At 71.8% G+C, this 55818-nt stretch carries 55 protein-coding genes, 4 tRNA genes and 1 pseudogene (2 of these 60 cut by a window edge); 35 read left to right on the forward strand and 25 right to left on the reverse strand.

Annotated features, from left to right (window positions below):
* From HP445_RS15905 to HP445_RS15925, 5 genes are all read left to right on the forward strand, one after another.
* Window positions 1-708, forward strand: the 3' portion of a protein-coding gene (locus HP445_RS15905) for a C40 family peptidase (protein ID WP_128779845.1). 30 nt of this gene lie to the left of the window's left edge; the window shows 708 of its 738 coding nt (coding positions 31-738); the start codon falls outside the window, past its left edge; it ends in the stop codon at window positions 706-708.
* Window positions 705-2102 carry a flagellar hook-length control protein FliK gene (locus HP445_RS15910; RefSeq protein WP_128779846.1) on the forward strand — a complete coding sequence of 466 codons (1398 nt, stop codon included), beginning with the start codon at window positions 705-707 and terminating at the stop codon, window positions 2100-2102. The genes HP445_RS15905 and HP445_RS15910 overlap by 4 nt, the downstream gene beginning before the upstream one ends.
* 25 nt (window positions 2103-2127) lie before the next feature.
* Window positions 2128-2571, forward strand: a complete 444-nt coding sequence (locus tag HP445_RS15915) for a flagellar hook assembly protein FlgD (RefSeq protein ID WP_071403921.1) — start codon at window positions 2128-2130, stop codon at window positions 2569-2571.
* An 80-nt stretch (window positions 2572-2651) separates the two neighbouring features.
* Window positions 2652-3827 carry a flagellar hook protein FlgE gene (locus HP445_RS15920; RefSeq protein ID WP_110863826.1) on the forward strand — a complete coding sequence of 392 codons (1176 nt, stop codon included), beginning with the start codon at window positions 2652-2654 and terminating at the stop codon, window positions 3825-3827.
* A gap of 178 nt (window positions 3828-4005) precedes the next feature.
* Window positions 4006-4179 (forward strand): hypothetical protein, encoded by a 174-nt coding sequence (locus HP445_RS15925; protein ID WP_164941101.1) that lies wholly within the window; start codon window positions 4006-4008, stop codon window positions 4177-4179.
* A 47-nt stretch (window positions 4180-4226) separates the two neighbouring features.
* On the opposite strand, the gene HP445_RS15930 is transcribed toward HP445_RS15925, so the two are convergent.
* Window positions 4227-4898, reverse strand: a complete 672-nt coding sequence (locus HP445_RS15930) for a GAP family protein (protein ID WP_128779847.1) — start codon at window positions 4896-4898, stop codon at window positions 4227-4229.
* Between the two features lie 13 nt (window positions 4899-4911).
* On the reverse strand, window positions 4912-6288 hold the full coding sequence (locus HP445_RS15935) for a DUF1254 domain-containing protein (RefSeq protein ID WP_128779848.1): 1377 nt from the start codon (window positions 6286-6288) through the stop codon (window positions 4912-4914).
* Between the two features lie 146 nt (window positions 6289-6434).
* On the opposite strand from HP445_RS15935, the gene HP445_RS15940 reads away from it, so the two are divergent.
* The 10 genes and pseudogenes from HP445_RS15940 (at window position 6435) to HP445_RS18760 (ending at window position 13880) form a co-directional block, all read left to right on the forward strand.
* Window positions 6435-6854, forward strand: a complete 420-nt coding sequence (locus HP445_RS15940; RefSeq protein ID WP_128779849.1) for an SHOCT domain-containing protein — start codon at window positions 6435-6437, stop codon at window positions 6852-6854.
* A gap of 3 nt (window positions 6855-6857) precedes the next feature.
* Entirely contained in the window at window positions 6858-7286 is a 429-nt protein-coding gene (locus tag HP445_RS15945; RefSeq protein ID WP_111039535.1) for a DUF6325 family protein, read from the forward strand.
* A gap of 11 nt (window positions 7287-7297) precedes the next feature.
* Entirely contained in the window at window positions 7298-7606 is a 309-nt protein-coding gene (locus HP445_RS15950; protein WP_111039536.1) for an SHOCT domain-containing protein, read from the forward strand.
* Window positions 7607-7647: 41 nt separating this feature from the next.
* On the forward strand, window positions 7648-8142 hold the full coding sequence (locus tag HP445_RS15955; protein WP_111039537.1) for a DUF1269 domain-containing protein: 495 nt from the start codon (window positions 7648-7650) through the stop codon (window positions 8140-8142).
* Window positions 8143-8222: 80 nt separating this feature from the next.
* Window positions 8223-8942 carry a GAP family protein gene (locus tag HP445_RS15960; protein ID WP_128779850.1) on the forward strand — a complete coding sequence of 240 codons (720 nt, stop codon included), beginning with the start codon at window positions 8223-8225 and terminating at the stop codon, window positions 8940-8942.
* 85 nt (window positions 8943-9027) lie between these two features.
* Window positions 9028-10320, forward strand: a complete 1293-nt coding sequence (locus tag HP445_RS15965; RefSeq protein WP_128779851.1) for a hypothetical protein — start codon at window positions 9028-9030, stop codon at window positions 10318-10320.
* Between the two features lie 176 nt (window positions 10321-10496).
* Window positions 10497-11570 (forward strand): AI-2E family transporter, encoded by a 1074-nt coding sequence (locus tag HP445_RS15970; protein ID WP_164941102.1) that lies wholly within the window; start codon window positions 10497-10499, stop codon window positions 11568-11570.
* On the forward strand, window positions 11567-12244 hold the full coding sequence (locus HP445_RS15975) for a GAP family protein (protein ID WP_241660355.1): 678 nt from the start codon (window positions 11567-11569) through the stop codon (window positions 12242-12244). The genes HP445_RS15970 and HP445_RS15975 overlap by 4 nt, the downstream gene beginning before the upstream one ends.
* Window positions 12244-12759 (forward strand): annotated as a pseudogene (locus HP445_RS18755) (SulP family inorganic anion transporter); the annotation flags it as partial. The gene HP445_RS15975 and the pseudogene HP445_RS18755, both read left to right, overlap by 1 nt.
* A 68-nt stretch (window positions 12760-12827) precedes the next feature.
* Window positions 12828-13880, forward strand: a complete 1053-nt coding sequence (locus HP445_RS18760) for a SulP family inorganic anion transporter (protein ID WP_258727688.1) — start codon at window positions 12828-12830, stop codon at window positions 13878-13880.
* Window positions 13881-13896: 16 nt separating this feature from the next.
* On the opposite strand, the gene HP445_RS15985 is transcribed toward HP445_RS18760, so the two are convergent.
* From HP445_RS15985 to HP445_RS16005, 5 genes are all read right to left on the reverse strand, one after another.
* Window positions 13897-14097, reverse strand: coding sequence for a hypothetical protein (locus HP445_RS15985; RefSeq protein ID WP_128779853.1), 201 nt, complete (start codon window positions 14095-14097; stop codon window positions 13897-13899).
* Window positions 14098-14184: 87 nt separating this feature from the next.
* Window positions 14185-16641, reverse strand: coding sequence for a winged helix-turn-helix domain-containing protein (locus HP445_RS19235; protein WP_128779854.1), 2457 nt, complete (start codon window positions 16639-16641; stop codon window positions 14185-14187).
* Window positions 16642-16859: 218 nt separating this feature from the next.
* Entirely contained in the window at window positions 16860-17921 is a 1062-nt protein-coding gene (locus tag HP445_RS15995) for an alpha/beta hydrolase (protein ID WP_128779855.1), read from the reverse strand.
* Window positions 17908-18732, reverse strand: a complete 825-nt coding sequence (locus tag HP445_RS16000) for a mechanosensitive ion channel family protein (protein ID WP_128779856.1) — start codon at window positions 18730-18732, stop codon at window positions 17908-17910. The genes HP445_RS15995 and HP445_RS16000 overlap by 14 nt, the downstream gene beginning before the upstream one ends.
* Before the next feature lie 26 nt (window positions 18733-18758).
* Entirely contained in the window at window positions 18759-20027 is a 1269-nt protein-coding gene (locus tag HP445_RS16005) for a DUF1214 domain-containing protein (RefSeq protein WP_206647585.1), read from the reverse strand.
* Window positions 20028-20374: 347 nt separating this feature from the next.
* Here HP445_RS16005 and cmtR point away from each other — a divergent pair, with 347 nt between their 5' ends.
* Together cmtR and HP445_RS16015 are read left to right on the forward strand one after the other, a co-directional pair.
* Complete coding sequence (gene cmtR, locus HP445_RS16010) at window positions 20375-20701, forward strand: Cd(II)/Pb(II)-sensing metalloregulatory transcriptional regulator CmtR (protein WP_128779858.1); 327 nt, start codon at window positions 20375-20377, stop codon at window positions 20699-20701.
* The gene (locus HP445_RS16015; RefSeq protein ID WP_128779859.1) at window positions 20683-21372 is read left to right on the forward strand and encodes a cation diffusion facilitator family transporter; all 690 of its coding nucleotides are present in this window, start codon (window positions 20683-20685) and stop codon (window positions 21370-21372) included. Before cmtR ends, HP445_RS16015 begins: the two co-directional genes overlap by 19 nt.
* Window positions 21373-21397: 25 nt before the next feature.
* Here the strand turns inward: HP445_RS16015 and HP445_RS16020 are convergent, their stop codons facing one another.
* The 3 genes from HP445_RS16020 to HP445_RS16030 form a co-directional block, all read right to left on the reverse strand.
* Window positions 21398-21688 (reverse strand): ArsR/SmtB family transcription factor, encoded by a 291-nt coding sequence (locus HP445_RS16020; RefSeq protein ID WP_111030022.1) that lies wholly within the window; start codon window positions 21686-21688, stop codon window positions 21398-21400.
* Window positions 21689-21808: 120 nt separating this feature from the next.
* Window positions 21809-21964 carry a hypothetical protein gene (locus tag HP445_RS16025; protein WP_017887460.1) on the reverse strand — a complete coding sequence of 52 codons (156 nt, stop codon included), beginning with the start codon at window positions 21962-21964 and terminating at the stop codon, window positions 21809-21811.
* Window positions 21965-22053: 89 nt separating this feature from the next.
* The gene (locus HP445_RS16030) at window positions 22054-22689 is read right to left on the reverse strand and encodes an isochorismatase family protein (protein WP_128779860.1); all 636 of its coding nucleotides are present in this window, start codon (window positions 22687-22689) and stop codon (window positions 22054-22056) included.
* A 115-nt stretch (window positions 22690-22804) separates the two neighbouring features.
* On the opposite strand from HP445_RS16030, the gene HP445_RS16035 reads away from it, so the two are divergent.
* A complete protein-coding gene (locus tag HP445_RS16035) occupies window positions 22805-23752 on the forward strand; it encodes a GlxA family transcriptional regulator (RefSeq protein ID WP_128779861.1) in 948 nt (315 codons plus the stop codon).
* Between the two features lie 17 nt (window positions 23753-23769).
* Here the strand turns inward: HP445_RS16035 and HP445_RS16040 are convergent, their stop codons facing one another.
* The 9 genes from HP445_RS16040 to HP445_RS16080 form a co-directional block, all read right to left on the reverse strand.
* Window positions 23770-24636 carry a pentapeptide repeat-containing protein gene (locus tag HP445_RS16040; protein ID WP_128779862.1) on the reverse strand — a complete coding sequence of 289 codons (867 nt, stop codon included), beginning with the start codon at window positions 24634-24636 and terminating at the stop codon, window positions 23770-23772.
* A gap of 265 nt (window positions 24637-24901) precedes the next feature.
* Window positions 24902-26503 (reverse strand): Na+/H+ antiporter, encoded by a 1602-nt coding sequence (locus HP445_RS16045; RefSeq protein WP_111046166.1) that lies wholly within the window; start codon window positions 26501-26503, stop codon window positions 24902-24904.
* A gap of 136 nt (window positions 26504-26639) precedes the next feature.
* Window positions 26640-27773 (reverse strand): DUF475 domain-containing protein, encoded by a 1134-nt coding sequence (locus HP445_RS16050; protein ID WP_111110398.1) that lies wholly within the window; start codon window positions 27771-27773, stop codon window positions 26640-26642.
* Between the two features lie 146 nt (window positions 27774-27919).
* Window positions 27920-29488, reverse strand: coding sequence for a helix-turn-helix domain-containing protein (locus HP445_RS16055; protein WP_171907747.1), 1569 nt, complete (start codon window positions 29486-29488; stop codon window positions 27920-27922).
* Between the two features lie 110 nt (window positions 29489-29598).
* Window positions 29599-30405 (reverse strand): anti-sigma factor, encoded by an 807-nt coding sequence (locus tag HP445_RS16060; RefSeq protein WP_128779863.1) that lies wholly within the window; start codon window positions 30403-30405, stop codon window positions 29599-29601.
* Window positions 30402-30947 (reverse strand): RNA polymerase sigma factor, encoded by a 546-nt coding sequence (locus HP445_RS16065; RefSeq protein WP_128779864.1) that lies wholly within the window; start codon window positions 30945-30947, stop codon window positions 30402-30404. Before HP445_RS16065 ends, HP445_RS16060 begins: the two co-directional genes overlap by 4 nt.
* 68 nt (window positions 30948-31015) lie before the next feature.
* Window positions 31016-31648: a class F sortase gene (locus HP445_RS16070; RefSeq protein WP_164941103.1), complete on the reverse strand. Its 633-nt coding sequence runs from the start codon at window positions 31646-31648 to the stop codon at window positions 31016-31018.
* Window positions 31649-31662: 14 nt separating this feature from the next.
* Window positions 31663-32502, reverse strand: a complete 840-nt coding sequence (locus HP445_RS16075) for a DUF4397 domain-containing protein (protein WP_128779866.1) — start codon at window positions 32500-32502, stop codon at window positions 31663-31665.
* A 109-nt stretch (window positions 32503-32611) separates the two neighbouring features.
* Window positions 32612-33691: a hypothetical protein gene (locus HP445_RS16080; protein ID WP_128779867.1), complete on the reverse strand. Its 1080-nt coding sequence runs from the start codon at window positions 33689-33691 to the stop codon at window positions 32612-32614.
* Between the two features lie 128 nt (window positions 33692-33819).
* Here HP445_RS16080 and HP445_RS16085 point away from each other — a divergent pair, with 128 nt between their 5' ends.
* The 13 genes from HP445_RS16085 (at window position 33820) to csrA (ending at window position 44510) form a co-directional block, all read left to right on the forward strand.
* A complete protein-coding gene (locus HP445_RS16085) occupies window positions 33820-34122 on the forward strand; it encodes a flagellar FlbD family protein (protein ID WP_110863815.1) in 303 nt (100 codons plus the stop codon).
* A 1-nt stretch (window position 34123) separates the two neighbouring features.
* Window positions 34124-34948, forward strand: a complete 825-nt coding sequence (locus tag HP445_RS16090; RefSeq protein WP_111039553.1) for a motility protein A — start codon at window positions 34124-34126, stop codon at window positions 34946-34948.
* 2 nt (window positions 34949-34950) lie between these two features.
* Window positions 34951-35880 (forward strand): OmpA/MotB family protein, encoded by a 930-nt coding sequence (locus tag HP445_RS16095; protein WP_111046112.1) that lies wholly within the window; start codon window positions 34951-34953, stop codon window positions 35878-35880.
* A gap of 143 nt (window positions 35881-36023) precedes the next feature.
* Window positions 36024-36902, forward strand: a complete 879-nt coding sequence (locus tag HP445_RS16100; RefSeq protein WP_084740413.1) for a flagellar motor switch protein FliM — start codon at window positions 36024-36026, stop codon at window positions 36900-36902.
* Window positions 36902-37606 carry a flagellar motor switch protein FliN gene (fliN, locus tag HP445_RS16105; protein WP_128779868.1) on the forward strand — a complete coding sequence of 235 codons (705 nt, stop codon included), beginning with the start codon at window positions 36902-36904 and terminating at the stop codon, window positions 37604-37606. Before HP445_RS16100 ends, fliN begins: the two co-directional genes overlap by 1 nt.
* 7 nt (window positions 37607-37613) lie before the next feature.
* Entirely contained in the window at window positions 37614-38174 is a 561-nt protein-coding gene (locus HP445_RS16110; protein WP_175330828.1) for a FliO/MopB family protein, read from the forward strand.
* Entirely contained in the window at window positions 38171-39007 is an 837-nt protein-coding gene (gene fliP / locus HP445_RS16115; RefSeq protein ID WP_027465540.1) for a flagellar type III secretion system pore protein FliP, read from the forward strand. The genes HP445_RS16110 and fliP overlap by 4 nt, the downstream gene beginning before the upstream one ends.
* A 9-nt stretch (window positions 39008-39016) precedes the next feature.
* Window positions 39017-39292 (forward strand): flagellar biosynthesis protein FliQ, encoded by a 276-nt coding sequence (gene fliQ / locus HP445_RS16120; protein WP_111022850.1) that lies wholly within the window; start codon window positions 39017-39019, stop codon window positions 39290-39292.
* The gene (locus tag HP445_RS16125) at window positions 39292-40050 is read left to right on the forward strand and encodes a flagellar biosynthetic protein FliR (protein ID WP_110894673.1); all 759 of its coding nucleotides are present in this window, start codon (window positions 39292-39294) and stop codon (window positions 40048-40050) included. The genes fliQ and HP445_RS16125 overlap by 1 nt, the downstream gene beginning before the upstream one ends.
* Before the next feature lie 4 nt (window positions 40051-40054).
* Window positions 40055-41248 carry an EscU/YscU/HrcU family type III secretion system export apparatus switch protein gene (locus tag HP445_RS16130; RefSeq protein WP_128779870.1) on the forward strand — a complete coding sequence of 398 codons (1194 nt, stop codon included), beginning with the start codon at window positions 40055-40057 and terminating at the stop codon, window positions 41246-41248.
* Window positions 41245-43299, forward strand: a complete 2055-nt coding sequence (locus HP445_RS16135) for a flagellar biosynthesis protein FlhA (protein WP_128779871.1) — start codon at window positions 41245-41247, stop codon at window positions 43297-43299. Before HP445_RS16130 ends, HP445_RS16135 begins: the two co-directional genes overlap by 4 nt.
* Entirely contained in the window at window positions 43274-44227 is a 954-nt protein-coding gene (locus HP445_RS16140) for a hypothetical protein (RefSeq protein WP_128779872.1), read from the forward strand. The genes HP445_RS16135 and HP445_RS16140 overlap by 26 nt, the downstream gene beginning before the upstream one ends.
* Window positions 44228-44231: 4 nt before the next feature.
* Window positions 44232-44510 (forward strand): carbon storage regulator CsrA, encoded by a 279-nt coding sequence (gene csrA, locus HP445_RS16145; RefSeq protein WP_111030047.1) that lies wholly within the window; start codon window positions 44232-44234, stop codon window positions 44508-44510.
* Between the two features lie 68 nt (window positions 44511-44578).
* Here csrA and HP445_RS16150 read toward each other — a convergent pair whose 3' ends face one another.
* Window positions 44579-46729 (reverse strand): acyl-CoA dehydrogenase family protein, encoded by a 2151-nt coding sequence (locus HP445_RS16150; RefSeq protein WP_111039558.1) that lies wholly within the window; start codon window positions 46727-46729, stop codon window positions 44579-44581.
* A gap of 198 nt (window positions 46730-46927) precedes the next feature.
* Between HP445_RS16150 and HP445_RS16155 the strand changes: the two genes are divergently transcribed.
* Window positions 46928-48394 (forward strand): peptide MFS transporter, encoded by a 1467-nt coding sequence (locus HP445_RS16155; RefSeq protein WP_175330829.1) that lies wholly within the window; start codon window positions 46928-46930, stop codon window positions 48392-48394.
* Between the two features lie 166 nt (window positions 48395-48560).
* Here the strand turns inward: HP445_RS16155 and HP445_RS16160 are convergent, their stop codons facing one another.
* The 5 genes from HP445_RS16160 to HP445_RS16180 all read right to left on the reverse strand — a co-directional run bounded on the left by HP445_RS16160 (window position 48561) and on the right by HP445_RS16180 (window position 55298).
* A complete protein-coding gene (locus tag HP445_RS16160) occupies window positions 48561-48875 on the reverse strand; it encodes a hypothetical protein (protein ID WP_111039559.1) in 315 nt (104 codons plus the stop codon).
* Between the two features lie 539 nt (window positions 48876-49414).
* Window positions 49415-52783, reverse strand: a complete 3369-nt coding sequence (locus tag HP445_RS16165) for an ATP-binding protein (RefSeq protein WP_128779873.1) — start codon at window positions 52781-52783, stop codon at window positions 49415-49417.
* Window positions 52780-53550 carry a DUF4194 domain-containing protein gene (locus HP445_RS16170; protein WP_128779874.1) on the reverse strand — a complete coding sequence of 257 codons (771 nt, stop codon included), beginning with the start codon at window positions 53548-53550 and terminating at the stop codon, window positions 52780-52782. Before HP445_RS16170 ends, HP445_RS16165 begins: the two co-directional genes overlap by 4 nt.
* The gene (locus tag HP445_RS16175) at window positions 53547-55112 is read right to left on the reverse strand and encodes a DUF3375 family protein (protein WP_128779875.1); all 1566 of its coding nucleotides are present in this window, start codon (window positions 55110-55112) and stop codon (window positions 53547-53549) included. Before HP445_RS16175 ends, HP445_RS16170 begins: the two co-directional genes overlap by 4 nt.
* Window positions 55113-55225: 113 nt before the next feature.
* Window positions 55226-55298, reverse strand: a tRNA-Val gene (locus tag HP445_RS16180).
* A 215-nt stretch (window positions 55299-55513) separates the two neighbouring features.
* Here HP445_RS16180 and HP445_RS16185 point away from each other — a divergent pair.
* The 3 genes from HP445_RS16185 to HP445_RS16195 all read left to right on the forward strand — a co-directional run.
* Window positions 55514-55585: transfer RNA gene (locus HP445_RS16185), tRNA-Gly, on the forward strand.
* An 82-nt stretch (window positions 55586-55667) separates the two neighbouring features.
* Window positions 55668-55741 (forward strand) — tRNA-Cys (locus HP445_RS16190).
* Between the two features lie 47 nt (window positions 55742-55788).
* Window positions 55789-55818: transfer RNA gene (locus HP445_RS16195), tRNA-Val, on the forward strand (it continues 45 nt past the right edge of the window).

Here is a 55818-nt window from a genome sequence, read left to right on the forward strand (position 1 = left end):
TCGGAGATCCGGTCCCAGATCGACACGCTGCGCGGCGGGACGGCCACGGCTGCCCCGAGCGCGTCCGCCACCAGCGGTACCGCGGGGTCCTCGGCCTTCGCCGATGCCCTCGCCACCGCCGACGGCACGACCGGCGCGGCGAGCGCTGCCGGTGCCACCGCCGCAGCGACCCCGACGGGCACCCGTGCCCCGGCGACCTCGGTCGACGCCGGCGCCGGCACCCTCGCCACCGGCAGCGGTGCGACCGGCGCCGACGTGGTGGCCGACGCGAAGAAGTACCTCGGCGTCCCGTACGTGTTCGGCGGGGAGACGACCGCTGGCATGGACTGCTCGGGCCTGGTGCAGACGGTCTTCAAGGACCTCGGGGTCACGATGCCCCGGGTCGTGCCGGACCAGGCGAAGATGGGCGTCGAGGTCGGCTCCCTGAAGGACGCGCAGCCCGGCGACCTGATCATCCCGAAGGGCGAGGGCCACGTCGTCATCTACGTCGGCGACGGCAAGGTGCTGCACGCGCCGCGCCCCGGCAAGGACGTCCGGATCGTCGACAACTGGTACTCCGACGGCGACATCGCGACCATCCGCCGGATCGTCCCCGCACAGGCGGCCCCGTCGGCCGTCACCGCGCCGACCGCCTCGGCAGCGCGTTCCGCGACCGACCTGCAGACCGCCGCGCTGCTGTCCATGATGCAGTCCGGGAGTGCCGCATGAGCCTGACCATCGCCACCCAGCCGTCCGTGCCCACCGCACCGGGCTCCACCCGGGGTGGATCGTCCGACCCCGCGGCTGCCGGGTCCTTCGGTGCGGCACTGACCGCCGCCGTCGCGACCGAGCGGCGCCCCGGCGACGGAGCTGCCGGGCGGGACGACACCGAGGGCCGGACGGCGGACGGGTCGGCTGCGACGCCGGGCACCGGTGCCACGCCGTCCGCGTCCGCGTCTGCGTCGGACCAGTCGGTGCCCGCGACCGAGGCAGCGCCCGTCGACGCGCAGGCGCTGCTCACCGCCGGACTCGTGGCCGTGGCCGCACCGATCGCTCCGGCCAGCCGCACCGCCGAGACGCCCGCCCGCGACCCACACGCCGTCGTGGCCGCAGGGGTGACCGCCGGAACGACCAACACCACGACCACGACACCGCCGTCGGTGGAGGGGGCCACCTCGACGCCGGTCCCGTCGACCCCGGCGCCGACGACCGCTCCCACAATGGCGACCCCGCAGCAGGCACCGGCGTCGGGCGCGGCACGGGGAACCGCTGCCGCAGCGACGACGGGCACGGCGACCACCGCCGCGACGACCCCCGCCGTGACACCCGCCGGCACCGCGTCTCCGGTCGCTGCCGCGACGACCGTCGCCGGCGCAACCCCCGCGACGACCGCTGCGTCGACGACCACGGCCGCGACCGACCCGGCGACCACTGCCCCGACGGCCGCTGCCGCGATCGCGGCCCCCGCCGCCTCCCGCACCGCCGACGGCGACACCGCCACCGTGACCCCTGCTCAGGCGCCGGTCGTGGCGGCCGCCGCCCCGGCAGCCGGCACCGGCTCCCGAGCCGGCCACGGGACGGAGCAGCAGGCGTCGACGCCGGGTGATCCGGGCCTCCCGGCCGTCGCCCCCAGCCGTGGTGGCGAGACGCCGTTCGTCATGTCGACGACGCCGACCGCCGCGCCCGCCGCGGCGACCGCGCCGGCCCCGGCACCGCTCGCCCAGCAGCTGGCGCGACCGGTGTTCTCGCTCGCGCAGGCCGGCCCCGGCGAGCACGTCGTCACGGTGCAGGTCGTGCCGGACAGCCTCGGCCCGGTCACGGTCCGCGCGCACGTCACCGCGCACGGCATGCACGTCGAGCTGTTCGCCGCGTCGGACGCCGGCCGCGAGGCCGTCCGCCAGGTCCTGCCGGACCTGCGGCGCGACGCGGCCGGCACCGGTGTGAGCACCACGCTCGACCTGTCGTCGCAGAACCAGCCGCAGGACGCGCCGGGTCGCGACGAGCGCCCGGCCGTACGTTCGCTGCCTGGCGACCCCGGCCTGGAGGCGCGGGTCACCCCGCGCACGCAGCCCACCGCCCACACGCCCTCCATCCGCACCGCGGGACTCGACGTCCTCGCCTGATCCGGCTCACGAACAGGAACGCACCATGCCCATCGACGGCATCACCGGCAGCGTCGACCCGACCGCGCAGGCCGCGGCCCTCGCCGCGAACTCCACCGCCCAGAAGTCCCAGACGATGGACTCCGAGGTCTTCATGAAGCTGCTCGTCACACAGCTGCGCAACCAGGACCCGTCGTCGCCGATGGACACCAACCAGATGATCGGCCAGCAGACGCAGCTCGCGATGATGGAGCAGATCACCAACCAGACCACGACGGGGAACGAGAACTTCTCGCTCCAGATGCGCATCGCCGCAGCGAACCTCGTCGGCAAGCAGGTCAGCTACACCGACGCCGACTCGGGCAAGTCCGTCACCGGGACCGCCTCGGCGGTGTCGTACGCGAACAGCGTCCCCACGGTCACCGTGAACGGGAAGGAGGTCGCTCTCGACGTGATCTCCGGCATCACCACCACCGCTCCGGCGTCCTGACGCCCGCTCGTTCCTTCCTCGTTCCTCCTCGCTCTTCCTCGTTCTTCCTCGCTCTTCCTGCCTCTCCGAAAGGACGCTCCATGCTCCGCTCGCTCTACTCCGGGATCTCCGGCCTCCGCTCCCACCAGCAGATGCTCGACGTCACCGGCAACAACATCGCCAACGTCAACACCGTCGGCTTCAAGTCGTCGACCACCGTGTTCCAGGACACCCTGTCGCAGATGACCCAGGGCGCCGGCGGACCGCAGACCGGCATCGGCGGCACGAACCCGGCCCAGATCGGCCTCGGCGTGCAGGTCGCCGGCGTCTCCACGAACTTCTCGCAGGGCTCGGCGCAGGCCACCGGCAAGGCGACCGACCTGATGATCTCGGGCGACGGCTTCTTCGTCACCCGCCTGGGCAACGACACCGTCTACACCCGCGCCGGTGCGTTCGACTTCGACGCCAACGGCCGCCTGGTCACCGCCGACGGCAAGATCGTGCAGGGCTACCCGGCCACGAACGGCGTCGTCAACGAGAACGGCCAGCTGTCCGACATCACGCTGCCGCTCGAAGCAGCGGCCCCGGCGGTCCGCACCACCGCCGCCACCGTCGCCGGCAACCTGCCGTCCGAGACCGCCGTCGGCCAGACCATCACCCGCGAGGCCACCGTGTACGACGCCTCGGGTGCCAAGCACACGATGTCCCTCGCCTACACGCGCACCGCCGACGGCTGGGACGTCACCGGGCGCAACGGCCAGGGCACCACGGCGACGACCTCGCTGACCTTCGGCACCGACGGCAAGCTGACCGCCGGCGGCACCCTCGCCGTCGGGGGCATCCGGGTCGACATGGGCGACCTGACCGGGTTCGCCTCGCTCAACACCGCGGCGATCGGCTCGCAGAACGGCCGCGAGGCCGGCGCGCTGCAGGGCTACTCGATCTCGAAGGACGGCACCGTCACCGGCACGTTCTCGAACGGCGCGTCGCTCGCGCTCGGCCGCATCGCCCTCGCCACGTTCGCCAACCCGGCCGGCCTCGAGAAGACCGGTGCATCGGGCTACCGCGCCACCGCGAACTCGGGCGGCGCGACGGTCGGCGGCCCCGGCTCGGCGGGCGTCGGTTCGCTCGCGGCGGGGACGCTCGAGATGTCGAACGTCGACCTGTCGCAGGAGTTCACGAACCTGATCGTGGCGCAGCGCGGGTTCCAGGCGAACGCCCGCATCATCACCACCTCGGACGAGGTGCTGCAGGAGCTCACGAACCTGAAGCGCTAGGCGCGGGGGCTCGCGTCGCGGGTCGCGGTCGCGGGTCGCGGGTCGCGGGCGCTTGGTGAGCAGGAATGGTCGGGTGCTGAAGGGGGACTCGACCGTTCCTGCTCACCATCGTTCGTGGTGCAGGGAGTTCGGCGACCGTTCGTGACGAAACGCTGCGTCGTGACGTCTCATCGGTGCGATGCGCGAGAACCACGACACCGACCACCAGTCCGACCACCGATGCTGCAGCGTCTTCGACCGCTGGCGGTGTGATCGACCACGCGGCCACGACGGCGTGCACGAGTCGCGTGCTCCCGGCGGCCGCACGAGCTGGAACGACGCGCTGACCGGGCGGGGGCTCTCGGACGTCTGAGCGAACCGGGCCGGTGACCCCGGTCCGGAACGGCGCGCTCCCGTTCGTCAGAGGCGTCCGAGCCCGTTCCCGAAGAACACGGTCCCGATCAGCACGAGGACGACCACGGTGACCGTCCTGGCGTTGCGGGCCATCCAGGCGCGGACCGCCCCGAGGCCGGCGCGCGCCTGGTCGGCTCGGACGAGTGCGAACACGACGGGGCCGCTCACCGTGCTCGTGGTCACGAGGGCGGCGCCGCCGAGCAGCACCACCGCCGGCACCGACGGCACGTGCGCGGACCCGAGGACGATCCCGAGACCGCCGGCGAGGAGCAACGCCTTCGGCCGGAACGCGAGCAGGGCGCCGACGGCGAACGCGACGGCCGGTCGCACGGTCGCGAGCACCCGGGTGAGTCGGCTCGTCGCTCCGTTCCCGCCCGGTCCCGCAGGTCGGCGGAGCAGCACGACGCCCGCGGCTGCCGACACGGCGCCGAGGAGCATCTCCAGTGCGCCGAGCAGCGGCGCCGCCCGGACGTGCAGCGCCGGCACCACCACCGATCCGAACACGGCGGTCATGACGACGGTGACGACGAAGACGCCCGAGGTGTACCCCGCTGTGTAGAGCACGGCGGGACCGGCGCCGCGCCCACCCAGGAGCAGCGTGAGCACGCCGATGACGGGGACGGAGCTCAGGGCACCCGCGATGACGAGGGGCAGCATCTGTCCGATCGTCGCGAGCATGCGTCGACACCGATCACGAGGTCGTCCTGGTGACGTCCCCGGCCTTCCAGGTGCGGTTGAAGTAGGGCTCGAGGGGGCCGTAGAACCGCAGGTACGAGAACCAGTGCCGCCCGGGGATGGTCTGCACCCAGTTGCTGGCTCCTGCGGCGGGTTCGGTCGGCCCGAAGTGCAGCACGACGGAGCCGTCCGGTTCGGTCACGAGGTCGTCGTCGCGACTGCCGCGGTCACCGCGCTGCTGCTCGTTGTCGATGAGGCACCGTGTGGCGACGTCGTAGACGGTGACCGACCAGAAGAGGGCGGCGGGCACGTCGGCAGGAACGGTGAGCGTGTAGTCGACGCCCCCGTCGAGCCAGGCACCGTCCGCGTCGACGTACGCGCCGAGGTAGGCCTGGCCCTTGCCCGGGACCGTGCTCTTCATCGCAGCCGAGAAGCTCACCGCTTCGTAGAACCAGGAAGCCCGCTCGAGCAGCTCGTCGTACCAGGGCCCGCGCTGGGACGAGTTGGTCAGGACGACCGCGGTGTCCCACTGCCGGTCCGGCCAGTACTTCGCTCCCGGGAACCGCTTGGCGAAGGTGTTCGCCTGCGCCATCCGCTCGCCGTCGACGGTTGCCCGCTCGAGGATGCGCCGCAGCCGGTCGTCGGGCGCGAACGGCGTGCCGGGTTCGATGCCGAGCTGGCGCAGCATCGCCAGGAAGAACCGGTCACGTTCGTCGACGACCTCGGTCTGGTAGATCTCGTGCAACCGTTCCCAGTAGGCGATGCCGTGTGGCTGGTCACCCGACCATCGCCGGCCGCCGGTGGAGACCAGCCGCGTGGTCGGTGGATCCGCGTGCACCGCGAGCGGATGGACTCGCACCGCCTCGGCGAGGGACGCGCTCCGATCCGGGTCGGGGTCGAGGGTCCGGAAGCCGAACATGACGTTCACACCGGTGCTCTCGACGACCGTCCAGTCCGACGGGTGGTCGGGGACGCGCTGGCCCGGTCCGACCACGAGGGTCGTGCCGCCCCGACCGGCGTCCGCCCCCATCTCGCCCAGCACCGCGACCTCGCGTTGCCAGAAGTCGGAGACGCCGCCTGCCGTCGGACCCGGCGGGAGTTCGATGACGAGGGGCCCCGTGACGGACAGGTCGAAGAAGTTCAGGATGTACGGCGTCGTCGCGTTCGCGGTGATGAGGCCGAGTCGGTCCTGGTAGGTGAGGTACCGGACGAGGTCGTGGTCGGTCGCGCCGAAGACATCGCGGTGCTGTGTGCGCCACTGCGCGTACGAGACGATCGGCAGCGCCCAGAGGTACACCTGGCACGCGAGCTGGTGGTCGAGTTCGTCGAAGATCCCCGCGAGGTCCTCGCGGGGCGGGATGTCGGCGGCCGTGGGCGAGACGTCAGTGGTCATCCCCGGATCGTCGTCGCCTCCGCCGTGCACGGCATCACCCGGGGTGGGTGAGCCAGACCCGCCGACCGGATCACCCCGTTGGGGTGGTCCTGCGGGCCCGGCCGGCCGGGTAGACCTGCTCCCATCAACCGCGGAGGGAACCGACCATGGACTTCTGGACCACGTTCTGGGCGATCGTCTGGTACGCATTCTTGGCATTCACGTTCGTCGCGGCGCTGATGGCGCTCTTCTCGGTCATCGCCGACCTGTTCCGGGACCGCGACCTGAGCGGGTGGTGGAAGGCCGTGTGGGTGCTGTTCCTCGTGTTCGTCCCGTTCCTGACGGTGTTCGTCTACCTCATCGCGCGCGGCCGGGGCATGGCCGAGCGGAGTGCTCGAGCGGCGCACCAGGAGCAGCAGGCTGCCGAGGGGTACATCCGGCAGGTCGCCGGGACGTCACCGGCTGACGAGATCGCGAAGGCGCAGGCACTGCTCGACGCGGGGACGATCACGGCGAGCGAGTTCGCGAGCATCAAGGCACACGCACTCAGCACGACGCGCACGTCCGCGACCGCCGGGGCGGTGTGAGCGGTGCGCACGTTCACCTACGGTCCCGCCGAAGCCTTCGTGGTCCTCCACGACGGCGACCTGCCGGACCGTGCCGTCCTCGGGGCGCTCACCGACCTGATCGCGACGGACACCCTGCGGCTCCTCGACATCCTGCTGATCAGTCGCGCTCCTGACGGCTCCGTCCGGGTGCGCGAGATCGACGACGTCACGGACCCCGGGCTCGCCGGACCGATCGTGCTCGAGGCTCGTGGTCTCGCCGCCAACGACGACGTGGACGAGATCGCCGACTCGTTGGCACCCGGGACCTCGGCGGCGATCGTCGTCGTCGAGCACGTCTGGGAGAAAGCCCTCGCCGAACGGTTTGCCGCGAGCGGTGGGCAGCTGCTCTGGAGCGCGCGCATCCCGGCACCGGAGCTCAACGAACTCGCCGCCACGGCACACATCGGCTAGGAGAGACGACCGTGTTGTTCAGACGTTTCGGTCGACCCGGACTCCTCGGCCTCGCCGCTCGCACCGCGGTCGTGGCCGGTACCGCCGGCGCGGTGGGCGGCGCGATCCGCACCCACCAGCAGGCGGCCGCGCAGGAGCGTGCAGCTGCCGACGCCTGGGACGCCGAACAGACCGTTCCCGTCCCACCGACACCCCCGGCACCGCGGGACGACGGCGGGGACCTGCTGCGCGAGCTGGAACGGCTCGGCCAGATGCACCAGCAGGGGCTGCTCGACGACGCGGAGTTCGCAGCCGCGAAACAGCGGCTCCTCGCCGGCTGACCACGACCGACACCACCGAACCACCCAACGGAAGGAACACCATGGCAGACCTCATCGTCATCTCGTTCGACGACGACGCCCGAGCCACCGCAGCGTACGACGAGATCCAGCAGTTGCAGGACGACCTCGTGGTCGAACTCGCCGGCCTCGCACTCGTGCACGTCGACGACAAGGGCAAGACACACGTCGAGACCCCGGGACCGGTCGGGAACGTGGGCGCCGGCGCAGCCGGGGGAGCGCTCTTCGGCACGCTCCTGGGCCTGCTGTTCTTCGTGCCGTTCTTCGGCCTGGTCATCGGCGGGGCGCTCGGCGCCCTCTTCGCCGGCCTGGACAAGACCGGCCTGAACGCGGAGTTCCGCGACCGCGTGAAGTCCGCGGTCGCGGACGGGCGGTCCGCGGTCGTGGTCTACGCGACCAAGATCACCGAGGACAAGTTCGGCGAGGCGCTCTCCCGGTTCGGCGGCACGGTCGTGCAGACGTCGCTGTCCGAGGCCGACGAACACGAACTCGCGCACGACATGACGGGTGCTCGCTGAGCTCCCTCCGGTGACGCGCCGCCGGTCCTGGACGGGCGGCGCGTCACCATCTCCTCCGACGACACGGAAGGGTCCGGGCCATGGGCGTACTCATCGCCGACCTCATCGCCCCGGCGCTCGGTATCCTCCTGAGCCCGCTGGCGATCATGGCCCTCGTCGCGGAGCTGCTGTCCCGGCGGAACCGTGCCAACGGCATCGCCTACTCCGCCGGCTGGCTGCTGGGTGTGATCGTCGGGGTCGGAGTGTCGGTCGCGGTGTTCACGGCGGTCGACTTCCACCCACGGACGGACACGTCGTCCTGGCTCGCCCTGGTCCGGCTCGTGATCGCGCTCGTCCTCCTGCTCACCGCCGTGTGGGTGTTCCGTCGCGGCGCCAAGGACCTGCGGAAGATGGCCGCCGCTGCGACTCCTGAGCAGATCGCTGCCGCTGCTCCACAGCTCCCCGGCTGGTTGCAACGGGTCAGCGAGTTCACCCCGGGACGGTCGTTCGCGCTGGGCTTCGGACTGTTCGTCCTCAATCCGGTCGACGCCTCGTGCGCGATCATCGCCGGGCTCGACATCGCGAGTGCACCGGTGGGCACGGCTGCCGGTGCAGCGGTCGCCGTCGGGTTCGTCGTCGTCGGCGTGGCACCGATCGCCGTCCCGGTGTGCTTCGTCGCGGTCCGTGGCGCCGCGGCCGCGCCGGTCCTCGAAGGACTCCGGACCTGGATCGCCGGGCACACCAGCGTCCTGAACGGTCTCCTCATCCTCGTCATCGGTGCGCTGCAACTGCAGAAGGCCCTCGCAGCGCTCATCCCGTGACGCCACGTCGAAGGGCGCATCCCTGACCAGCACCGCCGACGAACTCACGACCCTCCGCGCTGAGAACGCCGCACTCCGTGCTCGGTTGGCTGCCCGCGACGGAACGTCGACCCACCCTGGACCACGACGGCGCTGGCGACGGGCCGTCCCCGCTGCCGCGCTGATCGTCATCGGCGCGCTGCTCGCCCCCGTGACGGTGGTCGCCGTCTGGGCCGAGCGCGAAGCGTCCTCGACCGAGGCCTTCGTGGAGACGTTCGCCCCGCTCGCTCGCGACGGCTCGGTGCAGGCCCTCGTCGCATCGAGGACGGTCGCGGTGATCAACGAGCGACTCGACGCGTCGCAGCTCACCGGAACGGTCTTCGACGGGATCGCCCAGCTCGACCTCCCACCACGCGCGAAGGACGCGCTGGGCGCGCTGCAGGCGCCTGCGACCGCCGGCATCGAGGGACTGATCACCAGCACCGTCGACCGGTTCGTGGCGTCCGAGCAGTTCGCCGAGCTCTGGGACCGCCTCCTGCGGACCGGGCACACCCAGATGGTCGCCTCCCTGCGAGGAGACCGGGACGCCGCCGTTTCCATCGGTGGAGACGGCGCGATCGGCATCCAGCTCGGTCCGGTCGTCGCCGAGGTGAAGAGTCGACTGATCGAGCGCGGGCTCACGATCGCGGCGCGGATCCCGAGCGTCGACCGGACTCTCGTGATCGCGACCTCGGACGCCGCGGTGCGGGCGCAGACAGCGTTCGCGGTGGTGCAGATCGTGGCCGGGTGGCTGCCGTGGATCCTGGTCGCCACCATCGGACTCGGCGTCGTCACGGCAAGCCGACGAGCACGCGCGCTCACGCTCGCAGCGGTCGGCGTCGCCGTGACGATGATCGTGACCCTGGTCGCCGTCGGGGTCGGGCGGGTGCTGACCGTCCACGCCCTCACCCCTGACCTGATGCCCAGGAACGCCGCTCGGACGATCTACGACAGCGTGGTCGCCTTCGTCGCGAGCGCCGCCGTCGCCGGAACGGTCCTCGCCCTCTCCGTCGCACTCGTCGCGTGGTACGCGGGCTCGTCGTCGTCCGCGCGGACGGTGCGCGGGTCGTTCGTCCGCGCCGCGGGATCGCTGCGTGCCGCCGCAGAACGACGTGGTCTGACGACGGGGCGGGTCGGCGTGCTGGTCTGGCGGGGACGCGTCGTCATCCGGACACTGGTCGCGACCGCAGCGGGTGCGGTCATCGTGACGCACCGTCCGCTCACCCCCGGGCTCATCGCCTGGACGCTGGTGGGTGCGCTCGTCGTCGTCGCCGCCACCGAACTCGTCTGGCGACCCTCGGCGCCGCGTACCGGGGTCTCACCCGGAACGGACGATCCCGCGCCCTCGTCCGCTCACTAGCGTCCGACGTGGTGGTGCGCAGCGCATCCCGGCAGCAGGGAGAGGGCACGATGCCGTTCTGGAAGCACCACGCTCAGCCGACGCCGTCACCGACACCGACGCCGGGGTCGACCTCCGGGTCCACAGCTGTGACTGGAGGGGAGCAGGGATCCACCCCGGACCGGGGGTTGCGGATCATGCTGGGTCTCGCCGCCGCGGTCGTCGTCGCCGTCGGCTGCGCACGGTTCTCGGGGATCATCGCCCCGACCGTGCTCGCGCTCGTCGTGACGATCTGCGTGCAGCCCGCCCGGGTGTTCCTCGAACGGCTGGGGTTCGCCCGCAGCCTCGCCTCCGCCGTCGTGATCGTTGTGATCCTGGTGCTGCTCGTGGGCTTCTCGGCCGCCCTCGTGCTCTCCGTGGCCCAGTTCGCCACGTTGTTCCCGCAGTACGCAGCCCAGATCCACGCCTTCGAGGAGCAGCTCGGCGACTGGCTGACGTCCCTCGGCATCGGGCAGGAGCAGGTCCAGGCGCTCCTCGCAGGACTCGACCCCGGGAAGGTCGTCGGTGCCGTCTCGGGTGTCGTGGGCAGCGTGTTCAGCCTCGGCGTCGGACTCCTCGTGGTGCTCGCGCTGATCGTCTTCATGACGCTCGACGCCGGGTACGGGCGACTGATCGCAGACCGCGTCCGTCCCGGACGACCGCAGCTCGTCGACGCGCTCGCGTCGTTCACCGCGAGTGTCCGGAAGTACATGGTCGTCACGGCGGTGCTCGGTGCCGCCGTGGCCGCCCTCGACGCCCTGGCACTGGTCGTGCTGCAGGTCCCCGGCGCCGCGCTCTGGGGGCTGCTCGCCTTCATCACCGGGTTCATCCCGAACATCGGGTACTGGATCGGCATCATCCCGCCGGTCGTGCTCGCGCTCCTCGCGAACGGGTGGGGGAGCGCCGTCGCCGTCATCATCATCTACGCCGTGATCAACGGAGTCATCCAGTCCGGCCTGCAGCCCCACATCGTCGGCTCTGCGGTGTCGCTCAACCAGACGATCGCGTTCCTGTCGGTCGTGTTCTGGTCCGCGGTCCTCGGCCCGCTCGGCGCCGTGCTGGCGATCCCGCTGACGCTCCTGGTCCGGGCGCTGCTCGTCGACGCGAACCCGGACGCCCGGTGGATCCGGCCGGCGCTCGGCGACGTCGCCGGTCTGTCACCGCCGACGTCACGGGAGCGTCGTCGGCGCGAGCGGAGCACGTCCCACCACCCAGACAGGAGCACACCGTGAACTTCGCGTCCCTCTTCGGCGAAATGCTGCCGCAGGCAGTCACCATCGCCATCAGTCCGATCCCGATCATCGCGGCGATCCTCATGCTCCTCTCGCCACGTGCGCGCACGGTCGCACCCGCGTTCCTGGTCGGGTGGGTCGCCGGCATCGCCGTCGCGGTCGTCGTCGTGACCCTGCTGTCCTCGTCGATCCCGGCGGCGGACCCCGACGCGTCGAAGCCGGTGGCCGGCATCGTCAAGATCGTGTTGGGCGTGCTGCTGCTGCTGCTCGCCGTCCACCAGTGGCGCGGTCGACCGCAGCGCGGTACGACCCCGGCGCCGCCGAAGTGGATGACGGCCATCGACACGATCACCCCGGCCAAGGCCGCCGGCCTGGCGTTCCTGCTCGCGGCGGTCAACCCGAAGAACCTCATGATGGCCGTGGCGGCGGGCGTCACCGTCGGGACGAGCGCTGCCGCCGGCGGCACCGTCGTGTGGTCGGTGGTCGTGTTCGTCGTGATCGCCTCGCTCAGCATCGGGATCCCGGTCCTCGGCTTCCTGGTGGCGGGGGACCGGGTCGCAGGGCCGCTCGAGAACCTCCGCGACTGGCTCACCGACAACAACGCGACGATCATGGCCGTCCTGCTGCTCGTGATCGGCGTGACGACCGTCGGCAAGGGGATCGGGGCGTTCTGATGCAGATCCTCCCGGGCGTGACCCGTCGCTCCTGGCGGACCGAAGCCCTGGCGGGCATCACCCTCGCGGCGATCGCCATCCCGTTGAACATCGGGTACGCGCAGATCGCGGGTCTGCCACCCACCGCCGGCCTCTACGCACTGATCGTGCCGGGCGTCCTCTTCGCCCTCCTGGCGTCGTCCCGACAGCTCGTCGCCTCGCCCGACGCGGCAGCGGCGGCGTTGGTCGGGTCGTCCCTGGCCGGGCTCGCGGTGGCCGGCAGCGGTTCCTACCTGCAGTTCGCCCTCGCGCAGGCATTGATCGGTGCGGTCGTGTTCGCGGCGTGCGCGGTGCTGAAGCTCGGGTTCCTGGCGAACTTCCTGTCGGCGCCGATCCTGGTGGGGTTCGTCGGCGGCCTCGCGCTCGACATCCTGCTCAGCCAGGTCGCGAAGATGCTCGGTGTCAAGGTCGACAGCGGCGACGAGTTCATCCCCCGGCTGGGCGAACTCGTCAGCGGTCTGGGCCACCTGAACGTCTGGTCCGTGTGCATCTCGGTCGCGTCGGTCCTCGTCCTGGTGCTCGGGCGCCGTTTCCGTGCGGTGCCGTGGGCGCTGGTGTGCTCGTCGTCACCACCGTCGTGCTCGTGCTGTTCCGCCTCGACGACGCCGGCGTCGCGGTCCTCGGGGAGGTCCCAGCCGGCCCGCCGACCTTCACCTGGCCGCAGATCTCGTGGCAGCAGTGGCTGCAGCTCGTGCCGAGCGCCGTCGCGCTCACCCTCGTGGCGATGGCCGAGGGGCTGCTCGTCGCACGTCGGTACGCCGAGCAGCACGGCTACGCCGAGGACGCCAACCGAGACCTCTTCGCCTTCGCCGCGGCGAACGCGGGATCCGGACTCACCGGCGGTTTCACGGTGGGCTCGTCGGCGTCGCGGACCGCAGCGATGGACCAATCCGGGTCGAGGACCCAGCTGCCCTCCGTCGTCGCAGCCGTCCTGACCCTGCTCGTGGTCTGCTTCGGCACCGCGCTGCTGCAGGACATCCCGTCGCCGGCCATCGGGGCGATCGTCGCCGTCGCCGTCACACCGTTGCTCGGGATCGCGGAGTTCGCACGGCTGTGGCGGCTCCGGCGCTTCGAGTTCGTCGTCGCCGCCGTGTGCTTCGCAGCAGTGCTCCTGCTCGGTCCGATCATCGGCGTGCTCATCGCGTTCGTCCTCTCGCTGGTGAACGTGGTCCGTTCGGCGGCGAACCCGCCGGTCGACGTGCTCGTGCCGAGCGGCGAGCCGGTCGACGTGTTCCGCGCGGCCGAGGACGGTCGAGTGACGACGGCGCCCGGTGTGGTCGTCCTGCGGTTCGCCGGGCCGCTCTTCTTCGGGAACGCGCAGGTGTTCTCGTCCGCCGTCCACTCGGCGGTGACCGCCGGACTCGCCGACGGGGCACGCGCACTCGTCATCGACTGCGAAGCGGTCACCGGGGTCGACACCACCGCGGCCGACGTTGCGGGCGAGGCCATCGAGTGGGCGCGGGCACAGGGCGTCACGGTCGGGTTCAGCCGCGTCCGCTCGGCGACGCGGGCGGAGCTCGAACACTTCGACCTGCTCGGTGACAGCGCCGTCTACACGAGCAACCGGGCGGCGGTCGAGGCGCTGACGTCACGGTGACCGGCGCCTCGGCCGATCACCGTTCCTGGCGGAGTTCGGCGATCTCGAGCCCCAGCTCTGCGATGCGGGCGAGCAGCGCGTGCAGGGCGGTCTGGTCCTCGAGCGTCCCGATCAGCAGGGTCTGGGCCGGAGCCACCTGGACCAGTTCGAACTCGGGGAACGCCGCCTCGAGCGTCGGCGACGACGCGTAGGGCAACCGGACTTCGTATCGGCTCATGGCGACCTCCTGCTCCAGGCCGAGCATCGCACCGAGGAGCCGACGGCGAGTCCCCTGAACCGGGTGAAGTCGTCGTGGACCGGCTGCTCAGAGCAGCCCGTGCAGCCGTGCCGCCGTGACGGCCTCGGTGCGGCCGGAGGCGGACAGCTTCGCGTACACGCTCCGGAGGTGCGTCTTGATCGTGTTGACGCTGAGGTGGTGCTTCGCGGCGATCTCGGCGATCGTCTGGTGGGCCGGCAACTCGAGCAGCAGCTCCTGCTCCTTGGCGGTCAGCGCCACGGCCATCTGCTGTCGGCCGGTCCCCGTGTCGCCCGCGGCCGTGGCAGCGAGCGACGTGATGTGGGATGCGTAGTCCTCGAGCGGGCCGAACGAGCCGCGGAGTGCGCGGACGAGGTCCGCTCCGGCGTTCCGCGACGCCAGGAACTCCCGGGCGAAGCCGAACTCCTCACTGATGTCCAGTGCCCGTCGGACGCGGTTCGCAACCTCGAGGGGCCGGACCTGCTGCTCCGCGTGGGCGGCGAGGGCGAGATGGGCGTGCACGACGCTGACCCCGGTCCACGCTGCGTCCCGGCCGTCGACGGCTTCGGTGACCGCGGCCGATGCGAGGTGGTCGGTGCGCCCGGCCGCGAGCAGCCGGAGCGTGTTCGCCTCGAGTGAGTCGGGGCCCAGGATCCCGGCGACGAGACGACGGATGTCCGCCGCGGCGGCCGGCCCGTGCAGGGTCTGCGACCAGGAGTGCAAGCGCGTCGAGACCGCTGCGACCGTCCGGGGGTGGGCACGCCCGTCCGTCCGGACGAGCTGCACGAGTCGGGTGAGCGGCTCGCGGGGAGCCGCCGACGCATCGATCGCCGCGACGCAGAGCACCACCCGCACCTGGAACAGCAGCCCGAGCTCGGCGCCGGTCGGGTCTGCTGCTTCGATGCGGTGCAGTGCCGCGAAGGAGACCGGCTCGCACCGCGCGTAGGCCTGCATGATCGTCAGCAGCATCGCGCGTGCGGTCGCCCGGTTGTAGGGCGGCGTGGTGTCGAACCGGACGATGTTCATCCGCTCCTCGTGCGCGCTGGCCGTCCGCCAGTCGCCGGCACGGACCGCGAGGGTGGCCGACGCGTCCACCGCGATCACGTAGAGCCATCCGTAGCCGGCGCGGAGGGCGGCTGCCTGCACCGACCGGAGCAGCTGTTCGGCGTCGTCGCGCTGCCCCGTCGCGATGAGGCACCAGGCGACCGCTGCGCGGAGGACCAAAGCGGTGTCGAGGGACGGGATCGGCGTTCCGCGGAGGAACTCGCCCAACTCGCGCAGCCGGGCCCCGGCAGCGACGTCGTCCGTGATCAGGAACGTGCTGAGCGCCAGGACCACCGGTCGCCAGCGCCGGTCGTCCGTCGCGCTGGCGGTCGCCAACAGGGACTCGGCCCGGGCGAGGCACTCCTCGGCTCCGATGCGGTCCGGGAACGCCGGCGCGTCCATCGCGAGCCGGATCGCCGCGACCGGCAGCGTGTCCCGTCCGAGGGGGAGTGCGCTGAGCGCCGTCCCGACCAGGGTCGTGCGTCCCTGCATCAAGAGGACGCTGCCGGAGCGTTCGACCTGTGTCGCGATGGTCTGGGGATCGCGGGAGAGCAGCGCCTGTTCCATCGCGAGGTCGTGGGCGCCGAGTTGCTCGTACCACTCGGCGGCCGTCGCGTGGTTGCGCACCGCGCTGCACTCGTCACGGCGTCGGAACTCGGCCCGCATGTACGCGGCGAGGACCGGGTGGATCCGGAACCCGTCGCCGTCGGGTGCAGCCTCGACGAAGAGGTGCCGAGCGCTCAGCCGCTGCAGGACGGCACCGACGTCGTTGCGGCCGGTGAGCGTCACGGCGAGGTCCAGCGGCACCTCGGACGCGACTGCCGCGCGCATGACGACGGCGCGGTCGGCTGCGCTGAGGGTGTCGAGGATCCGCACCGTCAGGTAGTCGGCCACCTGGTGGTGGTCACCGCCGAACCGTGCGACCGCGGCGGCGCGGTCCGTCTGGGTGAGCAGGAACGGCATCGCCAACACGACACCGGCGGCCCAGCCGCCGGTGCGCTGCGCCAGCGTCTCAGCGTCCTGCACCGGCAGGACGAGGTCGAAGCGGAGCGCGAGGGCGAGGGTCTCGTCGACGGTGAAGGCCAGTGCCGCGGGCGGCACCACCATCTGACCGCCCAGCGTGTCGACGACCGAGCCGAAGCCCGTCGGCTCGAAACGCCCCGCCACGACGATCCGCGCGCCGGCGCGCGCCATCGACAGCAGTCGACGGAGTGGTGCTGGGCACTGCCCGCCGAACAGGGTGTTCACGTCGTCGACGAACCACCAGTCCACGGTTCCGTCGCCGTCGAGCGGCACGTCCGCGTCGAGCAGCAGGTCTGCTTCGGTGAGCCACCGCACGCGGGCACCGTCCGATTCGAGCGCAGCCGCCCACTCCGCCAGCGCGGTGGACTTGCCAGCCCCGGCCACCGCCCAGAGCGTGAGCAGGCGCAGGTCCGTCCGCGTGAACTGCCGGAGCGGTTCGAGCAGTCGCGGCCGCCGCACCGTCCCCTCGTGTCCTGCCGGCTGCGGTGGCGCGGTGGACCCGCCGGGCTCGGGCCGGAGCCTGGTGCGCGGCGGTGTCCTGGTCTCTCCGATGGTCTGCACGTGTGGCCTTCCCCTGAAAAGGCTGATGTGGTGGACACGCTACGGCGCACTGGTCCGTTTTGCGCACTGAAGATCGTCACGCCGCGTGACAATCACCCGAAGAGGGTGAGGGGTGCTCACCCGCGCAGCGGGATCGTTCGAGCCCACCGCCGGATCGCGACGTACGCACGATCGCGGACGGCGGGCTCGGAGAGCATCACGTCGTGGAGCGCGCGGTGTACCCGGACCACCGTGACGTCGTCCCCGAGCGACAGCGACCGGTGTGCCACTGCGTCCACGTTGAGGGCGACGTCGGAGTGGGTCATCGCGTCCGACCACCGGGGGCCGAGGTTGCTGTGCGTGCTGAGCAGCACGAGCACGGGGATGTCGAGGTGCAGCCCGCGCGCCACGGTGTCCTGACCGGCGAACACCGCCGCGAGCCACCCCGGGTGCAGCGGGAAACCGTGCACCGGGCGCCAGTGCTGGTCGTACGTCCACGATCCCTCGGCCTCGCTCGACACCGTGCGCGTGTAGTGACCGGGGTCGACGACGGGCATCGGCGCGAGCGGGTTCCGACGGGCGCCGAGCTTGACGAGCGGTGTGAGCACCTCGCGTCCGAGCGCGCTGGCCTGGAACTCGAGCCACGGACTGTTCAGGACCAGCCCGTGGGCGCGGCCCGGGTGCCGTGCTGCCCACAGTGCCAGGGTGAGGCCGCCCGTGGAGTGTCCGAGGAGCAGGAGACGACGCCTCGGTCTGTCGGACGCACCGTGCCCCATCACGGCGAGCGCCGCCTCCAGGTCGGTGTCGTAGACCGTCAGGTCGTCGGTGTACCCGGGCGTCTGCCCGGTCAGCAGACTGCGGCCGTACTTGCGGAGGTCCACCGCGTGGAACCGCGCGCCGAGTGCTTCGAGGTGTTCGGCCAGCTCCTGCTGGAAGAAGTAGTCGGACCAGCCGTGCACGTACAGGACGTCGGCTCCGCCCAGCGGGTGGCGGTCGCTCCGTCGGGTCAGTGCGCTGGACCAGACCCCCGGTGGTCGGTGCGACGACGTCCGCCGCACCAGCGTGGCGACGACCGGCCCCTCGGCGTCCGGCTCGAGGTCGAGGCGGGCGGCCTCGTAGTCCGGGCCGAGCACGTCCGGGCGCCAGTTCGGGAGCGCCCCGGTGTCTGACCGGAACGGCTGGTGGTCAGTCGAGCGCATCGCGCACGGCGATCGCGGAGGGTGGCGGGTCCGACGAGACCGACGACACCAGCCCGGCGGCGGCGAGCGCTTCGGAGAAAGACCGGACGGCGGCCGAGCGGAGGTGCTCTCGGGCACCCCAGGGCGACCAGAAGCGGACGGTGACGTCGATCGAGGCCGGCGTGACGGTGTGCACGAAGACCTCGGGCGGGCGCTCCGACCGGTGGCCGAGCGCGGAGACCGCGGCGAGCACCGTGGTGGTGACCGCCTCGACGTCCGGCGGCTCGCGGACCCGCAAGCGCACCTCGTTCCGGACCGCGCCGGACTCGCTGGCGTTCCACAGCGGGTTCTCGAGCAACATCGTGTTCGGCAGGCGGACGGTCCGGCCGTCCGCCGCGCTGAGGAGCACGGAGCGACCGGTCATCTCGATGATCCGACCGGAGATCCCCTCGACCTCGATCCCGTCCCCGATGCGCACCGGTCGACGCGCCTGGATCACCAGGCCCGCACCGAAGTTGGCTGCGATCCCACGGAGCGCGAGGAACGCGACGGCGCCCACGATCACGACCGCGGCGAGCACCGGCTGCAGCGGCGCCCCGAGCGCCGTCAGCACGATGCCGATCGTGAGCAGGAGGATCGAGTACCGGACGAGCCGGGCGATGAGGTTGGTGGGGCCGGGGCCGAGGCCGCTCCACTTCGACAATGCCGCCGCGACCCCTCGCCGTGCCCACCCGGAGGCCAGCCAGCCGACGACGAGGACCACGGCTGCGAGGACCACGTCCCAGACGCCGAACGACGATCGCTCGATCAGGGTGTTCAGGAGGTCCTGCACGACAGTGCCCGACCGTCGTCAGCCGGTCAGCGGGCGTCGACCGCTGCGATCGGCGGCGGGAACCACGTGCCGTCGAGCGCGGGCGTCCGAGCCACGTAGAGGCGCAGGTTGAGCGAGAACCCGCGGCCGGCCGGTGTCGGGAGCCAGTTTGGTTCGCCGGCGTCCGACGGGCGCTCCGGCGCGAGCCAGATGCTCGTGCTGCCGTCGTCGTTGCGCACGAACGACGCCTCGGAGTTCACGTCGTAGCGCTCCAGGTCGTTCGGGACCACCCGGTAGTCGGGGACCGAGTAGAGCGTCAGTGACCAGAAGGCGTCCACCAGGGCGTCCGGCTCGCCGGGCGCGAAGCGGACCTCGTACGTCCTGCTGCCGTCGAGCAGCTCGCCGTCGTCGCCGAGCTGGCCCACGTAGTAGATGGCTTCGTCCACGACGTTCGCCCAGAGTCCGCCGTAGTCGACGATGTCGCGGGCGAGCACGTCGTTGCCGAACCGGCCGGCGGCGAACGCGACCGACCAGCCGTTGCGTTGCGTCCCGAAGCCCTTGGTGCCGGCGAGGAACGCGGGCCAGGCCTGCGTCCGGATCACCCTGTCGACGTGCTCCGCCGCGTCCGGCCCCGAGGCGGCGAAGTCCGCGACCGCCGAGACGAGCGCGACGTACCGCGGGGCGTCCGGCATCGCGTCCGGCGCGGTCTCGAGCAGGGCCGGGCCCACGCGGAACGCCTCGACGCCGGGCAGTTCGGCGTTCGTGAACTCGGGGACGGCCGGAGGCGGTGCGATGTCGATCCCCGCGGGTGCGTCGACCCTGAAGCGTCGTTGGAGCGCGACGGCTTCATCCGGGGTGTCCTGCAGCTCGACCCTCGCGAGGATCTTCGCCTTGGGGCCCGGCAGGTCGACGACGAGTGCACCGTCGTCGATGACCGGGTCGGTGCCCGCGAGGCGGAACGCCACCGTCCCGGACGGGTGGTCCGGGAAGTTCCGTTCGTTGACGTTGACGATCACCTCGCCCCAGACGTCCATGACCTGCACGGTGAAGTACCGGCCGTGGATCTCCGGCACCTCGAGGAGCACCGCGTGGTCTCGGTCGACCGCGATCCATGCTTCGAGGTACGCGACGTCGAGGTTCGGGTTCACGAACTCGGCGGACCCGACGGGGTTGTACTTGATCCGGTTCCACCCGACTCGTTCCACCTCGATGTCGTGGTGTTCCTGCCGAGCCACGAGCAGGCGCCCGAACAGGTAGAGGTAGGCGTCGACGGCGTCCTGGTCGGTGGGTGTCGTGGTGCTGACGTCGCTGGTCATGTCCGTCCCTCGGTCCGTGGCGCCCGCGGTGCGGCGGGTACACGCAACGATCGTGGTCCGTGCGGGCGGCTGGCTCGCCCCATCGGGGTGATATCCCTCTCGGGGTCTGCGGGGTCTGCGGGGTCTGAGGGGTCCGCGGGTCGTCATCCGGCTTGACCGAGCCGGGTCGGAGTTCACCCGGTCCGGGGGAGACGTGCTCGGCTGCGCGCTGCGACGCTCGTGCAGCGGGTCGCGGCCGTGTCCAGCAACGGGCGCAGTCCACGTCCGAGACCCCCCCCACGACGGGTTCCGCGGCGACGTCGAACCACCCCTTGCTCCGCGACCTCCGTCCGTCGTATGGTCAGCGCATGCTGACCATTGCCTCGCGGTACGACGTGCTGAACCGTCTCGGGCGGGCGCTCTCCGACCCCACGCGTGCGCGGATCCTGCTCCGGCTGCTCGACGGACCCGGCTACCCGGCGCGGCTCGCCGAGGAACTCGAGCTGACGCGGACGAACGTGTCGAACCACCTGGCGTGCCTGCGCGGCTGCGGGATCGTCGTCGCCGTGCCCGAGGGGCGTCGGACCCGCTACGAGATCGCGGACCGCAACCTCACCCGCGCGCTCGAGTCCCTGGTCGACGTGGTGCTGGCGGTGGACGTCTCCGACGACGACGAATGCGAGGTCGAGCGGTGACCACCGCTGCGGTGTCGCTCGCACCGGCTCGTGTCGGCGTGCTCCGGCGACGGATCCGGTGGATCGTCGCGGTGACCATCGCCTACAACGTGATCGAGGCCGTCGTGGCGATCGCCGCTGGATCGGTTGCGTCGTCCACCGCGCTGATCGGCTTCGGGCTCGACTCGATCGTGGAGGTCCTGTCGGCTGCTGCCGTCGCGTGGCAGTTCGCCGGACGGGATCCGGAAGCCCGGGAACGAACGGCGCTGCAGGTGATCGCGGTCTCGTTCTTCGGGCTCGCCCTGGTGGTCAGTGCCGATGCCGTCCTGACCTTCACGGGTGTCCGGTCGCCGGAGCACAGTCCGGTCGGCATCGTCCTGGCCGCGGTGAGCCTGGCGGTCATGCCGTTCCTGAGCCTCGTCGAACGGAGGACCGGACGCGAGCTCGGTTCGGCGTCGGCGATCGCCGACTCGAAGCAGACGCTGATCTGCAGCTACCTGTCGGCGGCGGTGCTGCTCGGCCTGCTGGCGAACAGCCTGTTCGGCTGGTGGTGGGCCGATCCGCTCGCCGGACTCGTCGTGGTCGTGTTCGCCGTGCGCGAGGGACTTGAAGCCTGGCGCGGTGACGCGTGCAAGCAGCCCGTGTCGGCGCTGACGGGGGAGCGCGAGCGCGACGGCTGCGACTGCTGTTGAGCGGAGTCTGCCCGCGCCCGGCGGTTCAGTCGGCTTCGGTCTCGCGGACGTGGCTGACCGCATCGCCGACGATGTGCGCGATGTGCTCGTCGTGCAGCGAGTAGACGGCGTTCCGCCCGATGCGCTCGACCTGCACGATGCCCGCGAGCCGCAGCGTGCGGAGGTGCTGGGACACCAGGGGCTGCGACAGCTCGGTCGCTTCGGCGAGGGAGCCGACGTCGGAAGGCTGGGAGATCAACGCCGACAGGATCCGGAGTCGGGCGGGCGAGGACAGCGCCTTGAAGAGTTCGGCTGCTGCTTCGATCCCGTCTGACATGGACTCATGTAAGCGCACGCGCATACGTGCATGCAACACGACGGCCCCGGCGCGGTGCGTCGGGGCCGTCGTGCAGGTCCGTCGATCGGTGCTGATCACGGACCTGCGCTGATCAGGAGATCAGTGCTCGTCGTAGTGGTCGCCGTGCTGGGCGTGCTTGTGTCCGTCGTGGACGAAGTCGACGTGGTCCTCGTGCTGGACCGTCTCGTGGCCGCAGCCGTCCTGGTGGGTGTGCTCGGCGACGGTGTGCTCTGCGCTGTTCTCGTGCTCGGCCATGGTGACCTCCTGCTGATCGTCGGTTGGGATGCCCTCAGCGTAGATCACATATGCAGAAGTAGCAATACATTTATAGATGAGAACGGATGTCAGCCCGGGAACCGCTGGGCTCCCGCGACGGCCGACGTCGGCAGCGCGTCCCCGGGGATCGCGACTCCGGCGGTGAGTGCCGACGTCCAGTCCGCGGTCGGTGCCACCGCGGCGAGGTTCGACTGCAACAACGCCATCAGCGTGCGGTGCACCGTCTCGGCGGACACGGCCCCGCCGGCGTTGACGATGTTGATCGCGCCGGTGGCGTCGGACAGCACCTCGACCGAGACGCCGAGCGCCTCCGCCTCGGCTGCCGAGGCGATGATGCAGTTGTTCGTCATGAAGCCGACCAGCGTGACCGTGTCGATCGACCGCTCCTGCAACCAGGCGAGCAGGTCCGTGTGGGCGAAGACGGAGCTGAACTTCTTTGTGACCTGATGCCACCGGGGCGTCCGTCGTCGCTCGATCTCGGGGTGCAGGGCGAACGCCTCCGTCGTCGGGTTGAACACCGGCGCAGCGTCACCGGCGGTGTGCTGGACGACGACGATCGGCGTGCCGGCAGCCGTCGCGGCGTCGATCGCGGTCGTGATCTGCGCGAGCGCGTCGAGGACGGGCGGGAACCGGACCTCGAGTGGACCGCTGAAGTACTCCAGCTGGATGTCGACGAGGACGAGGGCGCGCTGGGGATCGGACACGGGAGCTCCTTGGGTCGGTGGGCGTACTGGACGATCCTCGTCCGTCGATGCGCTCGATGCGATTGGCACGCGTGCGTCGGTACGATGGATCCAGGCCAAACCGGAGGAGTCCCACGTGCGGATCGCCATCTACGCCTTCGACGGCATCACGATGTTCCACCTGTCGGTTCCGCAGATGGTGTTCGACGAGGTCACCCGGCTCGGGCTCGCCGATTGGGAGACCGTCGTCTTCTCCGACCGGCCCGGTTCGGTCCGGACCGCCGAGGGGCTGACGCTCGGTCCGGTGCAGGGGCTCGACGCCGCGGCGGACGCCGACCTGGTCGTGGTGCCGTCCTGGACCGACGACGGCACTCGCCTGCCGGCACCGACGGAGCGGGCGGTCGTCGACGCGCACGCGCGGGGATCGGTCGTGGCCGGTCTGTGCCTCGGGTCGATCGCGGTCGCCGGTGCCGGGCTCCTCGCGGGACGCAGCGCCGTCACGCACTGGCGCGAGGTCGACCGGCTCGCCGCCGCACACCCCGACGTCACCGTGGACGCCGACGTGCTCTACGTCGACCACGGTGACGTGCTGACCTCGGCGGGCACGGCGTCCGGGCTGGACGCGTGCCTGCACGTCGTGCGGACGCGGCTCGGCGCCGAGGCGGCGAACAAGGTCGCGCGGAGCCTGGTCGTCGCGCCGCATCGCGAAGGCGGGCAGGCCCAGTACATCGAGCGGCCGGTCGTGCAGCATCGGGGCGACGACCCGGTGGCGACGGCATCAGCCTGGGCGGTGGAGCACCTGGACGAGGAGCTCGGCGTCGACCGACTCGCTGCGGCGGCCCACATGAGCCGCCGCAGCTTCGTCCGGGCCTTCAAGGCGTCGACCGGCACCACCCCGGCGGCCTGGGTGCGGAGTCGCCGTCTGGACGAGGCCCGTCGGCTGCTCGAGACCACCGACCTGCCCGTCGACCGGATCGCCGCAGCGTGCGGGTTCGGCAACCCGGTCACGCTGCGGCAGAACTTCGCCGTGGCGTTCGGCAGCACGCCCTCGAGCTACCGCCGACGGTTCGACGCGCGGCCCTGACCGGCCGATCCGCGGTCTCAGCGCGGCGCCGATGGCGAAACCGCGGCGGCCGTCGACGGCCAGTGTGTCGGTCGATCGAGACCACGGGGCAGCGCCGTGGTGCCGTCTCCGCGCGACGCGTTCACCTGCGCCTGTGTGAGGAACACCGCCGTGGACAGGTCGGCTCCGTCGACCCGTACATCCCGGAGGTCCGCGCCGAGCAGGTCGACACCGGACAGGTCGACACCGCGCAGGTCTGCCGCGATCAGCGTGGCTCCCCGCAGGTCGGCCCCGCGCAGCGACCGTGCGCGGAGGTCGCGCCCGGCGAGGTCCGCCCCCGGTCGCAACAGCCCGTCCGGAGCGTCGCCCGCACCGGCGTTGTACCGGCCTCGGACCTCGGCGCTCACCTCGACGAGGACATCTCGCACTCGAGCGTGCAGGGGCTCCACGTCCAGCGCGAGGAGCATCGGCCGACCGGCGTCGAGGCTTCGCCGGATCTCCTCCGCGAGGAGGGCAGCGTCGTCTGCCGAGTCCGGGGTCACCGCACGGTCCTGTGCCTCGGCGAGGTGCCAGAGCATCTCGTGCAACCTGCGGACGATCGGGAACACCCGGAACATCTCCGCGCGGGAGTCAGGGTGGTCATGCCAACTGACCCCGTCGTAGAGGGTCTGGGACACGTACTGGCCAGCACCGGAGCAGTCGAAGACGGTGCAGCCCCGGAACCCTCGCGGCCGCAGCGCCTCGTGGATGGAGCAGGAGAAGTCATCAGCGAGGTTGCCGCAAGGGGTGCCGGCGGGTTTGTCGATCGGGAAGTCGGCGGAGCGCTGGAACCCGAAGGCGGTGCAGCAGAGCGCGAAGCAGTTGCCGCAGTCCGCGCGCAGGGCGGACCGGTCGGTGGTCGTCATGGAGTGGTCTTCCTCTGGTGGTCTGGATGGTGTGCCGGGTGCGGGGGAACTCCTGGTGGAGTTCCCCGTCCGGGCGCACGAGACCACCCCCGCGCGTCGGCGGGGCGAACCGGTGGTGCTGGGTGACCGGTGGGTCACCGAGAGAGACGGAGGATCACTGCGGCCAGGCTAGCGTTCCCGGTGCGATGGGAACGCGGAACGGGCGTACCTGGTCGGAACGACCGACCGGGTACGCCCGTTTCGACCAGGTGTGCCCGGAGTCGCCCTACGACGATGTGGGCGGTGACGCCACCGATTCGATGCCGTCCAGCCGCGCCTCTTCCGCGTCGTACCCGGCGCGCACCTGACGCAGCACCAGGTCGTCGATCTCGTCGGCGTCCCGCAGGCGCAACAGGGTGTTCGCCTTGTGCTGGACGAGTGCGAGCTCGAGGGCGACCGCGTTGTCGTGCCGCTGCAGCGCGGGGTGGTCGTCGTCGTCCCCTTCGCGGGCCTCGATCACGTCGAGGTGCGCCTCGTACTCCTTCCGCAGGCGATCGACGGTGGCACGATCGGCTCCGGTCGCCCGTGCGAGACGGGGGAGTGCATCGAGCGCCTCCTCGATGGCGGTGCGTTCGGCGTAGCGACGTTCCTCGCTGACGGACTCGTCCTCGGGCAGCGCGGCGCGACGCAGGACGGCCGGCAGCACGAGGGCCTGCCCGACGATCGTGACGATGACCACGCCGGCGGTGACGAAGACGATGAGGTCCCGCTCGGGGAAGTCGCCGCCGGACTCGAGGGTGCGCGGCACGGCGACGGCCATGGCGAGCGACACGGCGCCCCGGAACCCGGCGAAGCCGCTGACGAGCCGGTCGCGGTGGCCCTCGCGGGGTTCCCCGCCGGTGCGTCGGGTGACGAGCCAGATGGTCCCGCCCGCGGCGTTGAGGAACGCGAACCGCACGATGACGAGCAGCACCGCGACCGCGAAGACGATCCCGGTCCCGCGCAGCAGGTCGGCGGGGTCGAGTGCACGTGCGGCGACCATCGCCTCGATGCCGACCAGGACGAACAGCGCGCCGTTGAGCAGGAAGGTCAGGAACGACCAGAACGCGCGCACCTGCTGGCGGGTCTCGGCTCGGTCGAGCTTGGGACCGACCTGGCTGACGACGATGCCGGCCGCCACGACGGCGAGCACGCCGGAAGCGCCGATGGCCTCGGCGGCCAGGAAGGCTGCGAAGGGCACGAGCAGGGTGACGAGGTTCTCGAGCACGACAGTGTCGACGCGCCGCAGCACCATCGTCCCGATCCACGCGGCCGCGAGCCCGGCGGCGACCCCGCCGATGTAGGACAGGACGAGCATGCCGGACACGCCCCAGAACGTGAGCTCCTGCGTGCCGACGGTGACGGCCACCGCGATGCCGTAGACGACGAGGGTGGTGCCGTCGTTCACCAGGCTCTCGGCGCGGAGCACCGTGACGTTCCGCCGCGGCAGCATCTTCGTGAGCACGCCGACCGCGGTCGCGTCGGTCGGGGCGACCGCGGCGCCGAGCACCCAGGCCGGTCCCCACGGCATCCCGAGCAGGTGCAGCAGGACGGCGACGGCACCGGCGGTCACCACGACGAGCAGGGTGCCCATCAGGACGATGCCGCGCAGGTTCTTCCGGATCTCGCGGAGCGACGTCGTCAGGCTCTCCCAGTAGAGCAGCGCCGGCAGGAACAGCAGCAGCACGGCCTCGGCGGGGAGCTCGACGTCCGCGAACTCCGGCACGAGCCCGAGCAGCGCGCCGAAGACCAGGAGCAGCACGGGTGGTGCGATCCGGATCCGGTCAGCCACGGCCGCCGTCAGTGCGATGGCGAGGCCGAGCACGACCACCAGTTCCGGTCCCAGCACGTGCACTCCGATCGTCGTCCGACCCGCCAGTCAACGCCGATCCACGGTGGATCCTTCCAGAACAGCCGGACGACGCGCCGCACCACACCCGGACGACGCGCCGCACCACAGCGCACGACGCGTCACGAGCGCCCGCTCACACCGCCCGCGGCCGCCGCACCACCCGCCGCCACCACGCGCGCCACGGCAGGGAACTCACCAGCGCCGACCCGATCACGACGGTCCCGAACCACCCCACGACGACGCCCGGGATCGGCACGAGCAGACTCGCCCACAGCAGCACCGACAGCACCCCGAGGACGTACGCCGCCCCGGCCTTCAGGTACCGAAGCCGCTTCAGCCCAGCAGCCTGGTCGACCCGCGAGGTCAGGCGGGCCAGGAACACCGCGCCCACCCCGATCGCCCCGATGGCGACCGCGGCCTGCTCCAGCGCCCCGAGCCCGTCCGACCCGAGCGGCCCGGACCCCGACAGGCTGTACACGCCGTCGAGGATCTCGAAGAGCATGAACACGACGAGCCCCCGCTCGAACACGACCGTCGACGCGTACAGGTGGATGCGCCAGGCCCCGCGGCCGACCCCGATCGACGCCGTGTCCGACCCGCCGCCGCCGGGGCCGCTGCGCAGCGCCCACGCCGCGGTCCGCTTCGACACGAGGTACGCGGCGATGCCGGCCACGCCACCGAGCGCGACCGGCAGCAGCGCACCGGCGGCCCAGCCGGAACGCGACCCGACGAGCACGGAGGTCACGACGACCCCCGTCGCAGCGGTGACCAGTGACCAGACGCGCGGTCGCGCGACGGAGGCGAGCCGCGCCTCCAGGCTGCCCAGCCACGACCTGCGGGACGCGCGGTCGGTGTTGAACAGGTACTCGGCGAAGACCTGCCAGATGAACGCGGCGCCGAAGGCGGCGAGGGCCGGACGCACCTCGGCCAGGTGCGCGGAGAACGAGCCGGGCGCGAAGACGGCTTCCTCCACCGAGCTGGCCGGGTCGGTCGCGTCACCGACCGCGACAGCCGCCGGCGGCAGGAGCAGGCGCATCGCGAGCACGCCCGCGACGATCCCGAGCGACAGGAACAGCCGCCGGGCGGGGGAGTGCAGCCGGCCGGCGATGCCGGCCATCGGCACGGACGAGTCCGCTGCCATCGCGATCTCGAGGAACGCGAGGGCGACGAAGGCGAGCGCTGCGGCGGGGCCGAGCACCAGCCAGGCCGCCGCGGCGGCCGCGACGGTGATGAGCAGGGGGACGGTCAGGAGTGATCTCGTGGCCATCTGCCCATCCAGCACGGTCGGGCTGGGCGGCGCATGGAGCGCTCCTGGGCATCGGCCTGGAGGCCCGTGGGGACCCCGCAGAACGGGTGACGGCCCGTCCCCACTTGCGGGGACGGGCCGTCAGGTCGCGCGGGTGGGTCGTCGCGTCAGTCGTGGAACGTCTCGATGGACGCGCCGAGCGAGTTGAGGCGCTCCTGCAGCTGCTCGTAGCCACGGGCGATGATGCCGACGTTGCGCAGGACGCTCTCGCCCTTCGCCGCGAGCATCGCCAGCAGGATCACCACGGCGGGCCGCAGCGCCGGCGGGCAGCTGATCTCAGCGCCGGAGAAGTGCGTCGGGCCGGTGACGTCGAGGCGGTGCGGGTCACGCAGGGTGACGCTCGCGCCCAGGCGGGTGAGGTCGAGCAGGTGGATCGCCCGGCCCTCGTAGACCCAGTCGTGCACGAGCGTGGTGCCCTCGGCCATGGCCGCGATGACGACGAAGAACGGCAGGTTGTCGATGTTCAGGCCGGGGAACGGCATCGCGTGGATCTTGTCGATCGGCGCATGCAGTTCGGACGGGTACACCGTGATGTCGACGAGGCGGGTGCGGCCGTTGGCGGCGGCGTACTCCTCGGTGACGTCGAAGCGCAGGCCCATCTCGGCCAGGGTCGCCAGCTCGATCTCGAGGAACTCGATCGGCGCCCGGGTCACGGTGAGGGTCGACGCGGTGACGATGCCCGCGGTCAGCAGGCTCATCGCCTCGACCGGGTCCTCGCTCGGCCAGTAGTCCACGACCTCGTCGATCTTGCTCTTGCCGGTGATGCGGAGCGTGGTGGTGCCGATGCCCTCGATCTGCACCCCGAGCAGCTCGAGGAAGAAGCAGAGGTCCTGCACCATGTAGTTGGGGCTGGCGTTCCGGATGACGGTCTCGCCGTCGCGGGCCGCGGCGGCCAGGATCGCGTTCTCGGTCACGGTGTCGCCGCGCTCGGTGAGCACGACCGACTTGGTGGGGACGGCCTGGTTCGCCACGTCGACCTCGTACCAACCGGAGGTCGCCTCGACGTCCACGCCGAACGGACGGAGCGCGATGAGGTGCGGTTCGACCGTGCGGGTGCCGAGGTCGCAGCCGCCGGCGTAGGGCAGGCGGAAGGACTCGTACCGGCCGCTGAGCGGGCCGAGGAACATGAGCACGCTGCGGGTGCGGCGGGCGGCGTCTGCGTCGATCGCGTCGAGGTGCAGGTCGTCGGGGGCGACGATCTCGAGGGTCTCGCCGTCCTCCGACCACGTGACGCTCGCGCCGAGGCTGCGGAGCACGTCGATGATGCGGTCGACCTCGACGATCCGGGCGACCTTGTGCAGACGGGTCACGCCGCGGTTGAGCAGCGAGGCGCAGAGCAGTGCCACGGCGGCGTTCTTGCTCGAGTTCACCGCGATGGAGCCGCTGAGCTTCCGGCCGCCCTGGACGCGCAGGTGTGCACGCTGCGGGGCGCCGCCGATCGAGACGATCTGCTGGTCGAGGGCGTCGCTGATGCGGGTGAGCATCTCGAGGGACAGGTTCTGCCCGCCCTGCTCGATGCGGTTGATGGCGCTCTGGCTGGTGCCGACGCGTTCGGCGAGCTGGGCCTGCGTCATGCTGCGGCCCTTGCGGGCGCCCCGGATCAGGGCGCCGACCTCACGGAGGGGTGCTGCGGTCGCCGGAGATGCCGGCGAGACGACGGTGGTGGTGTCGGTCATGCGCGCCACGCTAACACGCTCATGAGATAAAGCAGTGGAAGATCGACACCCGTTGCGCGTCTTGAGGTCTCGAATACGTCACAGTTGGGAATTTCGGGGGACGAAACCGCTCAGGGATCGGTCAGGGTGCCTCGGACGATGGAGTCACCGGAGTGCGCCGGATCACCGTCGTCGGCCTCGGCCGAGACGTCCACGACCGGGAACTCCGCGGTGTCGACGCCGTCGGGCACCGTGAAGCGGCCCTGGTCGCCGTCGAGGTAGCCGACGCTCACCAGGCCGCCGAGGTCCGACCGCATCATCCAGACCTCGCGCAGCGGACCGGTGCCGGAGCGACCGCGCTCTCCGTGCAGGTCGACGAGCAGGGTCACCCTGCCGTCCTGGTCACGTTCGAGTTCGGCGCGGCCGGTCGTCCCCGACCAACCGGGCAGTGCGGCGAGCTCGGTGTTCGCCAGGACGGTCTCGGTGTCGCCGCGGGGGAGTCCGGGGACGATCCCCGACGCCACACCGATGCCGAGGACGACGGCGATGACACCGACGCCGGCGACCGCGACGGCGAGGGCTCGGCGACGACGGGGACGGGATCGGGGCCGGCGGGCCACGGCGTGGTGCTGCGCGTCGGACCGGGTGCCGACGGGCGCCCCTTCGGGTGTGCGTTCGGCCGCTCGTCCGGGTTCGGTCGTCGCCGCCGACTGTTGCGGCGTCCGGGCGATCTCGGCCGCGATCCGGTCCCACACGTGCTCCGGGGGCGCGGCCAGCGTGACGTCCTCGGACGCACGGGTCACCGCGGCGACCCGCTGCAGCGCGGCCACCTCGTCGCGGCACCGGTCACAGGACGCCAGGTGCTCGGCGACGTCGTCCGCGGCGACCTGGTCGGAGACCGCGAGCATCGCCAGCGTCTCGTCGTCGACGTGCTTCATTCGATCACCTCCAGACGTGTTCGGAGCCGAGTCAGACTTCGGTGGATGTGGCTCTTGACGGTGCCCAGTGGCAGTTCGAGCCGTTCGGCGATCTCACGATGGCTGAGGTCGTCGTAGAACGCCAGTCGCATCACGCGTCGTGGGACCTCGTCGAGCCGCTCGAGCTCGCCGGCGACCAGTGCGCGTTCGGCCAGGTCGAATGCCGGTTCCGGCGCTGGTGTGGTCTCCTCGACCACGTCCGGGTCGGCGGCGCTGGCGTGCCGTCTGCGCTCGTTCTGCGCGTCGGCGATGCAGTTCCGGGTGATGCCGACCAGCCATGCGCCGAGCGGGGCGCGGCCGGGATCGTAGCTCGTGCTGCGCTGCCAGGCCTTCACGAAGACCTGCTGCGTGACGTCCTCGGCGGCGGCCGGGTCGGCCAGGGCGCGCAGGGCCAGCGAGTACACGAGCGACGACCACCGTTCGTAGACGGCTCGCAGGGCGTGCTCGCCCCCGGCGCGGAACGCGTCCGAGAGCTCGCTGTCGTCCGGGAGGATGGTCGTCACGTCTTCCTGTCGCTGGCGCGGTCGTCGTCGACCACGATCCGATCGTAGGGGGCGGATCGTCGCCACGGTCAGGCCGGGACCGCGGTGACGACGAGGTTGCTCTCGTAGTGTCCGGTGGCTGCGTCGAACGTCCCGCCGCAGGTCACCAGGACGAGCCGTCGTGGTCCGTCGTCGCGGAACACCTCGCCCCAGGGGAGTCCCTGCTTCTCGAGCATGCTGACGGAGTCGATCCGCCACGCGGTCTCGGCACCGTCCGCGTCGGTCAGGGCGACCCGGGTGCCGGTCGGGGCGTCGCCGAGGCGGGAGAACGGGCCGATGCCGTAGCCGACCGCGTCGACGTGGGCCGCGATCACGACGGTGCCCTCGGTGGACGACGGTGCGGCACCGAACCGGTACCAGCCCGCGGTCGCCGGGTCGGGCGGCAGCGCCATCGCGCCGTCCTCGTCGACCCCCTCGGGGCGGACCGCCGCGCTGATGCCGGCGTGGTCGACCGTGATGGTGGTGGGGGCGGGGGCGGCCCGGACCGGGGGGATCGTGGCGGCCTGCTGCGGGACCTCGGTCGAGAACGCCGACGGGACCGGTGTGGGGGTGGTGGTCGGCAGGACGGACGGCTGCCCGCCGGGGGTGGTCCCGGCCGACGAGCACCCGGTCAGGGAGGCGGCCGCCACGGCGACGACGAGCGTCACCGTGGCGGACCGCACGGGGCGTGGCACGTTCAGCGGCGGGTGGCTGCGTGCCGGCGGCGGAGCACCACTGCCCCGATCGCGGCAGCGGCGGCCAGTGCGGCCGCCGCTGCGCCGACCAGGGGCAGGGGGTCCTGGTCGTTCGAGGCCACGAGACCGGCGTTCCCGGCGGGGACGCCGTTCGGCGTGCCACCGAGGTCCGCGATCGTCTGCGTGGCGAGGGCGAGGTTGTCGTCGTCCAGGCTGCCCCAGGCGTAGACGATGGTCGACGAGCCCGCGGTGACCGCGACGTCCGCCGGGCCGATCACGGGGTCGGTGGTCCCGGTGGCGGCGACGGTCGCCGACACGGTGCCGGCCGGCAGCTCGAGGGCCTGCTCGTCGGGGTTCGACAGGTTCGACACGACGGCCTTCCCACCGGCGAGGACGTCGACGGCCGGTGCGGCGGCGACGTGCCGGACGACCAGGCGTCCCTGGCCGGCCGCGACGGCCGAGGTGTCGTTGGTGAACACCGTGGCGGTGGGTGACCCGTCTGCGGCGTCGTGGGCGACGGCGGTGTAGTTGCCGCCGGCGTCGAACGAGACGTCCGCCGGGCCGATGATCGGCTTCGACGCGTCGGTGGCGTCCGAGGCGGTGATCGCGAGCTGGTGTGCACCGGCCGGCACCATCATCGGGCCGGCGAGGGTGCCCGGGGTGAAGTCGTCGATGGCACGTTCGCCGTCGAGGTAGACGTCGACGGTGACGTCGGGGACGGCGTGGAGGACCGAGAGCGTCGCCTCGCCGGTGGCGGCGGTCGCAGCGGTCGCGGGCAGTACGGCCGCAGCGGCGGCGAACAGGACACCGGCGCTGAGGCCGGTGGCGAGTGTCTTGCGCATGACGTGTCTCCTTCGGGCCTGTCCGGGCCGGTGCGGACGACGTCGTCCTCGACGTCGTACCCCCACTACCGCCGGAGCACCCCGATCGGATGCAGCGATTTCCTGGGGATCAGCTGAGACGGCGCCAGACCCCAGCGTTGCCCGGACGCGACCAGGTCTCCGGATCGCCCGTGACGGCCTCGTCCCCGGCTCCCCGGTCGGTGAGCCGGTACGCGGAGTCCGGCGTCCACCCGGCGACGACGCTCGCGCGGCTGCCGTCGACCGGCACGGTGAGCCCGGAAGTGCGGAACCAGCCCGCGACGGTCAGGTGCACGACGTCGTACTCGGTGGCCACCGCGGACCAGTCCGGCTGCACCCAGTCGCCCTGCCGTCCGGTCGCCACGGCCCAGTCGTTCCGTCGGGTCGTCCCCGTCACGTCGAGCGGCCAGCGCCGGCACAGCGCGGCCCAGTCGGCGGGACCGTCGACGGTGCACACGCGCGCCGTGGCATCGGCCGGCACCGCCGAGACGACGGCGCGTTCCTGCCCGAAGGAGTCCTCGACCGCCCAGAGCGCCAACGGCCCGGCGGACGGGAACGGCGCTCGCGTGTGCTGCGCGAGCGGCCACGGCGGCGTTGTCCACCACACACCGCTGGCCACCCCCGGGTTCCCCTCGGCGTCCTCGCGGCGCAGCTCACGGGACCAGTCCGCGAGCGCCTCTGCCGCTCCCGGACGTCGGGGCTGCTCGTCCTCGTCGAACTCGACGGTCCATGCTCCGCCCTGCGGGTCGAAGAGCCGGCGCACGACCGGGCTGTCGACCGCCCACCGAGCGAGCCGCCGGAGCGCGGCCTGCAGTTCCGTCCGAGCGAGGAGCGCGTCCAGCGCATCGGGCTGCTGCCACCACAGCGCGCTGTCCGCAGTCGATTCGAGCGCGACGACGACCTCGTCCTCGCCCACGGACGGCAGGGGCACCGCCGCGAGTGCGCTCGCCACCGCTGCGAGGTTCGGAGCCGGATCGGGTTCGACCGGACCACCGATGCCGAAGAGCGTTCGGTCGTCGCCGCGTTCGACGCCGAGGTGGTGCTCCGCCCAGAAGAGCAGGTGGCCGAGCTGCACGGCGGCCGGGTCGTCGGAGTCCTGGACACCCCTGACGAGCTCCAGGCAGAAGCGCCGGCCACGCGGGTGGGCGAGCAGGTCCGAGGCATCGATCACCGATCCAGGCTAGTGACGGTCGCTAACGCACCCGTCGCACCCGCCGATAGTCCTCCGTGCAGGCCCACGGACGGGCCCGCATCCCGCCCCACGGACGGCGGCGGGACGATCGAGAACCAGGACGGGCCATGATCGTCGTCACACGACTGAACGGCAGCGGATTCGCTGTGAACCCCGATCTCGTGGAGCGCATCCAGGAGACGCCGGACACGACGCTCATCATGGTCGACGGCGCGAAGTACATCGTGCGGGAGTCGATGGCCGACGTCATCGACCTGATCGCCGCGTACCGCGCACGCATCGTCGGCATGGCCTACGGCACCGACCAGGCCCCCCGCTCGAGCACGAACACCGGCCCGCAGCCGACGCTCGCCCCGGTCGCCGCACTCCGCTCCACGCAGCACGGCCGCGCGCTGGACGGAGGTCGCTGACGTGGACATCGCAACGATCGTCGGCATCCTGCTCGCCTTCGGCGCCCTGTTCGGCATGGTCCAGATGGAGCACGTCGAGCTCGGTGGACTCTTCCTGCCCGCCCCGATGCTGCTCGTGTTCGGCGCCACCATCGGCTGTGGCATCGCCAGCACCACGCTGAAGGACGCGATCGCCAGCTTCAAGGCCGTGCCGAAGGCGTTCACCGGCAAGGTCACCCCGCCGGCGTCGGTCATCGACGACGTCGTCGGGCTCGCCGAGACCGCCCGCGCCAACGGCCTGCTCGCCCTCGAGCAGGAGGCCGACAAGCACGACGACCCGTTCATGAAGAAGGCGCTGCAGAACATCGCGGACGGCACCGACGGCGACGAGCTGCGGATCCTGCTCGAGGACGAGATCGAGTCGAACGCGGCACCCACCCGGAGCGCGAGCGCGTTCTTCATGGGCCTCGGCGGCTTCGCCCCGACCGTCGGCATCATCGGCACCGTGGTCTCGCTGACCCACGTGCTCGCGAACCTCGGCAAGCCCGACGAGCTCGGTCCGCTGATCGCCAGCGCGTTCGTCGCCACCCTGTGGGGCCTGCTCACCGCGAACTTCATGTGGCTGCCGATCGGCGGCAAGCTCCGCAAGCTCGCCCAGCTCGAGTCGGACCGCCAGACGCTCCTGATGGAGGGGCTGCTCGCGGTGCAGGCCGGCAGCCAGCCCCGCCTGCTCGGTGAGCGGCTGAAGGCCATGGTCCCGCCCGCTGCACGCGCCGACACGGGCGGCAAGGGCGGCAAGGCCGGCAAGAAGGCCGACGCGGCCGACGACCAGCAGCTGGCGGCCTGACCGTGAGCGCCAACCCCCGGGGCCGCGGCCGCGGTCGCGCGAAGAAGTCCCACGACGAGGCCGAGCACCCCGACGAGCGCTGGATGGCGTCGTACATGGACATGATCACGGTGCTGATGTGCATGTTCCTCGTGCTCTTCGCGATGTCCACCGTCGACCAGGAGAAGTACATCCAGCTGAAGCAGTCGCTCGCCACCGGCTTCGGCGAGGTCGACTCGCAGAAGATCGACACCGCGAGCGGCACCGTCGTGACGAAGGACCAGGTCGAGGACGGCTCCGGCTACTCGACGGACAAGTCCCAGGCGGACCACTCGACCGCCTCGTCGGGCACGAAGGACACCAACGTCGACCCCGCGTCGACGGTGGTGCCGACGACGGCGAGCAAGCAGGACCTCGCCGAGGCGAAGCGCGAGCTCGACGACCTGACGAAGCTGGAGCGTGCGATCCAGCGCAACCTGGCGAAGGCGGGCCAGACCGAGAACGTCCAGTTCACCGTGGACGCCCGCGGCCTGATCGTCCGGTTGATCGGCAGCGAGACGTACTTCGGCACGAACAGCGCGGACCTGTCCGACCAGGCGCGGTCGATCATGGACGCCATCGCGCCGGTGCTGAAGACCTCCGCCCACGACGTCAGCGTCGAGGGGCACGCCGACCAGCGGAACTCGACCGCGCCGTACGCCACCAACTGGGAGCTCAGCGCCGCGCGGGCGACCGGGGTCCTGCGCGACCTGGTCGAGCGGGGCGGGATGCCCGGCGACCACGTGCAGAGCGTCGGCTTCGGGTCGAGCCGGCCGCTGGCGAAGGGCGGCACCGAGCAGGACCTCGCACTGAACCGGCGGGTCGACATCGTGGTCCTGTCGAACGCCGACCAGGACGTCAGCGCCCTCATGCCAGCGCTGGCCAAGGCGCAGGACGGAGCACAGCAGGGCTGAGACACGCAGCGCAGCAGCGCTGGGACACGGAGCGCAGCAGGGCTGGGACACGCAGCGCGCGGAGGGCACCAGCGCTGACGCCACCGCCCCACTACGGGGTACAGCACTGACGGGTGCCCCACAGGTGACCGATAGACGCACCCGTGACCGAGACCCTGCCAGCGCCCGAGGTGTACGACTTCGCGCGCCCGTCGACGCTGGCCCGTGAGCACGCCCGGGTCCTCGAGCTCGCCTTCGAGACGTTCGCGCGCCAGTGGGGCACGCAGCTGACGGCGAAGGTCCGCGCGGTCAGCCAGGTCACCTGCGAGCAGGTGGAGATGACGACGTACGACGAGTACGCCGCGTCGCTGCCCGCGCTCACCGGCATGGTGCTGCTGCCGATCACCGGCCTGACCCCGAAGGGCGTGCTGCAGGTCCCGCTCGACGCTGCACTGACGTGGGTGTCGCACGCGCTGGGCGCCTCGAAGCCGCTGCCGACGCCGGACCGCACCTTCACGCCCATCGAGCAGGCCCTGGTCCGCAAGATCGTCGAGGACGCCCTCGACGACCTCCGCTACTCGTTCGGCGGGCTGCTCGCGCAGGACGTCACGGTCGGCGGGTTCCAGTTCAACAGCCAGTTCGCCCAGGCCGCGCAGAAGGGCGACCTGATGATCGTCGCCTCGTTCTCGATCCGGGTCGGCGACCGCATCGCCCCCGGCACGCTGGCCCTGCCGGCCGAGGCAGTCCTGCCGCAGCTCGGCGAGGCCGCCGCGCACGTGTCGCCCGCCGACGCCCGAGCCCTGCTCGACGCGCAGCTCGAGAGCGTGCCCGTGGGCGTCAGCCTGCGCTTCGCCCCGGCCGCGGTCCTGCCGACGCAGGTCCTGCGGCTCGCCGTCGGCGACGTCCTGCCGCTGCCGCACCCGCAGCACCGGCCCCTCACCATCGCGGTCGACGGCGAACCCGTCGGCACCGCCGCGGTCGGCGCGAACGGCTCGCGCCTCGCCGGCATCGTCGTCACCACCACGAGCACGGAGCAGCACTGATGACCGAAACGACCACCCTCCACACCGCAGCGGCCGAGTCGCTCGCGGCGCAGCTCCCGACGGCCGCCCCCTTGACCGCGGTGCTCCTGCCTGGAGGCGCGACACCGGTCGTGCTCGACGCGGCGACGGACGCCGTGGTCGCCTCGTTCGTCGGCGGCCTGTCGGCCGACCTGGCGCTCGTGCTCACCGACCTCGAGTCGATCACGGCCGCCGGAGGCACCGACCACGGCATCGTGGCCGTCACGGACGTCCTGCGTCCGTCGCTCGAGGCCGCGACCGGGGTCCTCGGCGTCGGGGTGCTCGGCGAGGCGAACCGCGAGTCGGCCGCGTCGCTGCTGGCCGACCCGGACACCGTCGTGTTCGAACTGACCGCCGGTGGCCTGCCCGCCGGGTGGTTCGGCATCCGGATCCGCGAGAACGGCACGGTGTCGGCGCCCGTCGTGGCGAACCTGCCCGCCGGCAACCTCGGCCGGATCAACAACGTCGAGATGACCCTGACGGTCGAGATCGGCCGCACCCGGATGTCGGTCCGCGACGTGCTCGGCATGGAGCCCGGCGCCGTCGTCGAGCTCGACCGCAGCGCCGGTGCCCCCGCCGACGTCCTGCTGAACGGCCGCCTCATCGCGCACGGCGAGGTCGTCGTCGTCGACCAGGACTACGCGGTCCGGATCACCCGCATCCTCGACGTCGCCGAGACGGTCTGACCCGCACGTGGACACCCTCGTCGTCACCCTCCGCGTCGCGCTCTCGCTCGGCGTCGTGCTCGCCCTCATGTGGGTGCTGCACCGCGCGAGCCGCAAGCGCTTCTCGGGCAAGCCGTCGGGCCGCCGTGCCGCGACCGTCGAGGTCGTCGGTCGGCAGGGCATCGGCGGCAAGGCGAGCGTCGTCGTGGTCGACGTCGAGGGGGAGCGGCTCGTGCTCGGCGTGTCCGAGCACGGGGTCAACCTGCTCACCAGCGGGCAGGCGCCCGCGCCGGAACTCACCATCGTGACCGGACCGGTGGCGCTGCCCGTGCGTCCCGCCCCGTCGGCCGACGCGTTCGGTCGGGAACTCGCGCTGCAGTCGGACTCCACCACGGGCCTCCCGGCAGGCACGGACGACGTGACCCGCACGACCGACGCGACCAGCGCCGTCGCGCCGCTGCCGATGCGCCCGCGCAACCGTCGCCCGCAGCGCGCCGTGCCGAGCGCCCAGCAGCTGCAGGGCTCGATCCTGTCGGTCGACACCTGGCGCCAGGCCGCCGCCGCGCTGCGGAACCGGCGGGCCGGGTGACCGCGGCAGGGCCGCACCGGCTGGCACGGTCGGGTCGACTCGTCGCCCTCGTCCTGCTCGGCCTGGCGGTCGTGGCCGGGTTCCTGATGCTCACGACGACCGGTGCGCACGCCGCCGGTGTCGTCGAACCCACCGCCCCGGCGACCCCGACCGCCCCCGCGACCGGTGACTTCAGCGTCAGCGTGAACGGCCCGGACGGCACCCCGTCGTCGGCCGTGGTGACGCTCATCGGCATCACGCTGCTGAGCGTCGCGCCCGCGCTGATGCTCATGATGACGTCGTTCACGAAGATCTTCGTCGTGCTCGCGATGACCCGGAACGCGCTCGGGCTGCAGTCGATCCCGCCGAACCAGGTGATCGCCGGACTGGCGCTGTTCCTGTCGCTGTTCGTGATGGCACCGGTGCTCGGGCACATCAACGACGACGCCCTGCAGCCCTACCTGGCCGGGCACCTCGACTTCAACCAGGCCGTCGAGATCGGCACGAAGCCCCTGCGGACCTTCATGCTCCACCAGACCCGTGACGAGGACGTCGCCCTGATCACCCGCGCCGCCGGGCTGGACAACCCGAAGTCGATGGCGGACGTGCCGATGACGACGGTGATCCCGGCGTTCATCATCTCGGAGCTCCGCAGCGCGTTCATCATCGGGTTCGTCATCTTCATCCCGTTCCTGGTGATCGACCTCGTCGTCTCCGCAGCCCTGATGTCGATGGGCATGATGATGCTCCCGCCGGTCATGATCTCGCTGCCGTTCAAGATCCTGCTCTTCGTGCTGGTCGACGGCTGGGGCCTCATCATCACGTCGCTCATCGAGAGCTACCACGTTGTCTAGGGGGCACGCATGAACCAGCAGGCCGTCATCGACCTCGTGCTCCAGGCGCTCCTGGTGTCCGGCAAGCTCGCCGCCCCGGTGCTCATCACCTCGCTCGTCGTCGGCTTCGCGATCTCGCTGTTCCAGTCGGTGACGCAGATCCAGGAGGTCACGCTCTCGTTCGTGCCGAAGGCCGTCGCCGTCGCGATCGCCCTGGTGGTCTGCGGCAACTGGATGATCTCGGAGATGATCGCGTTCACGCACGTCGCCTTCGACATGATCCCCAGGCTGCTCGGGGCCGGTTGATGGAGCTCAGCATCGACGCCGACCGTCTGGAGGCGACCATGCTCGCCGGCGTCCGGCTCGTCGCGTTCTTCGTCATCGCGCCGCCGTTCTCGTACCGGGCGTTCCCGGGCACGGTCAAGGTGATCCTCGGGCTGGGGCTGGCCATCGGCGTCGCCCCGCGCGTCGCCGTCGGCTACGAGTCGCTCGAGACGGGGCCGTTCCTGCTCGCCCTGCTCACCCAGCTCGTCGTCGGGCTGTCCCTCGGGTTCCTGGTGTTCCTGGTGTTCGCCGCCGTCCAGTCGGCGGGTGCGCTCATCGACCTGTTCGGCGGGTTCACGCTCGCGCAGGCGTTCGACCCGCAGTCCCAGGTCAACGGCGCCCAGTTCACCCGCCTGTTCCAGATGACCGCGCTCGCGCTGCTCTTCACCTCGGGCGGATACCAGCTCATCGTCGGCGGTCTGGTGCGCTCGTTCGACGCCGTGCCGCTCACCGGCACCTTCGCGGTGGACGGGCTCGCGTCGATGCTCGTGACCGCGATGTCGCAGATGTTCCTCGCCACCCTGCAGATCGCCGGACCGCTCGTCGTCGTGCTGTTCCTGGCCGACGTCGGCCTCGGGCTGCTGACCCGCGTGGCACCGGCGCTCAACGCGTTCCAGATGGGCTTCCCGATCAAGATCGGCCTGACCGTCCTGTTCGCCGGCGCGCTCTTCATGGCGCTGCCCTCGGTGGTGTCGTCGCTGACCGGCGACGCCGTCGAGGCGATCACGGGACGGGGGTGACGACGTGTCCGACAGCGGAGAACGTTCCGAACAGGCAACCCAGCAGCGGATGCGCGAGGTCCACGAGAAGGGCCAGATCGGTCGCTCGCAGGACCTCGGTGCGTGGATCGGGATCGCCGTCGCGGCGCTCATGATCCCGGCCGCGATCGGCAACGCCGCGGCCGCCGGGCAGGACCAGCTCCTCGCCGTGCAGCGGGTCATCGAGGACCCCGAGCTCGGTGCCGTGCAGGCCCTGCTCGCCGACGCCCTCGGTTCGATGGGTGCGACCCTCGGCCCGATGCTCGCGGTCGTCGCGGTCGCGGTGCTCGCCGCCGCCGTCACCCAGGGCGGGGTGCACTTCCGCAAGATGGCGCCGCAGGCCGACCACTTCGATCCCGTCGCCGGACTGAAGCGCGTCTTCGGCACCCAGGCGCTCTGGAACGGCGCGAAGGCGCTGCTGAAGACCGCCGTCGTCGGGCTCGTCCTGTGGTTCGCGGTGCAGGGGCTCATGCCGGTCCTGATGACGAGCGGCTCGCTGCCGCTGTCGGCCGTCCTCGAGGCCGCCGCCGCCGGGTCGGGCACCCTGCTGCGCGCCGCGATCGTCGCCGGGCTCGTCCTCGCAGCCCTGGACGTGTTCGTGGTGATCCGACGCAACCGGAAGCGCACGATGATGACCAAGCGCGAGGTCAAGGACGAGAACAAGCGGAGCGACGGCGACCCGCTGGTGAAGTCACAGCGCCGCTCCCGCCAGCTCGCGATGAGCCGCAACCGGATGATCCAGGCCATCGGCACCGCGGACGTCGTGATGACGAACCCGACCCACTACGCCGTCGCGATCAAGTACGAGCCGGGGAAGTCCGCGCCCCGGGTGGTCGCGAAGGGGGCCGGCCCGGTCGCCGACGTGATCCGCGCCCGTGCCGAGGAAGAGCGCGTGCCGATCGTCCGCGACGTCCCGCTCACCCGGGCCCTGCACGCCGCGTGCGAGCTCGGGCACGAGATCCCCGTCGACCTGTACACGCCGGTGGCGCGCGTCCTGTCCTTCGTGATGGCGCTCAAGGCCCGCGGCACCGCGGCCGGCACGCACGCGCCGCCGAGGCCGACCACCCCGGACGAGGTCGCGAGCGTCATCGACCCCGCCACCCTGACCGGGGACCTCCGCCCCCGCAGGCTCCGCACACCGCGCACCGCAGAGAACCAGACCGAAGGACTCCCCGCATGAACCGCAAGGACCTGCCGAAGCTCGTCGTCCCGGTGTTCATCGTCGGCATCATCCTGCTGCTGATCCTGCCGGTGCCGTCGTTCCTGCTCGACTTCCTGATCATCATCAACATCCTGCTGGCGCTGGTGATCCTGCTCACGACGCTGTTCGTCAAGAAGCCGCTCGACTTCTCGGTGTTCCCGTCCCTGCTGCTCGTCGCGACGCTGTTCCGGCTCGGCCTGAACGTGGCGTCCACCCGGCTGGTGCTCGGCGAGGGCTTCGCCGGTGACGTCATCCAGGCGTTCGGCCATGTCGCCGTCTCCGGGTCGATCATCATCGGCGCGGTCATCTTCCTCATCCTCATCGTCATCCAGTTCGTCGTGGTGACGAAGGGTGCCGAGCGCGTCGCCGAGGTCGGGGCACGCTTCACCCTCGACGCGATGCCGGGCAAGCAGATGGCGATCGACGCCGACCTGAACGCCGGGCTGATCACCGACCAGGAAGCCAAGGAGCGCCGGGCCGCGGTGTCCGCCGAGGCCGACTTCTACGGCGCGATGGACGGTGCGTCGAAGTTCGTCAAGGGCGACGCGATCGCCGGCATCCTGATCATCATCATCAACCTGATCGGCGGCATCGCGATCGGCATGCTCCAGAACGGGCTGTCCGTCACGGACGCGCTGTCGAAGTACGGGATCCTGACGATCGGTGACGGCCTGGTGACGCAGATCCCGGCGCTGTTGATGGCGGTGTCGACCGGCATGATCGTCACCCGGTCCGGCGCGGAGTCCGAGATGGGGTCCTCGGCCGCGACCCAGCTGTCGCAGTCGCGGAACGCCCTGATGATCGCCGGTGTCGCTGCCATCGCCATGGGGTTCATCCCCGGCATGCCGATCCTGCCCTTCCTGCTCGTCGGCGCGACCCTGCTCTTCACGGGCTGGCGCATCGGCCGGAACGCCGCCCGGGCCGAGGCCGACGCCGCCCAGCAGCAGGCACTCGCGGCCGCGACGCCGACCGGCGACACCCCGGAGGACCTGCTCGAGCAGATGCGCGTGCACGCCCTCGAGATCCTGCTCGCCCCCGACCTGGTCGACATGGTCTCCGGCGCCTCGGACGACCTGCTCGGCCGGGTGCGTGCGCTCCGCCGCAAGATCGCGATCGACATGGGCATCGTCGTCCCGCCGGTGCGCACCCGCGACTCGATCGACCTGCCGCCGTCGACGTACGCCATCCGGATCGCCGGCGTCGAGGCGGGTCGGGGCACCGCGCCCGCCCGCAGCGTCCTGGCACTCGGCGACCACCTGGACGGCCTGCCCGGCACCTCGACCGTCGAGCCGGTGTTCGGCCTGACCGGCAAGTGGGTGCCCGCCGAGCTCCGGCACGCCGCCGAGATGACCGGCGCGACCGTGATCGACCGGGTCTCCGTGCTCGTCACCCACCTGCAGGCGGTCATCGGCGACAACGCCGCGCGCCTGCTCACCCGCGAGGACGTCAAGGTCCTGACCGAGGGCGTCAAGCAGGTCAACCCCGCCGCGGTCGAGGAGCTCGTCCCCGGCATGCTCTCGATGGCCGAACTGCAGCGGGTGCTGCAGGGCCTGCTCGCCGAGCGCGTGCCGATCAACGACCTCGGCCGGATCTGCGAGGCCCTCACGCTCCGCGCCAAGGTGTCGACCGACCCCGAGGGACTCGTCGAGTCCGCCCGTGCGGCCCTCGGCCCGGCCCTCGCCGCCCGGCACACCGACGCCGGCACCCTGCGCGTCATCATGATCGACCCGATGCTCGAGCAGTCGATGCTCGAGGGGCTCCGGCCGTCCGAGCAGGGCAGCCAGATCGTGCTCGACGCGCACCGCATCGAGCAGGTCCTCGGCTCCGTCCGCGACGCCGTGCGCTCCGTGGAGGACCAGGGGCTCTCCGCCGTCCTGGTCTGCGCCCCGCAGCTCCGCCCGGCCGTGCACCGCATGGTCGCCGCCCAGTCGAACGGGCTCCCGGTGCTGTCGTACCAGGAGGCCACCGCCGCGGGCTCCACCATCGAGACCGTGGGAGTGGTCCGTGCCGCCGACCCGATTGCAGCGTAGCGGCGCCACGCTCGAGTCCGTCCGCGACGCGGTCCGGACCGAGTTCGGCGCGGGTGCGCGGATCGTCGCGGCCGAACGCGTGACCACGCCGGGCTTCGGCGGACTGTTCCGCAAGGCGCACGTCGAGGCCACCGTCGAGGTGCCGGAACCGGGGGACCAGCCCACCGCCCGGGTCGTCATCGCCGACTCGCCCGTGCAGCGCGTCGGCATCGCAGCGCTGCTCGCCGACGCCGAGGCGGCCGAGGCACGCATCGCCGGCACCGACGGCACCGCGACGACGCGGGCCGACGCCTTCGCGTCGGTGCTCGACGGGTTCCAGGCGGACGGCATCACGCCGAGCGCCCCGCGCCCGACGCGTGCGCCGGCCGAGCCGGACGTACCCGCGGGGGTCGACCCGCGCCTCCAGGCCGCCGTCGACGCGCAGACGCTGGCCGACGCGCAGGCGCAGCCGGTCGTCGAGCCCCGGTCGGGAGGCCCGTTCCGCGTCCTCGACGCGCCCTCGCCTGCTCCGGTGGCCCGGTCCACCGCGCCCGCCGTACGGTCCGCGGACGGTGACCTGGTGCTCCTGGTCGGGCGGCCGAACGACGTCGACGCCGCCGCCGGACTCTTCGCGGTGCGGCACGCGCTCCGCCCGACGGACGCCGCCGACCGCCGTGCCGCGATCCTGGCGCGGGCCGACGGTGTCCGCGACGGGCACGCCGTGCTCGCCGTCGCCGCGTGGGACGACCGGGCGACCGGCGACGCGCTGGAGGCCGACCAGGTGTGGGTCGTGGTCGACGTCGGGCGGAAGCCCGCGGACTCGGCCGCGATGGTGTCCGCGGTGGCCTCGCGGCTGCCCGTGGTCGGTGTCGTGGCGATCGGTGCGGGGGAGACCGCCACGCCCGGGTCGGTGGACCTGCTGGGGCTGCCCGTCGTGTCGCTAGGCTGAACCGGTGCTGGTACTCACGCGGAAGGTCGGCGAGCGGATCCTCGTCGGCGACGACATCGTCATCACGGTGCTCGACTCCCGGGGCGACGGCGTCCGGATCGGCATCGACGCCCCGCGCGGCGTGAAGATCCAGCGCGAAGAGGTCGTGCGTGCGGTCGCCGAGGCGAACGCCGAGGCCGCCGCCGCCGGTGACGACGCCGAGGCGCAGCTGCGCGCGGCGCTCGGGGCGCGTGGCGGGGCTGCCGCGGACGGCTCGACTCCGTCGGAGCCGACCGACTCCTAGCCGTCCGACGCAGCCACGCCCGTCACGGGCGCGGCTGCTCGTCGATCACGGCTGCGGCTGTCTGTCCGTCACGGGCGGGGCTTCTTCTCCTGTTCGGGCAGGCGGCCGGCGGCGGCCTCGGCGGCGAACCAGGCGCGTGCCTCGTCCTGTCGGGCCTGCTCGGCACCGAGCGCGATCGGCGCCCGGACGTGACCGGGCTCGTACCCGAAGGTCTCGATCAGCTGCGGCACGATCGGTCGGACACGGGCGACGAGCCGGTCGATGTACGCGGACACCGCACGGGCCCGCTGCGCCGACAGTCGGCCGTGCAGCAGGTACCAGTCCAGGTGCTGCTCGAGCAGGCCGAGCGCGAACAGGTCGCGCAGCCAGACGAGCACGCGTCGGGTGTCGCCCTCGGTGACCTCGTCGAGCGCCTCGGTGAAGGCGTCCCACTGCATGAGCTCGGCGTGGGCCTTCGACGCCTCGATGAGCTCGTGCTGCGAGCGGTTCAGCAGTCGGGCGGCGCGGGCGCGGTCCTTGCCGGCCGACGCCAGGCGCATGCCGATCTCGGCGACCATCGTGTCGACCCGACCGGCGAGCAGCTCGCGCTGCGTGCGGGGGTCCTGCAGGTCGGCGACGCTGGCGGCCAGGGACCCGCGGTCGGCCACGGTCTGGCCGAGGCGGCGGATGCCCGACGCGTCGGCCAGCTTCGACGCCGCGACGGCGGCCACGAACTTCGCGGTGGACGCCGGGTCCTTCGGGGCCTTCGCGCGGAACTCGGTGAGCAGGCGCTTGCCGACGAGCTGCAGCAGCACGGTGTTGTCGCCCTCGAACGTCACGTAGACGTCGAGGTCGGCGCGGAGCCCGGTCAGACGGTTCTCGGCGAGGAATCCGGCACCGCCGCAGGCCTCGCGGGCCTCCTGCAGGGTGTCGAGCGCCGACCAGGTCGACATCGACTTGAACGCCGCGGCCTGGGTCTCCAGGTCTTCCCGGCGCTCCGGGGTGTCTTCACGACCGCTGAAGACATCGTCGAAGGTGCGCAGGAGCTTCTCGTGCGCGAACGACTGCGCGAACACCGTCGCCAGGCGCGGGATGAGCCGGCGCTGGTGCCGGCCGTAGTCGAGCAGCACGCCCTCGGTGCCGTCACCGGTGGGGAACTGGCGGCGCTGCATGGCGTAGGTCAGGGCGATCTGCAGCGCGATCTTCTGGGCGACGACCGCGGCGCCGTCGAGCGACACCCGGCCCTGCACCAGGGTGCCGAGCATCGTGAAGAACCGGCGGCCGGGCGAGGCGATCGGTGACGAGTAGGTGCCGTCCGCGGCGACGTCGCCGTAGCGGTTCAGCAGGTTGGTGCGGGGGACCCGGACGTGGTCGAACGCGAGCCGGCCGTTGTCGATGCCGTTCAGGCCGCCCTTGGGGCCGTCGTCCTCACCGCTGACGCCGGGCAGGAACGCCCCGTCGGCGTCGCGGAGCGGGACGTAGAACGCGTGCACGCCGTGGTCGACACCGGCGGTCACGAGCTTCGCGAACACGACGGCGGCGTGGCCGTGCAGGGCTGCGTTGCCGATGTAGTCCTTCCACGCACCGCGGAACGGCGTGTGGATCTCGAACTCCTCGGTCGCGGGGTCGTACGTGGCCGTCGTGGCGATGCTCTGGACGTCCGAGCCGTGGCCGGTCTCGGTCATCGCGAAGCAGCCGGGGACCTCGAACGAGACGATGCCCGGCAGGAACTCGCGGTGGTTCGCCTCGGTGCCCAGGTGATGCACGGCGGACCCGAACAGTCCCCACTGCACCCCGGCCTTGATCTGCATCGACGGATCGGCGACGACGAGCTCCTCGAACGCCGCCAGGTTGCCGCCGTGGTTGTCCTGGCCGCCGAACTCTGCGGGGTACGGGCGCTGGATCGCCCCGGCGTCGACCAGGGTCCGGAGCTGCTCGAGCACGCGTGCCCGGTGCTCGGGGATCGGCTGGCCCTCGATCTTCTGCATCGCGGGGTCGAGCGCGAGCCGCCGGGAGATCCGGCGGTCCTCGGCCCAGCGTCCGAGCAGGAGCTCCTGCACCAACTCGACGTCGATGCGGACGTCGGTGTCCGTCCCGGCCGTCGGGGTGCCCGCTGCCGGGTCGCCGGCGGCATCGGCGTTCGGCGCGGCGTGCTGCGCGGCATTCTTCGCGTCGACGTCCGGCGCGGTGTCGCTGCCGCTGGCGGGGGTGGTGCGCTGGGCGGGTGCGGTGTCGACCATGGGCGGAGTCCTCCTGAACTGCGGTGTCCGTGTTGCACCGTCCACGCTAGACACCGGTGCCGACAGTGGCGGGAACGCCGTGCGGGCCGCACAACCCCGTGTCGCCCGTGCCGTCACGAGGTCGTGGGAACCCTCCAAAGACATGAGCGGGGTTCGACGATTGGGCGTGCCCACCCCGCCAGGGGCAGACTGGCCGCCATGTCACGTACCACCCCCGCGGACCGCGAAGGCCGTCCCGGACGCACCTTCTTCGGGCAACCGTTCGAGCTCTCGACACCGTTCGCCGTGGAGCTCTGGGAGCGGTTCTCGTTCTACGGGATGCAGGGCATCGTCCTCATCTACATGTACTACACGGTCACGCAGGGCGGCCTGGGGATCGACAAGGGCATCGCCACCGGCATCATGGGTGCCTACGGCGGCGCGGTCTACCTGTTCACGATCATCGGGGCGTGGATCGCCGACCGGCTGATCGGTGCGGACCGGACCCTGTTCGGCAGCGCGATCGTCGTCATGCTCGGGCACATCGCCCTCGCGCTCATCCCCGGGGTAGCCGGGGTCGGGGTCGGCCTCGTGCTCATCGCGCTCGGCTCCGGCGGGCTCAAGGCCACCGCCACCACGATCGTCGGCGGCCTCTACAGCCGCGAGGACCCGCGCCGCGACGCCGGCTTCTCGCTCTACTACCTCGGCGTGAACCTCGGGGCGTTCTTCGGACCGCTGCTCACCGGGCTGCTGCAGAGCTCGCTCGGCTTCCACTGGGGCTTCGGCCTCGCCGCCGTCGGCATGGCGGCGGGCCTGGTGCAGTACGCGATCCGGCGGAGGAAGCTGCCCGAGGTCGTCCGCCACGTGGCGAACCCCGTCGACCGCCGCCGTCTGCCGCTCATCGGAGCCGGCGTCGTCGTCGCGCTCGTCGTCATCGTCGTCGCCGTGCTGACCGGCCTGCTCAACGTCGGCAACCTGCCCACCGTCGTGGTGGCGGTCGTCGTGCTGGCCACCGTCGGCTACTTCGTTGTCATCCTGTCGAGCGGCATCACCCGTGACGAGCGGTCGCGGGTCTTCGCGTTCATCCCGCTGTTCATCGGCAGTGCCGTGTTCTGGTCGCTCTACCAGCAGCAGTTCACCGTCGTGACGGTCTACTCCGACGAGCGCCTCGACCGCTCGCTGTTCGGCTGGGAGATGCCCGTGTCGTGGGTGCAGTCGATCAACCCGGTCTTCATCATCGTGCTGTCCGGCGTCTTCGCGGCGCTGTGGACCAAGCTCGGCGACCGCCAGCCGTCCACCCCGGTGAAGTTCGCCCTCGGCACCGGGATCATGGGGCTCGCGTTCCTGCTCTTCCTGCCGTTCACCGGCTCGGGCGAGAACGGCACGCCGCTGCTCGCGCTCGTCGGCATCCTGCTGGTCTTCACGCTCGCCGAGCTGCTGCTCTCTCCCGTCGGCCAGTCCGTCGCGACGAAGCTCGCGCCGCCGAAGTTCCAGACGCAGATGGTCGCGCTGTTCTTCCTGTCGGTGTCGCTGGGCACCGCCGTCACCGGGGTGCTGTCCCGCTACTACGACCCGGCGGACGAGGCCCCGTACTTCACGATCCTCGGCCTGGTCGCCGTCGTGGTGGGCGTGGTCCTGCTGCTCCTGGCCAAGCCGGTGCTGCGGCTCATGCGCGGCATCCGGTAACCTGAACGGAGCCACACGCCGACGCAACCAAGGAGTCACCACCCATGCTCGAACTCATCGCAGGGATCATCATCGGCGTCGGCGTCCTCGGTGGCGTCGGGTGCTGCATGGCCGTCGCGGCCATGATGAAGAGCGGCTCCGAGGAGTACTGAGTCCCTGACCCGGACTACTCGCCGCTGTCGGTCGTGACCGGCACCAGCTGACGACTCAGGACGGTCGCGCGCTCGAAGGGGCCGCGGCCGTCCTTCGTGTACGCGGGCTCATCGAAGGCGACGGTCCACGTGCGCGGTGTCCCGCCGATCTGACTCCCGCCGGGAGCCACGATCACCCCGATCGGCTCGTCGGCCCACTGCTCGCCGCCCCGATCGGTGTCGATGACCTGCACGAGGGCACCGATGCCGAGACCGGGAGCGTCGTCGGGGCGGGGACTGGGGGAGCGGCGGCGTCCGAACACGCCATCACCGTAGCGGCGAGTGGTCATGGAACGTCTGTGCGGCACCTGTCGACACGCTGACGGCCCGGCCGCCGGGTGGTCGGGACACCCCGCCTGCTGCGCGCCGAGTGGTCGCGAACTGTCGGCTGCGCCGCCGCCATCCGACAGTTCGTGACCGCTCGGCGAACCCGAGCGGGGTGTTGCGACCGGCGGGACGACGGCCGGGAGGCCCGTAGCGGGCCCGCACCGCGCCTCCAGGCCGCGGGCCGGGTGGTCAGGACACCCCGCCTGCCGCGCGCCGAGTGGTCACGAACCGTCGGCTGCGCCGCCGCCATCCGATGGTTCGTGACCAGCGCGCGGAGGTGAGCGGCGTGTTGCGACCGGCGGAAGGGCGGACGGGAGGCCCGTGGCGGGCCCGCACCGCGCCTCCAGGCCGCGGGTCGGGTGGTCAGGACACGCCGCCTGCCGCGCGCCGAGTGGTCACGAACTGTCGGCTGCGCCGCCGCCATCCGACAGTTCGTGACCCCTCGGCGTACCTGAGCGGGGTGTCTTGACCAGCCGACACGCGCGACCAGACCCAACCCGCGTCAGACGGCCGCCGGCTCCACCCGGGCGATCTCGGTGATGGACGAGTGGCCCGTCTCGGGGTGCTTGCGCATCGACAGCAGCCGCTCCATCGACGGTTCGAGCGCCGTGACCTTGTCGAGCGGCGCACTCACGACGAGCTGGAACCCGAGCCGGAGCCACGCGGTGACCGCACGGCCGGCGAACTCCGAGTCCGCCTTGATGAACGCCTCGTCGAGGAACACCGGCGCGAACCGGGGACGGGGACGGGTCTCGTCACCGAGCTGGTAGCGCAGCGCGGCGCCGACGATGAACGCCACGAGCTCCTGCGTCTCGCCACCGGACTTGTCGCCGAGCGACGAGTACACACCGAGGTCGTTGCCGTCGGTGTCGTACCGGACCGCCGTGATCTCCATGTGCCGTCGGACGTCGAGCACGGCGTCGCGCTGGGTGGTGCGGCCGCGGGCGGCGTCGGGGTCGGGCCGGATGACCGCCATGAAGCGCCGGAGCCGCCGGAACCGGGTCTCGAGCACGTCGTCGGTCAGCTCGGTGTCGACCGAGGCCGACAGGGCGCGGAGCTCGCGGCGGAAGGCGGTGACGTCCTCGCGGGTGACCCGGCGGATCTGGATCTTCAGGCGGTCCCGGTTGGCACCGAACGGCAGCTCCCGCAGGATCTCGTTGACCGGCTCGAGGCGCTCCTCGATCTCGACGACGGCGCGGTCGAAGGCGCCGGCGAGCGGGACGAGGTCCTCACCGCTCCACTGCGACAGGCGTCGACGCCACTCGCTCCGACGCGCGTGCAGGCCGGTCGCCACGATCTGGTCGAGGATCGCGTGGTAGTCCGGGTACGACGCGACGCCCGTGCCGAGGTTCGGGTCGGGCCAGGCGTCCTGGTACCGCTGGAACGTCAGTGTCAACGAGGTCGAGGCCGCCGCGGCACCGTCGAGCGCCTGCGTGAGCCGCTCCTCGAGCCGGCGCTTCAGTCGTCGCGTGGCGTCGTCGAACCCGTCGACACCGTCCGGGGCACCGATCTCCTCGAAGGTCTCCTCGAGCAGACGGGACTGCTGGTCGTCCGGCAGCGAACCGGGCGAGGACTCGAAGCGCTCCAGGATCTCGGCGGCGGCGTCCTGGCCGTCGACGAGCACCGCGTGGCGCTCCTCCAGCCGCTGGACGGACAGCCGTGCGGCGGAGCGACGGTCGGCCGCTTCGTCGAGGGACTTCCGGAGCCGCGCGACCGAGGCCCGCAGCGTCCGCAGGCCGTCGTCAGCGGCGAGCAGCGCCTGCCGTTCCTCGTCGAGCCGGGCGAGGGACGTCCCGAGCCCGTCGACGTCGATCGCGGCCCACGTGACGTCGACCACGTGCTGGTGCGCGGCGCGGAGCACGTCGAGCGCGGTGAGGTCCTGCGCGACGTCGGTGCGGCGGGCCTCGAGCGTCGCCAGGTCCTGCGCGATGGAGGCGAGCTCCTGCTCGACCGCGGCGACGCGGGCCTCGTTCGTGAAGCCGATGACGTTCGACTGGCGGCGGTCACCGTGCGCGCCACGACGGCCGTCGCGGAGCTGCCCGGACTCGGTGACCCGGCGGCCACCACCGCCGAGGTCCGACGCCGAGGCGACACAGCGTGCGTCGGTGCGGTCGGACTCGATCCGCTCGCGCACCCAGGTGCTGAACGGCGACGGCTTGATGGCGAGCTTGCCGGAGACCATCGCCGGGTCGCCGTCGAGGTCCAGGTGCGGGCCGGTCGGCACACCCTCGAACTGCACGCGGACGGGCAGGCGCAGTGCGTCGATCGCCTCGCTGAAGTCGCCGAGGCGGTCCTGGTCGACGAGCAGCGTGCGGGCGACGGGGGCCAGGACGGACTCGATGGCCGTGCGCCAGCGCTCCTCGCCGGGCAGCACGTCGAGCAGTTCCGCCACGAAGGGCAGTTCGGCCGGGTCGATGCCGGCGGCGCGGGCCATCGCGAGCCGGGCCTCGTGCATCGGCAGCGGCATCGCGCCCTGCCGGTGCTCGAGCGACTGGCGCTCCTGCCGCAGGGACCGTTCGCGGTCGAGGAGCGGGTACTCCTCGCGGGTCAGGGCGTCGCGGCGCTCGTCGAGGGCGGTGCGCGCGTCGGCGTACGACCCGAGGAACTCGTGCGCGGCACGCTGGATCCCGGTGAAGTCCTGCTCCGAGGAGACCGGGACCCCGAGCACCGCCGTGCGCTCGTCGAAGGTGGCACGGGTGCGCACCACGGCGTCGCGCTCACGGGTGAGCCGTTCGATGCGGTCCTCGAGCTGGGCGAGCGCGTTGCCGCCCTGGTCGCGGAGCCGGGCCTCGGCGTCGCGCAGCTCGATCTCGACGGCGGCGTGCCGGGCCTCGGCCGCGGCGACCTCGGCGCGCGATGCCGTTCGCTCGCGGGCGTTGCGCGACACCTCGGCGTCGAGCAGGTCGCGCTTCCGCGAGGCCGTCCAGTGCGCGAACGGCGACACCTCGGCGCCGGTCGCGATGCCGTCCAGAGCCGCTGCGGCTTCGGTCGCGCGCGAGATCTCGTCGTGCAGGTCGGTGATGGGGGAGAGGATGCGGACCTTGCGCTCCTCGGTGTCCATCGCCTCGTACGCCTCGTCGAGGGCGGAGAAGTGCGCGAGGGCGCGGTCGGCCGCCTCATACGTGCCCGGGGTCTCGAGCACGAGCGACTTGTACAGCGCGTCGACGGTCGGCAGGTGCTGGCCGGCCTGGATCCGGGCGAGCAGGCGCATCGCCCGGTTGCCGCCGCCGGAGTCGCCGATGCCCAGCCGGGTCTGCAGCGTGTACGCGAGCTCCTGGTAGGTGTCGCGGATGACGAGCCCCGGCACGCGGCCGGTCAGCTCGAGGTGGTGGAACCGCGACGGCACGAACTCCTCGAGCCGGCGCAGGTCGAAGGTGTCGTCGACCGTCGCCATGGTCATCTGGATGTCGCCGACCCCGCGGGCACGCTTCGGCACGATGTACGCACGCAGCACCGTGAAGCGCCGCTCGTCGTCGTTCCGGAACGTGACCGCCGCCGCACCCCAGGTGGTCTGGTCGTCGCCGCGCAGGTTCACGTCGCGCAGGCTGCCGGTCTCCGGGTCGCGCCGGGTGTCGACCTTGCCGCGCAGGTACGTGAGCAGGTTGCGCTGGTCGGCGCTGCGGGCCCGGCCGGTGGTGGCGTCGTTCGAGGCGCCGTTGAACGGCACGTCGGACGGCATCATCACGGCCAGGTAGGCGTCCATCAGCGTGGACTTGCCGGTGCCCGAGGCGCCTGAGATGAGCGTCGCCGTGCCGGACAGCTCGACCTGCCGGTGGCCGTGGAACCCACCCCAGTTGACGACCTGCATCGACTCGGCGCGCCACTGCGCGACCGTGTCGAAGAGCGCCGGGATCTCGAACGTGTCGGTCACGCTTCCGTCTCGCCTTCGTCGTCGGTGTCTGCCTGGAGGCCCGGGTCGTCCCCGTCGGTCGGCTCGCCACCCGGGCCGGTCGCCTCACCCTGCGCGGTGGTGGTCCGCAGCCAGGTGTCCAGTTCGAGCAGGCGCTCCAGGGGGAGCAGCACCTCGACGACGCTCGCCACCCGGAAGCGGTCCGGGTCGGAGGTGCGGATCAGGATGCGTGCGGTCACGAGGCGCTCGATCGCCTTGGTGACCCGGCCCTCGTCGCGGGTGCGGTCCGTCGCGGTCGCCGGACGGAAGCCCGCGACGTGCCCGAGGATCTCGGAGCGGTCGACGACGACCTGGTCCGGGCCCGGTCGGGCGTCAGCGCGCAGGCGCATCCGCAGGTAGACGAGGACGATCGTCTCCTCGCGGGTGTACGGCAGGTCGCGGAGCAGGGTCGGGAACGTGCGGCGCTGGCTCTCCGATCGGGCCTGGCGCTTCCAGGCGACCTCGCGGTCACGGTCGACGTGCAGCTCGAGGAACAGGTCGTTCAGGCGGGACCGCAGCTGGTGTTCGGCGTCGAGCACCGCGCGCCACTCGTCGGGGTGCGTGCGGGAGCTGACGTACGAGTGCCGCAGCAGGGCCACCAGGGCGCGTCGCTGGTGCTCGTCGAGCCGGCCCTCGTCGCCCTCGAAGAGGGCGAAGCTGGACTCGTCACGCTCGTCGTCCTGCATCACGGATGCGGGGTCGTCGTAGGGGACCGTATCGTCGACCGGTGCCGGCGTCGTGTCGCTCACCGTGCCTCCTGTGCGTTCTCGTCGTGTGCGTCGCCGACCGGAGTGCGCTCGTCGTCGAGCGCAGCGGTGGGCATGTGGAAGGTGATCGCGGTGCCGTCGGGGCGGACCGTGCGGTGCTCGGCAATGTGCGCGGCGGACTCGAAGTCGTCGCGCCCCGTCAGCAGGTGCGCGAGGCCGAAGAGCTCGACCGGTCGGCGCTGCTCGGGCGGCAGCCCGTGGAACGCGTCGACGCTGGAGTCGGCCTCGGCGAAGCGGAGTGCCGCGCGCAGCTCGGTGAGGAGCGGCCCGCCGTGCTTGCGGAGCATCTCGACGTCGAGGTCCTCGAAGACGTCGTCGTCGGGTTCCTCGATGGGCGGCGGCACGGACTCGGCGTCCGGGTCGTAGAAGCGCTCGCGCAGCGTGCCGACCTCGGCCGCCGCCGGCAGGAGCGGCAGCGGGATCCGGTCGCGTGCACCGCCCTGGTCCATCAGGGTGGCGAGGCCGCGGTTGATCGAACGGAGCACCGCGTCGAGCTCGCGGTCGCGCACCACGTCGTGGGCGACGATCTGGTCGCGGAGCGTGGCGGTGAGCTGACGGCGCTGGGCGAGGACGTCCTCGATGCCCTGGCGCAGGATCGTCACCGTGTTGCGGAAGGCCCGACGCTCGCCGGCTCCGAGGCCCTGCGCGAACGGGTGCGCCAGGATCGTCGCGATGTCGTCACGGAGCCGCAGGAGCAGGGCGTCGTCGCGCAGCAGTTCGAAGGCGCCCTCGAAGGCACGGCCCTCGGGCGTCGCTTCCATCAGGTTGTCGGTGCGCGCCAGGTAGTCGTCGAGGATCTCGCCGATGGGGCGGACCTCTTGCCGGAAGTCCTCGACGATCGAGCGGTGCATCGTCGCGACCGCTTCTTCCACGCGCTTGAAGTCGCTCGGCAGCTGCCGGATCAGGTCGGAGATGTTCGTGTACCCGTCGCGCATCCGGTCGTCGTCGACGGCCACGACGTCGTCACCGTGCTCCAGGCGTTCCCGCTCGGCCTGCAGCTCGGCGATCTGGGCGTCGATCCGGCGGATCTGCACGTCGGGGTCGGGTTCGGCGCGAGCCGCCCACCGGTGCACCGCGTCGACGATCATTGCCAGCCGGCTCTCGCTGATCAGGGCGCGGTCGGCCGACAGGGCGTCGACGAGGCTCAGCGCCTCGAGCGCGTGGCTCGTCAGGGAGTACTGCTCGTCGCCGTCGGGGGAGTTCGAGCGGACGAGCCACTGGGCGCCGACCCACTCGCGGCACAGGGCGCGGCCATTCGGGCGGGCCTCCTGCTCGCCCTCGGTCTGCTCGCTGTCGGCCTGCGCGCTGGCCGCCGGCACCGGCTGGTCGCTCGCGGGCACACGGGCACCCGCGGCCTGCAGGCGCGCGACGTGTTCCTCGACCTGCAGGTGCATGCGGTCGGCGGGGACGTACTGCACGTCGCGATCGAAGACCGTGCGGAACACGGCCAGGACCGTGGCGCTGGTCGGCCGGGACATGAGCCGCAGGGTCGGACGGTCGAGGACCGCTCGGACCCGGGCGAACTCGAGGTCGACGTCGGTCATGCGCCCCTTCGTCCGATCGTGCTGGTGGTCTGGCCCGCGTGCTGCGGCCTGATGAGATGACAAGAGCCCGACGCTGCTGCGTCGGGCTCTTGTCGGTGGTGTGTGTTGCTGTGTGGGCGATACCAGACTCGAACTGATGACCTCTTCGGTGTGAACGAAGCGCGCTACCAACTGCGCCAATCGCCCCCTGCACTGTTCGTGCGGATCGATACTAGCGGAAGTCCGGCGGTGCATCGAACACGTCGCGCGGCCCGGGTGTGGCGCGCTGTCCGCAGGGGGTGTCGGACCGCCCCGATCCGCATGAACTCGGGGGACACGCCCGGTGAACGGGGAGGATTTTGGTGGAAGTGCCCCGGTGCGTATAGAGTTTACGTCGTCGCCGCGACAGCGGAACGACAAGTGCGGATGTGGCGCAGTGGTAGCGCATCACCTTGCCAAGGTGAGGGTCGCGAGTTCGAATCTCGTCATCCGCTCGAGTGTGGGTCTTCTCGAAGGCCCGCGACTCACCAGAGGGTATCCCACCGTTCGGGTACTCACGGAGACGTGAACCTCGATGGTGGGGTGGCCGAGAGGCTAGGCAGCGGCCTGCAAAGCCGTCCACGCGGGTTCGAATCCCGTCCCCACCTCCAGATCCACCCTCCAAGACCTTGATGGACTCCGGTCCACGCAGGGACTTGGGCGATTGGCGCAGCGGTAGCGCGCTTCC

It is taken from the genome of Curtobacterium flaccumfaciens (genome assembly GCF_013359815.1).
GTDB classification, from domain to species: Bacteria; Actinomycetota; Actinomycetes; order Actinomycetales; family Microbacteriaceae; genus Curtobacterium; species Curtobacterium flaccumfaciens.

Excerpts from the sequence above, each read along its gene's own strand:
- HP445_RS16085 (WP_110863815.1), top strand. The coding sequence starts at position 33,820 with ATGATCGTCGTCACACGACTGAACGGCAGCGGATTCGCTGTGAACCCC.
- HP445_RS16020 (WP_111030022.1), bottom strand. The coding sequence starts at position 21,688 with ATGTCAGACGGGATCGAAGCAGCAGCCGAACTCTTCAAGGCGCTGTCC.
- HP445_RS16150 (WP_111039558.1), bottom strand. The coding sequence starts at position 46,729 with ATGGTCGACACCGCACCCGCCCAGCGCACCACCCCCGCCAGCGGCAGC.
- HP445_RS15925 (WP_164941101.1), top strand. The coding sequence starts at position 4,006 with ATGCGCGAGAACCACGACACCGACCACCAGTCCGACCACCGATGCTGC.
- HP445_RS15985 (WP_128779853.1), bottom strand. The coding sequence starts at position 14,097 with ATGAGCCGATACGAAGTCCGGTTGCCCTACGCGTCGTCGCCGACGCTC.
- HP445_RS15920 (WP_110863826.1), top strand. The coding sequence starts at position 2,652 with ATGCTCCGCTCGCTCTACTCCGGGATCTCCGGCCTCCGCTCCCACCAG.
- HP445_RS16155 (WP_175330829.1), top strand. The coding sequence starts at position 46,928 with ATGTCACGTACCACCCCCGCGGACCGCGAAGGCCGTCCCGGACGCACC.
- HP445_RS16050 (WP_111110398.1), bottom strand. The coding sequence starts at position 27,773 with ATGGCCACGAGATCACTCCTGACCGTCCCCCTGCTCATCACCGTCGCG.
- HP445_RS15995 (WP_128779855.1), bottom strand. The coding sequence starts at position 17,921 with ATGCGCTCGACTGACCACCAGCCGTTCCGGTCAGACACCGGGGCGCTC.
- HP445_RS15970 (WP_164941102.1), top strand. The coding sequence starts at position 10,497 with ATGCTGGGTCTCGCCGCCGCGGTCGTCGTCGCCGTCGGCTGCGCACGG.
- HP445_RS15955 (WP_111039537.1), top strand. The coding sequence starts at position 7,648 with ATGGCAGACCTCATCGTCATCTCGTTCGACGACGACGCCCGAGCCACC.
- HP445_RS16055 (WP_171907747.1), bottom strand. The coding sequence starts at position 29,488 with ATGACCGACACCACCACCGTCGTCTCGCCGGCATCTCCGGCGACCGCA.
- HP445_RS16040 (WP_128779862.1), bottom strand. The coding sequence starts at position 24,636 with ATGACGACCACCGACCGGTCCGCCCTGCGCGCGGACTGCGGCAACTGC.
- fliQ (WP_111022850.1), top strand. The coding sequence starts at position 39,017 with ATGAACCAGCAGGCCGTCATCGACCTCGTGCTCCAGGCGCTCCTGGTG.
- HP445_RS15940 (WP_128779849.1), top strand. The coding sequence starts at position 6,435 with ATGGACTTCTGGACCACGTTCTGGGCGATCGTCTGGTACGCATTCTTG.
- HP445_RS16005 (WP_206647585.1), bottom strand. The coding sequence starts at position 20,027 with ATGACCAGCGACGTCAGCACCACGACACCCACCGACCAGGACGCCGTC.
- fliN (WP_128779868.1), top strand. The coding sequence starts at position 36,902 with ATGACCGAAACGACCACCCTCCACACCGCAGCGGCCGAGTCGCTCGCG.
- HP445_RS16175 (WP_128779875.1), bottom strand. The coding sequence starts at position 55,112 with ATGACCGACGTCGACCTCGAGTTCGCCCGGGTCCGAGCGGTCCTCGAC.
- HP445_RS16060 (WP_128779863.1), bottom strand. The coding sequence starts at position 30,405 with ATGAAGCACGTCGACGACGAGACGCTGGCGATGCTCGCGGTCTCCGAC.
- cmtR (WP_128779858.1), top strand. The coding sequence starts at position 20,375 with ATGCTGACCATTGCCTCGCGGTACGACGTGCTGAACCGTCTCGGGCGG.
- HP445_RS16135 (WP_128779871.1), top strand. The coding sequence starts at position 41,245 with ATGAACCGCAAGGACCTGCCGAAGCTCGTCGTCCCGGTGTTCATCGTC.
- HP445_RS15910 (WP_128779846.1), top strand. The coding sequence starts at position 705 with ATGAGCCTGACCATCGCCACCCAGCCGTCCGTGCCCACCGCACCGGGC.
- HP445_RS16125 (WP_110894673.1), top strand. The coding sequence starts at position 39,292 with ATGGAGCTCAGCATCGACGCCGACCGTCTGGAGGCGACCATGCTCGCC.
- HP445_RS16160 (WP_111039559.1), bottom strand. The coding sequence starts at position 48,875 with ATGACCACTCGCCGCTACGGTGATGGCGTGTTCGGACGCCGCCGCTCC.
- HP445_RS15960 (WP_128779850.1), top strand. The coding sequence starts at position 8,223 with ATGGGCGTACTCATCGCCGACCTCATCGCCCCGGCGCTCGGTATCCTC.
- HP445_RS16015 (WP_128779859.1), top strand. The coding sequence starts at position 20,683 with ATGCGAGGTCGAGCGGTGACCACCGCTGCGGTGTCGCTCGCACCGGCT.
- HP445_RS16075 (WP_128779866.1), bottom strand. The coding sequence starts at position 32,502 with ATGCGCAAGACACTCGCCACCGGCCTCAGCGCCGGTGTCCTGTTCGCC.
- HP445_RS15930 (WP_128779847.1), bottom strand. The coding sequence starts at position 4,898 with ATGCTCGCGACGATCGGACAGATGCTGCCCCTCGTCATCGCGGGTGCC.
- HP445_RS15935 (WP_128779848.1), bottom strand. The coding sequence starts at position 6,288 with ATGACCACTGACGTCTCGCCCACGGCCGCCGACATCCCGCCCCGCGAG.
- HP445_RS16025 (WP_017887460.1), bottom strand. The coding sequence starts at position 21,964 with ATGGCCGAGCACGAGAACAGCGCAGAGCACACCGTCGCCGAGCACACC.
- HP445_RS15915 (WP_071403921.1), top strand. The coding sequence starts at position 2,128 with ATGCCCATCGACGGCATCACCGGCAGCGTCGACCCGACCGCGCAGGCC.